This is a genomic window from Leptospira licerasiae serovar Varillal str. VAR 010 (assembly GCF_000244755.1).
In the GTDB taxonomy this organism is placed as follows: domain Bacteria; phylum Spirochaetota; class Leptospiria; order Leptospirales; family Leptospiraceae; genus Leptospira_B; species Leptospira_B licerasiae.
Genome location: NZ_AHOO02000011.1, coordinates 90,001 through 147,671 on the forward strand (window position 1 = coordinate 90,001; position 57,671 = coordinate 147,671).

Genomic DNA, 57,671 nt, shown 5'->3' on the forward strand with positions numbered 1-57,671 from the left:
TGTAGTGAGTGTTTCGAATCTTGGTCTATCAAGATGGATCACTTCGATTTTATTGACTGAAATTTTAACCGCACCTTGGTTAATTGCACTCGTGATCATTCCCCAACAATATTCTCACTTAGTTCCTTTACTTATAGTGAATACTTTGTTCGGAGCTATCATAGGCGGACTGAATAAAATACTAAGAACTCCCGAATAAAAAACCGCGGCAGGGATACGCAGGGCTTTAGTCCTGGCTAAGCCAGGATGAGCGCGAATGCGCGAACCCGTAGTAGCCCGGTCCTTGCGAAGCAAGGAGCCGCCCCAACCCTTTCAAATAGTTGCAAAAAAGTTGCGTTTTTTGGGAAAAAAGGAATTCGAATTTAGGATTTTGAATTTCAAGTTTCTTGCAAATGGAGAAGGATCAAAAATTTTATCTTTAGATGAGTTCGTATTTTTCTCCCGGAGAATCGGAACAGTCCGGAATGATGATCGGTTTGCCTAAGGCCAAAAAAGGCGCGAGGGCGTTGGTAGTTGCCGGCGGAGGAATGAAAGGCTCCTTTGCAGGGGGGGCTTTGTATGCGATCAACCAGGCTGTTCCTTCTACATACTTCGATCTAATTTTAGGAGTTTCCTCCGGCTCCTGTGCTGCGGCCTATTACACTACAGGTTATGAAACGGATCATGCTCATGGCCTAAAGATATTGGACATTTGGAGAAAAGAACTCACCGGAAGTCAATTGATCTCTTTTTTGAATCCTTTCCGCGGTAAAACTTTTCTAGATCAGGAATATCTAATAGACTATTTGTTCGGAACTAAATATAGACTTCCTTCCGAATATTTGGAGAAGAAGGAGACTTCTCCTTTTTATGTGGTCGTCACGAATCTCGCGAAAGCAAGAGCGGAATATGTAAAAGCGACCGCTTCCAATGTCCTAAATTTATTGAAGGCTGCGACTTCCTTACCGATCGCCACCAGAGGAAAATGGAAACTGGGCGGGCAATACTACGGAGATGGAGGGATCTCCGATCCGATCCCAGTGGAGTCGGTGATCCAAGCCGGTTATAAGGACATTACGATTGTCTTAAATAATCCTGAGGATGAATTTTCTGATCCGATCCCAGGTTTCCAAGGATGGCTTTCTTATCCATCGAATAAAAAACTTTCTCATATGATCACTAAGGTGCATCATACTATGTACAATCGCGCGGTCCGGATCATACATTCCCCTCCTAAAGGTGTTAAGATCAGGGTGATCTCTCCGGAAGAGTCCGAATTGAGCATGGTAACCACTAGTGCCAAACTTTTGAATCGCTCCGTTACAAAAGGAATGGAAGCAGGACAAAGATTGGTTGCAAACATGATCGCCGAAATTTCGGAACTGAAGAACAAATCCAAACTTTTAAGAAAACTTTTGCTTCCTACGATCCGACCGGAAGAAGGCAAAAGTTGATCTCTAAGCGGCGTCCGCAAATCTGATTTTTCTTAGATCTTCCTTTCTTTTTAATTCGAAAATCGCGAAGTAATAAGCTTTTCGAACGGAATGTTCGCTGAGTCCCAAATACCAGCCTATCTTTTTGAAACTTTTTCCTTCGGTTACGGACCCGGAGATTTCTAATAATTGGCTTCTGGATATTTTCCATCTTTCTAAATTTTCAAAACGATGGATCTGCATATTTTGGTAAAGTCTGGAAAGTTTTTCGCTTAGCTCTTTCTTTCTAAGCCAGGATTTTCTTTCTTCTTCTATATCTTTTGTGTAATAATCCCTGAGTTTTACTTTTTTCTTTTTGAGTTTAGAGTGGAATAACCTGGATTCCTTTAAACTCAAAGGGATCCTATGTTTTAGTTTGAGAATAAGACTGGAGATCGGATCGATTTCAGAAAGGATGTTTCGGACCAGAAGAGATGTTTCGTCGGTTTGGTTTAATATCTCTTTTGTGAATTCGGACCTTGGATCGTAAAATCTTTCGAATCCATCCGATAAAATCTCGCTCCGATTCAGCCGAATTTCTTTTCTTCTCTGGTTCCATATTAAGTTTTTTGTATATGTTGTGAAAAACGCAGGGAAATTGGAATAACCTCTCTTCTTGAATAAATGTAATACTTCTTCCGCATCCAAAACCAATTTCAGGACGATCTCCGAACAGGAATCTTCGTCCAAACGGTATTTCCCTTTGGCAAGCGACCAAACCCATGGCCAAGCTTCTTTTAAAAAATTTTCGGAGTTCCCTTCTCTATAATAAAATTCGACAGAAGAGATAAGTTTTTTGTCTTTTTCGGATAATTTTGTCATGATCGGATTTCGATCATTGTAGATCCGATCTTCTACAAATATAAAAATGGAACCGTTCGCCTTAGGTCCGGTTGTGGGAGCTAAGACGAACTTTTTGGATTTTTTTGCATCTAAATAAACCCGGTCAGAGAAGAAGGTTCCCGGGAAAAGAAGCACCTGATACGAATATACTTTTTAAAAAATCTGCAAATTAGGAGCCTTAATTAAGGAGTAACGGCGAACAATTAGTTTGACTCATCATCAAAATCAACTCATTCTGCAAATTCTATGTCAGAATTAACCCAGAAAATAAAACGAATCTCAGAAGTGATCATTTCGGAAAAGACAATAGCTTTTATTTTCGTATTTCTAACGATATATGGTTTTTCTCTTAGATTCTACGGACTAACTGATCAGAGCCTCTGGTTTGATGAATTATTTTCGACAATACATAGCAGTAACCCAAATTCCCTATCCGAACTCATAAATGATATCAAGGGCGATGTTCACCCACCTGGTTACCAGATCCTTCTATATTATTGGATCAAAATTTTCGGAGATTCTGATTATTCCGTCCGATCACTATCCGCAAGTTTTAATATTCTATCAATTTGCGCGGTCTCGGCTCTGTATTATTATAACATCAAAAAAGACAAACTGATATCTCTTTCTCTCGGTGCAAGTTTATCAGCCTGTTCCATACTTTTATGGTATAGTCAAGAAACCCGCTCCTACTGTATTTTAGCTTCTTTAGGAGCTATAGGAATTTTATTTACAGCAATTTATGAGAGAGAGGAAAAGAAAAATATAAAACCAATTGCAATTTCTTTATTCTTAGTTTTATTATTGGAGGCTTGGACACATTATCTCGGCTTAATATGGAGCGGGTCCATTATTATTACATCTTTAGGATACAATATTTTCCGAAAAGACCTTCGAAAAATTACATTTTGGTTTTTAACTGGAGTTTTCATTGTAATTTCTTACGTTCCTTGGATTTTATATAGCATTGCAGAGAGCAGTAAATTAAGACCGATGGGGCATATTCCGCCTGCCGGATTCTTTTTTCCATTTACCTCAATGTTTCCATTCTTCGGAAGAGGATTTATTATTTATTTTCCAATATTATTATTCTTAACAATAAGAGAATTCATCTATTTTAGAAAGAACTCTTCCTATTTATTTCTTTTTTCAATAATCTTTCTATATTTTGCTATCCTGTTTTCGCTGCAGATTTTCGTAAATCTCCCAATGATCAATGAAAGAAATACGATTATAGTTTCTGCAGCGTATATTATATTATTATCCTTAAGTTCAGAATTAAATGAAAAATATAGAAAGTTTTTCTATATTCTCTTAATTTGCGCCAGCGCCCTACAGCTACATGATTTCAAGAAATATACCAAAAAAAACCTTAAGAAAGAAGATTATAAAAATACATCTATCGAGGCATTAAACACAAAAAGAGATCTGGAAACTAAAAATAAATCCCAACTTTTTTTCGTGTCTATTCATCCAGATCTTCAATCTCATTACTTGCCAGGCGAAAAAATCGAGAAATGTGTGGCAAACGATGAGTTTCATAATAAAGATAAAACCCAGGGATCTTACATAATTTATCTTTGGGGCCATCTTGAAGGAAGTTTCACGAACAACCCGACCAGACATTGTATATTTACGAAGTATGAAATCGTAAAGGAAGAAGTCTTTTATCATGCAGGATTTGTCCTATTAAAGAAAAAAATCTAAAGACCATTTTTTCCAGAAACGTTCCCAGTAATGCGAGACAAACTAAAAATATTCCGATGTGTATGGAAATAGATACGTTTCGGTCCTAAAATATTTGGGAACCAATGTAGAAATTAGATAGGTCCCATTTTCAAAACAAACTCTCTCAAGAGGACAAACATTATGAAAAAACTGATATTACATTCTGCATTAGTATTCTCATTAACAGGCGCAGTTTTTGCGCAACCAAGCGGTAGACCGGGAGGACCTCCAGGAGAAGATCCCTGCAAAACGGAAAGACAAACTTATTGTAAAGATTCCAGGCCAGGCCATGAAACAGATCGTTGTCTCAGAGAATACATGTCCAAATTATCAGAGACTTGCAAAAATCATGTAAACGAAATGATGTCTCGCTTTGAAAAATTCAGGTCGGCTTGCGCTGCTGACGATGAAAAATTTTGTAAGAACGTTGAACGTGGACCTGGCCACATGAAGTGTATGAGAGAAAACGAAAGTAAGTTATCTGCTGCATGTAAAGCGGCTCTTCCGCCTCCACCGCCCAGAGGAAGGATGTAGGTCTTCAGTATCCATATAGGGATATAAGGGCAAGGAGTTACTTCGATACGGCCTGTAAATTTTTTCCATTACCTTTGTATCCCTATCCAAATAGTTTAGGACCGCTTTAAACTTTTGAAATTCCCTTTATGAAAAATGGATGACCAAATAATTCTTCCAGCGTGAATTGGACATCCTATGTCCCTCGTTTTCAGAATCATCTTGTCAGTTTTGACTGTCATTATTTTCAACCATTGCCCTGAACCGCGCACATTTGGAAATTTTATCATAGCGAACCCATTAAATAAAAAGCCTCCCAGCCAACTAGAAGATATAATAATATTCAGAGAAGCCTTACCACCAGGAATTCGGAAAGGATATAGCGGATTTTATGAAGTAGAAGACAAATATAAAAGTAAAATTGAGCTCATCGGAAAAATTGAAGTAGAGCTTATAGATGGGTTAATCATGAAACCAGGTTCTCACCCGGTCCCTTATTTTATCAAAATCGAAGAAGAAGGCGGCTTAGGTAGTTACTGTAGGTACAACCCGTTAGTATTATTACCAATCCCCGGATTTAACATCTTAAATCCGATTGCCTGGCCTTGCGCAGGAGTAACGAATTACGCGGATAATACGGAAAAATCGGTAATATACAAAGAGAAGGTAAGAGAAGAGATCATACGAAAACTCGCTTCCGAAAATGGCGCGAATATAGTTTTTATGTTTAAAGTCAAGGGAGACATGGAAGTAAATATTCTTTCTTCAGTGAATCATGACACAAAAACCTCCCAGCAAAGCACTATTGTGGGTCGAAGAACCTACTGGGAGATCCATGCTATCCATGTTTCTGACAAAAGTTACTTCAAGACTAAATAACATACTTTTTCAGCGGACTTATCCAGGGTTCCGTTAGGCCGGCAAAATCCCAGGATCGTACTCATTCGTAGGCAAAGGAGTACATCCCGGGATCTTACTCCAGTCCGGTTCGTCTCCTATATGGCGGTATTGATGGGACCAGAGAATTCTATCCTTCAAGACTAAAAACACTCCGGGCATTCTTAACAAATGCCTGCCTTGGACTCCGTAGAAATTTCCTTTTGCAAGAGCGCGGACTGCACTTACCCAAACTTCCGGGCCAGCTAATTCGATTAAGTTCCCCTCTTGTACTCGGATCTGTTCATAATAGGAAGCGCTCGGATTTGATATTGCCTTTGCCTCCGGCCAGAATCTGGAAAAAAATTCGTCCCCTTCTCTCACTGAATCAGGATATACAAATAAAATCGGTGGGAATGCGGCCATTTCGGAACTGAAAACTCTAAGGTCTTCCACAGTTTCTCTGCAAAATATACAACCAAGATGCCGTAAAAAAACGACCAGACTAGGTTTTTGAGGAAGATTGTCCCCGAAACTTGGGCCGGTTAAATTTCTTCCTTCGACCTGGGATTCCAAAATTTCTTTCGGTAGGAATTTCATCTCTCTTTCAAATCTTCTACGATACCGGAAAGGAAATCGATTGCTTTTCTAATCCTTAGACGAATTTCTTTCTACAATGGATTTGCATCTTGTAGACATTATCATCTCTCTTCTGACCCTCACAGCAATGGAAATCGTTCTCGGAATTGATAATATTGTGTTTCTTTCCATAGTAGTTGGTAAACTCCCAAAAGAACAACAAGCCAGTGGACGAACTATCGGCCTCGTTGCAGCCTTAGGTTTTAGGATCGGACTACTACTTACCGTAAGTTGGCTTGCGAGTCTCACAAACGGACTCTTCCGAGTGGGGGATTTTACGGTCACGGGAAGGGATCTTATCATGCTAGGTGGAGGACTTTTCCTGATCGCTAAAAGTACGAGTGAGATCCATCACAAAATGGAGGAAGGCGAAACTGAGTTGGACACCGGCTCCTCTCCTTCTTTTTTCAATGTAATCGTTCAGATCATCATACTGGACATTATTTTTTCGGTAGATTCGATCATTACCGCAGTCGGACTTTCGGGAAATCTGATGGTCATGGTCCTTGCAGTGGTCATTTCACTTTTGATCATGTTGATCTTCTCCGGAAAGGTAAGTGATTTTATCAATGAACATCCGACCATGAAAATTTTAGCCCTTTCGTTCCTGATCATGATAGGAGTCATGCTATTTGCCGACGGCCTACATTTCCATATTCCAAAAGGGTATATCTATTTCTCTATGGCATTTTCGCTTCTTGTCGAATTCATAAATATGCGGGTTCGTAAGGCAAATCAATCCCCTTAAGAACTTTGGAATTGATCCTTGCTTTACGATTCCAGATCGCCCAACTCAGATTATAAAGTGGAGAAGACCAAAAGTTCGGAAGAATATTCCCGTTCAGTGCAAGTTCCAAAACTTGGGTCCTCCATTTTCGATAAAGTTTATCTGCTTCTTCCGAAGCTTCTTTAGTGATCGGATCCAGGGAGAAATTCCGACTTAAACCCAGGGTATATTCTACTTTTTGAATATATTTTTCCTGCTTCTCCTTTAATTCGGCGCTAAAGATGGAAGTAGCCTTGTCGTAATTTTTTAGACAAAGCCGGTACAAAATTTCATGATTCCACCAAAGAGAAGCATCCGGATTGACTCCGGGTTGTACGATATCTCCTTCTGAAAAAGTTTTTCCGGGAATGGAGAAAGGAATAAAAACGGACAAAGAAGGAATGGAACAACCTGTCGCCCAAAATTGAGAATAGACCGGATTGATATCCAGTTCCGCAACAAAGGAAGAGGTGGTTTGGTTCGGAGATAAAGGACCTCCAGCATGAAGACATACCGAACCCATCCCGGATTGAGCGGGAGAATACCCTAAACTTTTAGAAGGAAAACCTCCTTGGCTGATAGAAAGTGGGGTACTTCCTTTTTCTTTTCCCTCTAGTCTTAGGATCTGCATCGCTTCGGCAATACCTAACTTTGAACCGAAAAATTTTCCTCCGTTAGAAACTATCTCTCTTCGGACTTTACACTTACTGAAACTAGTAAAAAGAGAATCCGAAAAAGCTTCTTTAAAGGAAAAGTTTTCTCCCTTCTTCAACCAACCTTTTGCTCTCGCAAAATCGATCGCATGAGAATGAAGACCGTCGTAATCTGATCCTAAGGTCAAACCGTTAGAGATCGCATAAAAACCCTTGATCTTCTTCCAAGCCCAATATCTGTCCGCGGTCTCCAAAACATAAGCTTCTTTAGGATCGGCGATTATAAAACTATTATGATAAAAGAAATCCCGATTCGTATAGCCGCCGCATGCATCTTGGCCGAATCTTTCCAAATATTCTATGATCAAATCTCTTGCTTCCGCAGCTGTGTCGGAACGTTCCAATCCCAAGCGTAATAGATCCATTCCGGTAAGACCGTTATTCTTCTTTTCGATCTTTAATTTGGTAAATACCGCCTCGTTACCAATCACTACTCCCTTGGAATTCGCTCCCATCTCCGCTCCCCACATATGAAGAGGACGAGAGATCAAAATCTCTCTGGACTTTTTAGAACTGGGAACATCTATAAAGGTGAGTCTTTGCTGGCTTTCCTTGGAAGTTCTTTCAGGATATCGCACCAGACATTGGGGTTCATTCGGTTCTCTATCGGAATTTTTTCCGAAGATCATTTTTCCCGAAGAAGTGGAATCCGGAGTGGCTACAAAAGTATCGCACATAGGCAGGAATCGTAACTCTTCCTACAAGAAGAGCAAGATGTTTTTTTAGTTTAAAGTACTTCCAAATACAACATGGTCATATCGTCTTTAGGCGGAGAAGAATGTAAACCCAGTACAGCTTCTCCCAAAGAATCCAAAAATACTTTGCCTGAAAGAGAAGTATAATCCCGGATCAAATCCAAAAATGCGTCATAGCCGAAAAATTCTTTTTCTTTATCGTAAAACTCGAACATCCCATCCGAGAACAATAAGACCCGATCACCCGATTCAAGTAAAACTTCGTAATCTCGATTGAACAGTTTTGGAAGTGCAAGTAGTACGGTTCCCTTTCCGGCCAATTCTCGGACGGAACCGTCTGACTTAATTAGAGCCGCAGGATGATGTCCAGCGTAAGAATAGATTAGACATTTTTTATCCCGGTCCAATCTCATATAAACTGCAGTGATAAAAAATCCGCCAATCATAGTCATCAAAGACTCATGGATCAAAGTTAAACCCCTAGAAGGACTTTCCGCAACTGGAGCTATACTTTTAAAAGCCATCACAGCCATAGCGGAAACCATTGCGGCGGAAACTCCATGTCCAGCAGCATCCGCGAAAAAAAAATCCAGCTCTCCTTTTTGACCGAGATCGGTTTTGATCAGATCCCCGCCCACACTTTCCAAAGGTTTAAAATAAGAATGGATCCTGAAATTTCCTGCTTCCGGAAATTCAAGATCTACAAGGCTTTTTTGGGTCTTCTGAGCGATCGATAGTTCTTCTTCGATATTGATCTGGAATTTTTCCATCTGTTCGTCCGCTTTCAAAAGAGTTTCGAAAGTTCTCATTCTGAATCCGATCACTAATACGGATAAAATGGAGGATGAGATAAGTCCGAAATAATACATTCCTACATCGATTTTAGGATTTTCCACATGCATTCCAACAAAGAACGCTATAGCGATGAAAATAAGAAGGACCGGGATAAGCACTCTACGATTATTAATAGAAACCCCGGTGCTGAATACGACGAGTATCAATCCGAAAAGATAGCCTAGATACAAACCATTCACATACAAGAGATAAAAAGAATGGATACTCATTACCGCAAAATGGAAGAGCAAGACCGATTCGCTGTATTTTTTAAAATTTTCTAATTTAAAACTTAAGAAGAGAGAAATACAAATTAAAGTAACATGAACTGCCCTGATCCATTTCGGATCGGAAATTCCATTTTCTGCAGGATCGCCTAACAACAAACCGAACCCTGCGAAAAAAATAAATAGGAACATCGCGAAACGAAATCGCGAAAGAGATTCCTCGGATAAAAATTCTTTTAGGCTAGTTATTACCGGCGTTTCATTTGTTTTGTTGGAAGAATTGTTCCCTATAGACATCTGGAATTGCCGCCGGTTTACCGGTAGAAAAATTAAACCATAACAGCTCCGCTTTTCCAGTCAACACGCATTCCCCTGCTTGATTCCACATGGAACAAACGATCGAAAAAGATCTATTCTTAACGGATTCCAATTTCACGGAGATATCAATCGTTTCCGGAAAACGAACCTGCTTTCTATAATCCATTTCTATATGAGTCAGGACTGGTCCGCCTTCCATAGGTTTTTGAGGAGATTCCCAAAGACCCATATCATCGAAGAATGAAGCCCTAGCAGTTTCAAAATATCTTGCATAGACCACATTATTCACATGGCCAAAAGCATCCATATCTCCCCAGGCCACTTTTTGCTGAACACTGTACGGGTATCTTTCCGGTTTAGACATAGAGCTAGAAAATTAGAAGAGGCTTATTCCGGAAAGGAAAGAATTTATATTGCTAATTGATTTATCTTTCAAATCAAAGCAGAAGGGATTTTTCTTTGGAATCCACACAATTCGGAAAGATACAAAATCTAACTCAGGAATTTTTCAAAAACTTTTCATATTTCTGCAAAGCTTCGACGCTAAGTAATAACCCCGCCTAGTGCGCAAGCAATCACTTCGGTCCGAATCTGTTCCCAAATATTTAGCCAATCCAAAGAGCCCGCCTTACACTTTGCTATTTTTTCAAAAACTGTTTATAGTTTTGTAGGGCGTCCTTATACAAATCCTGTGGGACCGACTCTTCCAAAACGGAAAGAAAAATCCCAAACTCTGATAAAAGAGGCACTACTTCTATTTCTTCTTTGCCATCCGAAATAAAAAAAGCGGACTTTTCGAATCGAACGGATTTGATATCGCGCCAAAATATCTTTTTATGTTTTCTGAAAACCCCTTGAGACAAGATGGAATCCTGCTCCAGTATGATTCTATAATTTTTACAATATAGCACAAGGAGTGTCCCGATCAAAAAAAGAATAAAAGACACGAAACATAAGATCGGCTCGGGAAAACGGAAGATCCCGTTCTTCTGAAAATTAAAATAAATGTCCCCGGAAAGAACGATTGGGACCAATAAGATCAAAAAGAAACCCGCGAATCTATAAAATACGGGAAGCCTCAAATAACGTTTCTTATTCTTTTGAAGCCGATCCGTATGTTTTATAAAATATTCGAATGTATACGTAAGAGAAAAAGCGAATGCAGACCCAAGCGCTAAAACCAGGGCAGCTTCTCTCGTAAACCATTCTATATTTATAATATTCATGATCTAATACAATTGCAGTGGAAGGTTGCCTGTAAGCCGGATTTTGTACTCTTTCGAGCGATGATCATTTATCTTGGTCTTTCAGTTACCGAAAAGACTCTTTGCTCTCTACCCGCGGCCCTGCAGAACCAACGATGGCCGCCTATTCGAGATTGCACCCGGGAGGGTTTACATTGCCCGCCTTTTCACAAAAGCGGCGGTGGGCTCTTACCCCGCCATTTCACCCTTACTAGAAAACTAGCGGTATATTTTCTGCTGCACTTTCCATATCCGGTTTCTTACGATCCCGAACTCCGGGAATTACCCGGTCCCGCGGTTCTATGGTGTCCGGACTTTCCTCACAAACTTCCCGAATGAGGGGAAATCCACTCGATCAGAAAAGAAAGCGCGACCATCCGGCAGACCTTCCAAAACGAGTTTGAAAGAATTCCATGGAAAGGCTATCTGTTTTTTAATCTCACGCAGAGACGCTAAGCCGCAGAGCAAATCAAACTCTGCGTCTCCGTGCCTCTGTGTGCCAATTTTGTAGCTAAAATGTAAAAGGCTTTCTTTCCATATTTTGCAACCTTCTACGCTAACAAACCTCATATTAAACAATGTCATCCAAGAAAAGCTCCGTGCAAAAGCCCCATCCAGGAAGTTCCGAAAAAGCCAGAAAAGCATTACGCTGGTTCGGAAGGCTCTATGGATCCTTATTTTATAAAACAGAAGTTTACGGATTAGAAAATATACCAGAAACCGGAAGTGTCCTAGTATTGGCCAAACACCAAAGAAACGACGATATTCCCTTAGGACTCGCAAAAGCATTATATCATAGAAGAATGGACATCTGGGCGATCATGAAAGACTCACTCGCCTCTCCTATCTACATGGATTATTTCCTGAAATGCGGAGGAATCCCTCTCAATAGAAAGGAACCCAGAAAAAGTAAGAACGATCTGTTATTTGCCAAAAAAGTACTGGGCGAAGGCAATATGCTCGTGATCTTCCCGGAACAAACCACCGTTCCATATAAAATGGGAAAAGGCCGCCCTGGTGGATTTAGATTCATAGTAGGAAAACCGGAAGAACCTCTGGCGGTTCTATGCCTGGGATTGGAATACAAGCCAAGAGGTTTCTTGCGTAGGACCAGCTTTACTGTCCGTGCAGGAAAACTCAGATACCTAACTGCCGATATGGATCCGGAAGATTTTCTCCACGATTGTATGCACGAGATCGCAAGCCTGACAAATCTCAAATATCCGTTCGAGCAGGCTAAAAAAGCAGCAGATCCAGAATTAGAAGAAATTATTGGCTAAAATACAAAATGCTCTGTGGCTTTGCTCCTCTGTGTGAGTAATAAACGCGACAGTGATGCGAAGGGCTTGTCCGGCTCCGCCGGATGAGCGCGAATGCGCGAACCCGTAGCAGCACGGTCCGAGCGAAAGCGAGGAGTCGCCCCCAACCCTTAATACCTTCCTAACAGGGTGGAAGGAACTCCTTACACCCCTCCCCATATACATCCAGAACCCGAAAGGCTATAGTGATGCCAGGTTTCCCGGAAATTTTCAGGTTTTAGAAATAAAAAAACAGAAAAATCCCAGGAACTTGGCACGGGGCTTGCACTATATTATACAAAGCCTCGGCTGGGAGATAAAAAGATGAACAAATTAATTAAAATTGCCCTAATTTTAAGCATCTCCACTGCAATTTATGCAGAACCTGAAACCAGTGTGATCGAAAGTTCGCTCAAGAACTATACACCGGAGTCAGATACCCAGCTGGCAAATAAGCTTACTGCCCTGGGAAGCCTAAAACAAAAAACCAGGGACTACGAAGGTGCAATCGCTTTTTATGACCAGTCCTTGGCTGTGAGATCAAAAATCGGCGATAAAGAAAGTGCCGGATACGCTCTGGTCCTTTATCTAAAATCTATCTCCGAATTCCGTCTCGGCAAATCCTGCCAAGCCTTAGAGAACATTAAAGAAGTTATCCATGTATACCAAAAGATTGGTGACCTTGATTCCGCTCTTCACGCAGAGGAAGAAGGTCTTAAAAAATACCAGGAAGCATGTAGCCTGGCTTTTGCGAAACAGCCAAGCCTGACTCTAAACAAGGACTAAGAAGCACTAGGAAATCATCCCATCTCTAGTTCTAACTTCCCTGGTCCGCCCCTTTCGGGGCGGGCGCTTTTTTTGATTTGACTCCGATTTTTTCCATCCTAATCTTACAGGAATTCCTGGGTTGGGATGACTCCCTTTCTTTCCCCGTCCCAAAATATGTTTCTTTAGTTTTTTCTGATCTGCATTCTTGCTATGATAAAACTTTGAGAAGCCAATAAATAGAATTCCGCGGAGGGCTTTACATGAAAATCGTTTTTAATTGGAAAAACTTAGATCATTCCGGAACGGCAGAAGATTATGCCGAAAAAAAATTAGAACGAGTCTCTAAATATATACAAAAATTAGTATCGATGGAAATTTCATTTGAACAGGTGCATGGACTCATCAGCGCTAATTTAAATTTAGCAGCAGACGGAACTAAATTTAACGCACAACATGAAGACAAAGATATTTATGCCTGCATTGATGGCTTGGAAGACAAGATCGTAAAACAAGTAAGTAAGCATCACGATAAAAAAGCCGCTCATTGATGGACCAAGACAGGAAGTACGAAGAAGCGATAAAACATTTATCCGAAGGAGAGTTCGAACTCTCCCGAAACTTATTCGATTCCCTATTGGAAGAAGATCCGGAAAACCCCGAGTATGCCTCGGGGTTTTATATTTCTTCCTTTTGGGACCATAGGATTGATCGGATCCATCTCACAAAAGAAGGAAGAGAAAGAACGGGACTTCTATTAGAATTCCTAAAAGATTTCGATTCTGTTTACAAAAGTAAATCATTTCTAAAGGAACTCTCTTATCACTCAGCAATGAGTTCCATTCTACAAGAAACTACAGACCAAGTGCGTATCGCTCTTAGGAAGGAAGGTATACAATCTCTTTCTCCAGGTCTGATCGCGGAGCTTGCTTATAGGCTATTACTTGCAGAAGATACAGATCTTGCTTCCGAAGTACTAAGGGACTCTTCCGGGTTGGAAAGATTTTCTCCCGAGCTATTATTTTTCAGGGCTGAATGTACATACTTAAGCGGGCAACATTCTCAGGGACTTTTGCTTTACAGGGAAGCATTCCTAAAAGAGCCGAGTGCTATCCGACTGGAATCTGTTCGTTCGGAGCCTATCTTCTCCGCTATCCAGATCCTAAGAGAAGAATTTAAAGAAGAGGGTGAGCTGAAAGAAGCATTGCCCGTTCTTCTATTAGAAAGAGGTGTTTTTAAAGAGATCCGCAAAATGAGCGACAAAGAATTGGAAGCATATCGTTCCGAATTGTTTAGGCTCAGGGATTCTTTAGGTCTACGAAAAGGCGGAACTGAATTTAAGGTAAAATGTAGAATGATCCAACTCTGCTGCGCCCTACTCGATTCTAGAACTTCGATCCTTTACGGGGAAGTAGCCCAAGAGGCAAAACGTATCCTGGATTCTTTAGATCCGAATTTGTATCATAAAAGACTTAAGGTATGAGGCGAAGTGCTTATTATCTCACGCAGAGGCACAGAGTCGCTGAGTTTTTCCGGATTCGAAGTCCCAAACCTTCTCTGCGTCTTCGCGTCTCTGCGTGAAAATTGTAGCTAACTACTTAGAAGTAGATTCCAGAACGTGGCGGATCTCTTGGGCCGTTCTATAATCACCCTTTTCGATAAAGTATTGCTCTAAAGAACCTAAGGTCTTATGAGCTTGGGGATTTTTGGAGATCTCCAAAAGATGACGTGAATTCAGATCAACATCCACTCTTGCGGAAGAAGGAAGGTCCACGAATTCGCGGTCTTCGCCTACGGTTAGGGTCCCGGATCTTTCTGCCAAACTTGTTTCATTGGAAGAAGAAAAGCGACCTACTGTAACTGCAAGAACTAGGATTGCGAGGGCTGCGCTGAGGGAGTATTGGAAGGAGCGGTTCCAGACAAAACTGCGGGAGAACTTGGACCAAGAAGTTTCTTCGTCGAAGCGGACATCTTTGAGTAGATTCTCTAATCTAAGATTGAAGTCCTTGGAGAGGTTGATATCCTTCATCTGTTCCGTTCGCAGTTCGGAAACTGCTCGAACCAGAGAGTTTTCTAATTTAACATGATCCGGATCTTCCTTCTGAAAAATTGAGGAGAATCCGAACTTCGTTCCCTGTTGTTTTGTCGTTTGTTTTTCCATACCTTACTACCTAAAAAAGCCTTCGCCCTTCCCATCCTTCATAATCAGATGTTTCAAAAATTCCTTTGCCTTAAAGAGCCGGCTTTTGACTGTTCCGATATTGGTTCCAAGGATCTCCGCTATTTGTGAATAGGACATTTCCTCGAAATACCTGAGCTCGATGACTTCTTTGTATATATCCTCGAGTTCGTTGATTTTGTTGATTAGATAGTTGCTCTCGTCGGAAAGTTCTACTTTTTTTTCGAAGCTAATACGATCGTCAGTGACCTGGAACTCGGAATCATCCATGGAATTCTCCCTGGCCCTCTTTCTTTTGGCCAGAAGGTCCTTGGATTTATTGACCACGATCCGGTACAACCAGGTATATACCCCGGATTCGGCCCTAAAATTGCGTATAGAGCGATATCCTGAGATCAATGCATCTTGGACTATATCCTCTGCATCGTCCCCGTCTTTTACCATGGAGACAGCTTTCCTATACAATCTTTCTCTATAAGGGCCGGTTAGCTCTATGTATGCCTTGTCATCCCCTTCTTTGATCCGTTTTAGAAGTTGGATTTCTTTTTCTCTTACGGTTTGTTTGCGTTGAGGATTGTCGGTTTCGATCATTAGAAGCCTTTACGACATAGGTAGGCTCTTTGCCGGCCTTTGCAATAAAAATATGACGTAAGGAATTTTACGGTCACGTATTCGATTTTTGGACTTTAACCTTCTAAGGAAAGATTGATGAGTATTAAAGACTCTGTAAGTTCCAAAGGATCTCGGAACCGAATTCCGTATAAGAACTTTTGTTTGGAGTCCACCTGCTTAGGGATTTTCCAAACTACGTCTCCTAAAAATTCCAAACGTTTGCCGGTCCTTCTTTCGATAACTGAACCTTCGATCGGAATGGAACCTGGCAGATCTTCTCCGCTCATTAATATACAAATACCGGATTCGGAGATATTGCCTAGTTTTCCTTCTAACGTGATGAGTCCGGAATCCACCTGCACGATGTACTCGTCGAAATCTCTGGGATAAAATCTGGGACTCCTAGGTTTTTGGCCGGGCTCACTCATCGATAAGGGTTCAAATTAGAAACGAATTCGGCAAGTGTCCAGCGTTTTACTTTTTTCAGAAGTCGAAGTAGATAAAAGGGATCTCTCCGTCAGGACTCAAGATCGCAAAACAAAATGCGATCAACGGATAAAGAGAAAATTCCAACCAAGCCGGGATCTTAAACTCTTTTTCTTTTTCGTAAATAAGCCAACCAAGATAATGTCCAATGATCACGCAGAGTATCGCAGGAATACCTTGCTTTAACATATAAGGTCTAAGTTCTCCGCTTTGGTAGACATACATTCCGTGGATCATTTTCAGAGCGGATTCTATATTTGCGGATCGGAAGATCACTCCAAAAGTGACCGCCACTGAACTTGCATATAAAACTCTAACAGGCGTTAATGCCTTATTCCAAGAATCCGAAATTGTCAGGTTCGGGAACCATTTCGCTTTCCATTCTTTTAATACAGATTCTATTAATAGAAATCCGCCTTGGATCGAACCCCAAATGAGGAATGTCCAATTGGCCCCATGCCAAATCCCTCCCACGAACATCGTGAACCAAACATTAAATCTATGACGGAAGAGCCCTACACGATTTCCACCCAAGGAAATATACACATAGTCTCTAAGCCAACTGGAAAGAGTGATATGCCATCTTCTCCAATGTTCCGTGACGGATTGAGAAATATAAGGCATCCTAAAGTTTTCAGGCAGCTTATAGCCTAAGAGAAGAGCGGCAGAATATGCCATATCTGTATAACCGCTAAAATCGCAGTAAACTTGCACCCAGAAAAGAAACGCACCCAACCAAAGCGCTTCCGTAGAATATGCGTCCGGATTCTTAAAGATAAGGTCCGCAATCGGAGAAATATTATCCGATAGTACGACTTTCTTAAAGTATCCCATTAAAAAATAGCGGATCGCCTTTCTAAACGGTATATCTTCTAACTTCTTCTCCGTTTGTAACTGAGGTAAAAAACTTTTGGCGGTAACGATAGGTCCCGCAACCAACTGCGGGAAGAAGGAAACGAATAATGCGAATCTTATAAAGTTCTTTTCGGATGGGATCGCTCCCCTGTATACATCGATCGTATAACTCAAACTCTGGAATGTATAAAAAGAGATCCCTACAGGTAAAACTATTTTAAGAATGGGGAATAAACTCGGAAAACCTAAAGTGTGCAAAAGTGCATTCAGATTCTCGCTTAAGAATCCGTAATATTTAAAAAATCCTAAAATGAATACGAGGTTCAGCACCAAGCTGATTACGATCATCCTTTTGCGGAAAACTTGGTCCTTTGATTCAAAGATCAGATCCGCTAAAAAGAAATCTATGACGGTGGATAATAAGATGAGACCGCCGAATTTCCAGTTCCAGCTCATATAGAAGATATAACTCACGATGAGAAGGAAGATATGGATGAGTGATTTGCGTAATTTTGGCTCCGGTATAAGTACCGGTAAAATATACCAATGGGTTACGAATACGAAGGAGAAAAAAAGAAAAAATTCTAGTGTGGGAAAGATCACGTAGGTTCCCTAAATCAATGGGCATTCGCCCTTAAGAACGGCTTTATTGTTATAATCCGTCTTTCGGTCCAGAAATATCGAGACTGGAACTAGGTCAAGGGATTCTCTTCCATTTAATAGATCAGTTTAGGCAGTGAATTTTTCAGTCAAGATTTTGTCCTACAAAACAAAGGAAGAATGTAAATCTCTTGCAAGATTTTTTCCATACTTTATTCGTAGTTTCGCATTCCATTCATATAAAGGAGTTCCGTTTTCAATGGTGAAAAACGTATTAAAAAAAATTATCCTGACCTTGGTACTGGTAGGAGCTAGCTTCGGTTCCTTGGCGAACTGTTTCGGAAAATTCGCACTTGTAAGAGTCTTTTACAATGCTAACGACGGGATCAATGTAGGCGGTGGCCTTCTTGCAAAAATCGTAAAAACGGTTCTATTCTATATTCCTTTCGGATTTTTAATGGCAATCGGTGGATTTATCGACTTTATTCTTTTCAACTTGATCGAGTTCTGGTCTGGAAGCAATCCGGTAGGACTAAACGAGTATGATAAAGAAGGAAGATACGCAAAATCTTTCGAGCAAGATGGAGAAAAACTGACTTTAGTTTACACAGAATTCGGTTCCAGATTGGATCTAACTGCTGTTTCTAAAGAAGGAAAATCCGAAACTCTGACTGCTTTCCGCTCTCAACCCGGAAAATTTTTCGTAGAGAGAGAAGGACAACTTTCCGAGATCGAAGTTACTTCTCAATCGGTAGGATCCCAAGTTATTTTAAAACTTACCGAACAAGGTAAATTAAAATCTTCTAAAGTAGTAGAAGCTCAAAGTTTGCAAGATCTTCAATTGAGAGCTGCCGAATCTCTTTAATATAAAAAGCCCGGTCTATCCTTTAGACCAGGCTCCAAAAGATCCGCTCAGGTTTTATGGGCGGGTCACTTTCCTATATATCTACTTTCTATCTTTAAAACTGAATTTTTTCCGAGTCCACGTTTCGCAAACCATCTTGGATTTGCTTCCACTGCATACATTACCTTTTGGGTAGAATGATACAGAACTTGTGTTTGGTTCGGGGCCATTTCGTATACATCAACGAGCTTCTTATCTTTTGAGAAATAACCTATGCTCAAAGGAATTAAGGTATTTTTCATCCAAAAAGATAAATGGTCCTCCGTCGGAAAGATAAAGATCATTCCCTCATTCTCTCCTAACTTTTTGCGGAACATCAATCCTCTTTGTCTGGATTCGTCTGTGTTCGCCACTTCGACAAGAAGAGCATGATCTCCGATGTAGATCGTGGTCTTTTCTAAGTATAGGGGAGAATTGTATTCTCCCCAACCTGCCATCGGAAGACAGAACAGAACGGAAAGTAGAATGAATCTGAATATTTTCATGAACCCTTAAAAATTAGGAGGACGTTTTTCTAAGAATGCTCCCATTCCTTCCTTGGATTCCTTTCCGGTGAATAGATTTGAAAATTCTTTTTTCTCCAATTCTTGTCCTTTGGATAACTGCATATCCAACCCATTTAGAATGACTGATTTTGCCGTAGAAACCGCAATAGGTCCTTTTTTTAGGATAGATTCCGCGGTCGCTTTTGCCGTGGAGATCAGATCTTCTCCGTCTTTAACAAGTTTATTTAATATACCGATGCGATAAGCTTCTTCTGCACCGATCATATCTCCGGTAAAAATAAGTTCTGCCGCTCTACCATAACCGATCAATCTTGCAAGTCTCTGGGTTCCACCGAATCCAGGGATCAGGCCTAAAGAAACTTCCGGTAGTCCTAATTTTGCTTTTTCAGAACCGATACGAATGTCGCAAGCAAGTGCAAGTTCAAGTCCCCCACCCAATGCGAAACCGTTCACTGCTGCAATAGAGACTAATCTGCTTTTTTGGATCCGATCAAATGTGCTCTGGCCCAAAGACGCAAATTTCTCCGCTCCGCCTGAATTCAATTCTTTCATCTTAGCGATGTCCGCTCCGGCAACGAATGCTTTTCCTTGTCCGGTGATAATCACTACGCGAATGTCAGGATCTTTTTCTAAATTATTGATCTCGCTAGTTAATTCGTTTAATAATTCTTCGTTCAATGCGTTTAACGCAGAAGGACGGTTGATCTCAAGGATCGCCAGCTTACCTTCTTTTTGCAAATTGACCAATGATTCGCTCATGTATTTACTCCATCTCGATGATCAGGAAAAGTGTGTCGTCCTCGAATTCAGCATCTCCGAAGAATGCCGAGAGTTCGACTTGGACGGCTTCTTTAAACTGTTTTAAATCGGTAAAAGACTTATTTCTGTTCAGGATTTCAATTAGGCCTTCACTTCCAAGCTGTTTTCCTTGCGGATTTCGATTCTCTATCAACCCGTCAGTGTATAAAAATAACCTTTCGGCAGACCGGATCGGTAAAGAAATCAGTTCCGCGATCGGCCTTTTGATCCCGAATCCTAATATACTACCAGTGGTTTCAATTTCCCTAAAGTCGTCCCCATTTTGGGAATGCATCAGATAGGGATGCCCTCCGTTTGCAAAGTGGATCTCTTTGGAAATAAAATCGAAAAATATATAAACTGCGGAAGCGTGATGGGACTTGAACTGTCTTAAAAGAGTCTCGTCCAAATATTCCAATAATCGAACCGGATGGAGTTTCAGACGATAAGGCATGGTCGCAACCATAATCTTTATAAAGGAAGCGACTAACGCGGAAGCGATCCCATGTCCTGCGATGTCCGTTAAAAAAACTCCAGTATTCCCTTCCCTTAATTGTATAAAATCGTAAAAATCGCCGCCGATCTCGTTAGGAGTGGATCTAAATACTTCGTATTTAAATCCCTTAATGCTTATATCTTCCGGAAATAATGTCTCCTGGACTTTTCTAGCGATCTGAAGTTCATGCTGTAAAAACCTATACTCGGAATCCAGCTCGGAAGAGATACGGACCAACCTTCTTACGATCACTACTATAGTAGTCCCTATCAAACTTAAGATCAGATAAACCACATCCGGCACGAATAAAACCAAAGGGAATCCTGGAAGTGGGCCGTTCTTGAGTTTAAAATAGATAAAACCTAAGTGTAATACGATGGAATAAGCCGCAGTCAAAAAGCAGCCTTTTACCTTGAGTCGGAACATTTGGAATAGGACCAAAAATCCGACGAGTAGAAAATAATTATTATAAAGTTGTAAACTATGAAGATCGTCGAAACTGTAAAAGGATTCGTTTAAGATCAACATCACTAAAAAAGTAATACTACAGTTCGTGCCGTGAATCACTGCTGGAAGGTATTTTCTTTGAAAAGAAAGGACCAGGCTAAGAAGGTTTAAGCTTAATATCAGTCCGAAATAGATAGTTCCATGAGGAGAATTCCGGATCTCGGGAATTAAGGCTAAAAAATAGACTAAGAAGTGAAGGAAAAAAGCGAGGCGAATGAATGACTGATCTATACGGACGAAGTCTTTCCAGGCGCTTACTTCCCTGTAATTAAACTCGGTTTCCAGGAAAGACCAAGGATTGAGTATTCCAGCTTTTTTATTGGATAGATTCATCTAATATAAATTCGTAAATTTCCGATCCGTTAAATCTGATCTTCATATTGAAGCCGGACTGAAGATATCGGTCTAATTTTTCCGCCAATTCCAAACCTTCTTTAGAATCCTTTATATTAGAATAATAGAAAGCGGCTGATTTTGATTTATAATTATACGGAAACCTTTCGTTAATCAGTAAAGTTACACGAAATCCGCCGGGTCTTGTCTCTAGAACGATATGACTTACATCCTTTCGATTCAAGATCCTTTCGTCAATAGGGAGCTCCCAAGGATTGGTAACATCCGAAAAGATCGAGACTCCATAAAGAAACAAAGCGACTATCCATAACAAGAAAGAAGTCCGAGGAAATCTACAAGCGTTATAAAAAAAGACGTCGGTCTTCATGAGAGACAGGCACAAATCTTACAAAGGGCGTATGAAATGCAAATCAATATCCCTATCTTTCTCTTTCCGATTTTTTGCGATGCAAAGAAAAATACTTTTCGTTCTAGCTCAAGTTTTACATACTCAAAGCCGCATGTTTTACGGAAGGAAATACTATCCAAATACTGAAATGTGTCGATTGTTTGTCGTATTCATTCTTGTTTTTGAAACCTTCTACGCCTGCAAGGAAGAGTTAGGAGATCCTAATCCTTATGCGGATGTTCTCGCTTCTACACCTTTATCAAAGATAGAGAACTATGTCGGGTTGGATTCTGAAGACTGGTCCTCTAGGATTTTTAATTTAGACAAACATGCCTTAGATTATGTGAATCGATTGAATCAAATAGACGGATTTACGGAATCTCCTTCGCCTATCAAGGATATAGAAAATTTCAAATCCACTCTGTTAGATGCTTTAAATTCCCAAACAAAACCGGTTTCCTCCCTTCTCAAAAACAAATTGTTCCGTATTTATATCTGCGAGAATTTAGGAGGATCTGCGGTTACTGGGATCGTACGTAAGGATGGAAAATCGATCGGAGGTTTCGTGATCTTAGATGCGAATACTCTGAATCGAAATGCAAACGATTGGATTAGTTATAAGGAAAATTCCGCATTCCAAAAGGGAGATGTCAAGTTAGGCATTCGAATAGAAGAAAAGAGACAAGATACGATAGCAAACGCACTTCATTATATTCTACTTCACGAATTCGGTCATATTTTATCGGAAACGGAAAAGATCGGTCCGAGTTTTTTTTCATCTAAAAGATCTTATGCAAATTTTGAATTTTATAAAAGAGTTTGGAAATCGGAGAAGTTCAGCTATTTGGACGATTCTATTTTTACAGTAAGACCTCAGATCCGTTTTTACTCCGAATCACTTTCTTTGGATGAGAACTGGGAGAAAATTTACCCAGTTCTTTTGGATACGCCTTTCCCTACTCTATACTCAGCAGCAAATGCAGACGATTTTTTTGCGGATTCTTTTGTTTCCTATGTTCACGTAGTCTTAGAAAAGAGACCTTGGAAATTAGAAGTATTAAAAAATAATAAAACGATTTTCAAAATGGAAAACGGTATAGAGAAAGATTCCTTGAGCACACAGAGGAAGATTATAGAAAAGATAATATTTCCTTAGGTGATTTAAAGAGAAACTAAGATGAGAGAGTCTCAGAGATTTTTTCGCACAGAGTCACGGAGTCACAGAGAGGAAAAATATACTTAGGCTCTAATTGCCACGTAGGAACTCCTACATATGTTTGAACCTCGTGTTGGAATTCCTACAAACTCAAAAACTCTGCGTCTTTGTGCCTTTGTGTGAAAAAAACTTCGCGTCTCTTTAAATCTCAGTGCGAACCTTTACAGTTTAAATTTATCCACTGACTTAAGAAGACCTTCGGATTGTTGGTGCATTTCGCCAGAATAAGAAGTGAGATCGTCAGCCCCGGAAGCAACTTCCTGGGTTCCTTCTGAAATACTCACTATCGTCTTAGTGATCTCGTCGGTTGCTCTCTTCTGTTCCTGAACTGCTTCTTCTATTTGCAAACTGAAACTCATCAAAAAGTTCGCCGATTGATGGATGTCTTGTGTGTTCTTTTCTTGGGTACGAACTGATTCCAATACCTTCTTCGCTGATAATCCGAAGGAATCCACAGAGGTCCTAAGCTTACGAAGTATATCACTTGCTTCTTTTACCTTTGTGTTACCGTTATGGACCGCATTGTTCGTGGAATCCACAAGCTCTCCTATCTCTTGCACAGAAGAAGATGTCTGGGAGGCAAGTTTACCTATCTCTTCCGCAACTACTGCAAAACCCTTACCTGCTTCTCCGGCACGCGCCGCTTCAATAGCTGCATTCAATGCAAGTAAGTTTGTCTTTTCAGAGATCTCTGTGATGATAGATAAGATCTCATTAATACGGCTAGCACTTTCCCCAATCTCATCCATTGCCTGGTTCGTTGCACCCATCGCATTCTCACCTGTCACTGCTCTCTCTTGGGATTCTGATGCTACCTGAGACAATGTCTGCATTTCATTATTAATAGTCCCGATCTGTTCACGAAGAAGAACTACGTTCGTATCTATCTCCTTCATGTTCTCTATCGCTTTCTCCATAGATCTACGGACATTCTCCGCCGATGCTGCAAGCTCTTCAACCGCTGCGGAAGATTCCTCCGCGGCAGAAGCTTGCGCCTGCGCTACATCGGAAAAATTGCGACTGGACTCCGCCATTTGATCCGAAGTGCTATTCAACTTTGTAGAAGATGTCTTAATATCCAAGATGATACGTGCAAGATTCACCTTCATCATATCCATGGATTTCAGTAGTTTCCCTATCTCATCTTCTCTTGCAATTTCTATATGAGAGGTCAGATCCCCATCTGCAATCTTCTCGGAAAAACCGATCGCCTCCAATAACCCGGTAGTAATCAGTCGGTTGAAGATCAAATTTAGAATGATCAAAATCACTACCATGATCACTAACGAGGACAAAATTGTCTGCAGGATCACTCCCCTCATATCTGACCAAAAAATAGAATCAGGGATCGATACTTCTACTGCCCAGGGTTTATCATAATTTCCTAATAAAAACGGGAAAAAATATCTAGTATGGCCAGAACCCTTGATCTGAAAATCCTCTCCTTTCAGACTTAGTTCTTTTACCTGGGTCCGAATATTTTCTTCCGGAATTGCCTTCCCCACTAAAGAAGGATCTCCTCCGTTCGCGGCATACAGTCCGTCAGGCGAAACCAAGGCGAGATAACCTTCTCCCCTAAACGGTCTGATCGGCCCCAGAAGTTCCTGGAGATTTTCCATAGCGATGTCGGTTCCGACAGTTCCTACAAATTTTCCGTTTCTTAGGATCGGCTTTACCATGGAGACCATCAGCACATCTTTTCCGCTTACTGAATACACATAAGGATCCGAGATAAAATCTTTCTGGGTCTTTTTTGGAATTCGATAATAAAAACTGATCGTATCGTCCACATCGTAAGATTCGGCAAATGTGATCTTCAGTTCGCCTGTCGCCCTATTCCAATAAGGGATAAACCTGCCTGTGGAATCATGGTAGGGAGTATTTTTATATCTCGCATCCTGTCCGTCAAAAGCGTTGGGCTCATACAATACCCAGGTCCCAAAAAAATGAGCGTCTGTTTCGGCTAACTTTTTGAGTGAAAATATCACTTCCTCTCTATTTGGATGGGAAGTTTCCAACATGAATTGAAATCCCCTTAAAGACCCCAAAACTGAATTCAGAAAATTTGAAATTTCATATTCGTAACGTTTACCGGCCATGGTAGATCCCGAATCTACCTGGGACTTCAAACTGAAATAAGAGGAAAACGAATTGATACCTGCCAGAACAAAAGATCCTGTCAAAAGTACGATCGCCAAATAAAGCGAAATCCTATATCTGATACTCATAATAAACGCCTGGGACTATATTCTATTCTGTTTTGGGAAAGGAAAAGCGAAAGATGGTGCAGCCTGGTTCACTTTCCCAATTCCAACTGCCTCCGTATTTTTTAGAAATGGAAGCGGCAACCGCAAGCCCGATGCCTGCGCCTTCTCCTTCCGATTTTCCGGAAGATAAAACTTCTCCCACTTGTTCTCTGATATTTTTGGGAATACCGGAACCGCTGTCTTCCACTTCGCAGATAATTTTGGATTCCGCATCATAGATACTTACTTTAAGTTTCCCTTCTCCTGACATCGCTTGGTACGCGTTATCCACAATCTGCGTCCAAAGTCGTACCAAATCCTCCGGAATACATCTCATAGTCGCTTCAGAGATATAATTCCTTTCGACCGTAACTCTATTCCCACCGGCGCCTTCATAAACCCCTAACACAACTTCCATTGTGTCCGAGACCTTAACCCATCTTTCTTTGTCTTCTTTAGCTATCCCGGAATAGGTTTCCAATGCGGATACGATCTTGTACATCCTATCAGTAGATCTATGAATGACTTCTTCCGAAATTTCCAGTCCTCGGACAGCCATCAAAAACTCGGAGATACGATCCCATTCAGAACACCTACATAATTGAAGAATGAACTCCGGACAATCAGCGAATCCTAACTCGGCCACGACAGCAGCCTTATCGCTCGCATTATCGATCTCTTCTTGTTTCAAAAAAGCCTCAATGGAATGCCTGGTTTCTCTGAATTTTTTGCCGATCTGTTCTTTATGATTCTCTAATGTTCTTTTTAATGTGATATTGAAAAATTCCCTTTCAGGCTCGGTAGCTTGGCTCAAATATTCGAAAAGAAAAGGAAGAAGCGCCGTAATCCTCTTTACATAAAAGGAAATATTCTCCCTGGAAGCGCCGATTGCTCCCAGTGGATTATTTATCTGATGACTGACAGCTCCCGAAATCCTACCTATCGCGGCTAATCTTTCGTTCCTTAGTAATGTTTCCTGAGCCGTTTTTAATTCGCCTAAAGCTTCCTCCAATTCTTCTTTTTGTAGGCGAATGATCTCGTTACGAGAATAGATCTCCGCAGATTCCCTTAGGATCTTTTCGGACCGGATCTGTTGATCTATCGCGGCCAGCAACTTCTCCTTCATATTTTCTAACGTAGTAAATAGATGATAGATCTCGTCTTGGAAGTTTCTAGTCGGTATCTGAACGGAATAATTCCCTGCACCTAATGAATCTGCAAAAGTAGTGGCTTCCGATAATCCTTCCGATACGTATTTGCAAAAGAACCTATCTAAAAAATACAAACATATAGGCAGAAGTGCGAATGTAATGAGTAAACATCTTAGAATGACAGGCCCAAGATCGTTCCACAAAACGGAATCCGGCACATATACTTCTATGGCCCAGTTCTTCCCGTATGTTCCCATGCTGAACGGGAATATGTAGGAATTCCCACCTTCTACTGTATATGCGAAAGGTTGTCCCGACGATAATGATTTTTGGATGGAATCTCTTACTTCATGAGTTCCTGCATTCTTACCCTGCAAAATTCCTTTGGCCCCATGAACTGCGTATTTTCCACCGGGAGAGATCAAAGCCAGATGTCCGTCACCGAACGGCCTCTTGGAAAATAGTTCTTCTTCCAGATCCGAAAGTTTGAGATCTAATCCTACGATTCCTATAAATCTGCCTTGTCGACTGATTGGTCGGATCAAGGAAATCATAAAAACGTTCACTCCTTCTAACGGATAAAAATAAGGTTCTCCGACAAAGTCGCTTAACGTAGCTTTAGGGATCTGGTAATAATTCCCACTTTCGTCGGTATTATCATAGTATACACTTTCTTCTAAGCTGATCTCATCGGGATTTTTAATACTTCTGTGAAAATACGGAACGAATCTCCCTTTGGAGTTGGAACCCTTGCGACCGATAAAATAAGCATCCTTTCCATCGAAAAGATTCGGTTCAAAAACCGCACCTGCTCCTAAAAATCTTTTATCATTTTGAAAAAGATCCACTAGATCCTTTTCAACGGATGCTCGGGAAGGGCGAGTAAGTTCCCAACGAGTTTTAACTTCTCCCACTTTGGAAATCGCTTCCGAAAAAATTTTACGAACTTCGAAGGATGCGCCTGCTGCCTTAGCAAATGCAGCTTCTTGGGAAGATACTTTGGAATCATAGAACGCAGCTACAGCTACCAACAGAGTTAGCAGGACAGAGAATGCAAATAAAACAATAGCGCAATAAAGAGAAAAGCGCGTTCGAAGGCTCATTATGCCCCCCTATTTATTTAAGGGCTGAGGTGATGGTGGTTACTAATTCTTTTTCGTCCCAAGGCTTTTTCAAGTAGCTGTATAAATTGATCTCTTTCTTTAAAGCTTCGACGGAAGCGATGTCAGCATGACCAGTGATGATGATCTTTTGGATCTCCGGATATCTTTGGTGAACGATTCTCAAAAATTCGTCTCCCTTGATATTAGGCATCAGCCAGTCGGAAATTACGATCAGGATCTTGACTCCTTCCGTTACTAATTCTTCAATGATCTGCATCGCTTCGGACGCATCTAGAGCAGTCTCATAACGATAAGTATCACCCAGATGTCTTTTGACTTGGGATTTCATACTCATCAAAATGAGCGCTTCATCATCAACAAAAAGAATCGCTTTCTCCACCGCTCCCCCGGTACCAACGTATAAATTAGACGAACAAAAACGAAAAAACCCCGGCTCAAAATCCGGAGCAAAACAAGGATACTTACTCTATAAATTATGTTTGCAACTCATTTTCGAGTTTATTCCAGGAAAGAATGAGTTGCAAGCCCAGTCGGAAAAAATAGACCGAAGTACCTACTCAATAATTTTTATCGAGACCGGGGTTATGTCGGGCGAAGGCTGCATAATCAGGTATCCTTGCGAATATTCTATGCCTAGAGAACGTACAACCTTCAGTTCCTCCGGAGTTGAAACGAATTCAGCGATTACTTTCGCTCCGATCCTATGAGCAAGTTCTGTGATTGCGGAAGTTAAGATGAATGCGGTCCGATTTCTTTCCAATGACTGGATAAATTTTCCGTCTATCTTGATGAAGTCAGGTTGGATCTCCAACAATCTGGAAAAATTCGAATGCTCCACTCCGAAATCGTCGATAGCAATTTTCGCTCCCAACTCTTTTAGTCCTGCGATCACTTTCAATCTTTCCGGATTTCCGTGAAAACTTGCGGTTTCTAAAATTTCAAAAGTCACTCTGGATGGATTGATCCCGTAATGTTCCATTCGAGAAGCTGCCCATTTCGGAAAACTCGGACTTTCTAACTCTGTCTCGGAAAGATTGATCGAGAATGAATAAGGAGAATCCGAAAATTTTCGAAGCGCTTTCTCGAAAAGAATGGGACTGATCCTTCTCAAAAGCCCTGTGGATTTTGCCAGATACAAAAAGCTCGCAGGAGCGTAAACTTTACCGTCTTCTACAATCCGAGCAAGGCATTCGAATTTTTCTACCTTACCTGTGTGATTGTCCATGATCCCTTGAAAATAAGGCACTACATTGCCGGAATGGATCGCCTGGTTCAGTCTTTTTCCCAGATCCATATTGATCTTATATAGATCTTGGTCATCCATCTTCTCAGAGTAGGAATAGATCCCCGACTCGGAATCGAATTCAGGCTCTTGGCTTGCTTTAACAAGTGCGAGTCTTGCTTTATAATACAGATCTTTTTTTCCGTTAGCTGTAGCGATGGTTGCATTGATCCGGAAAGAAATTCCGGAAGCCGTAAAATAATCGGAGCGGAGAAGTATCCTAAAGGCTATCAGATGAGGTAAGAACTCCTCTTCCGACACCTTAGAGAGGATTGCCACCTCGTCCTCATATACATGAAAAATTTCTCCGTAACTTCCCAGAATGGATTTCATCGAATCCAGGAACTTCTTCATTAAATCCTTATATAAGGAAACTCCAAAGTCCCTTGTGGTCAAGGAAGTGGATTCGATCCTTATCAATGCAAGAAGAGAATCTTCCGTATCTTCGGCTGCGATATCCAATCTTCTTCTTAAGGATTCTAGATTGGGAAGTCCAGAATCCCGATTATAAAGTAGTGCTTCTTCTAATTTTTTATTCAGTTCAAAAAGGGAAATATCAGATTCATAAGAACGGACCGCTTCTTTTACGGTCATGAGTAGATCGTTTGAGTCCCAAGGTTTAGAAAGATACCTGTATAAGTTTGCTTTGTTAAGCGCATTTCCCACCGATTCAGCACTCGCCTGTCCTGTGAGCATGATCTTTCTGGTATTAGGATTCGTTTCCTGGATGCGAATTAAGAACTCATCTCCTCTGATCCCCGGCATGACCTGATCACTTAATATCACAGGTATATGGATCCCTAACTGATTACATTCTTCTACGATCTGGAGGGCAAGCTCGGCGCTATCTGCTGCCTCAATTTGGTAACTTTTTCCGAAAGCGGATCTAAGCTGTTCTTTAAGTCCTCTCAGTATGATCAGCTCGTCGTCGACGCATAAAATTACCGATCTTTTAGGCGATTCGTCTGATGATCCATTTTCTTGGGTTTTCACGATCGGATACTCGGAGAACTTGAAATTAGACGCGGAAAAAAAGAATTTCCGGCCCGGGCCAAAGAATATTTTTTATTCTTAACGAGCATCATGATAAAGATTATTTTCGAAAACGATAAGGAAGTATTCCTCGAACCTTCCGAATTAAACAAGTCATTATTACAAATTTCCTTAGACGCAGGGATCCCTCATATACACGCATGTGGAGGTAACGCGCGTTGCTCTACTTGCAGGGTATTGATCCAAGATGGGGACGAACATCTTCTTCCCCGCAACGAAAAAGAAACGACGTTAGCTCAAAAGAAAGGTTTTCCGGATAACGTAAGACTCGCATGCCAAACTAAAACAGAGGGTGACGTAGTACTCCGAAGGTTGGTCATAGACGAAGCGGACAAGGCGCTTGCTTCTACCTTTTCGGATCTTATCTCAGGAATCGAAAAACCAGTTGCGATCTTATTCAGCGATATTAGAGGTTTCACCGGTTTTTCGGAAAGTCATTTGCCTTATGATGTAGTTCATATTCTAAACCGTTACTTTTATAGAATGGGAGATAAGGTCCTAAAATACGGAGGGATCATCGATAAATATATAGGAGACGGACTCATGGCTATCTTCGGTTTAGAAGATCCGGATCCGGTCCGAGTAAATCTAAATGCGATCCGTTCCGCGCTGGAGATGAGATCCGAATTAGAAAATCTGAATATTTATCTCCAAAATCATTTGGGTTCCGAATTCGAGATCGGGATCGGGATCAATTACGGAACTGCAATCTTAGGAAAATTAGGTCATCCTTTAAGCATGTCATTCACTGCGATAGGCGACACAGTCAACTCCGCAAGTAGGATCGAAACTACCACAAAAAAGGCAGGAGCAAAGATCTTAATTTCCGAAAAGGTTTATGAATCCGTAAAGGATAGGATCCGAAAAGGAAGAAGTTTCGAAACAAAACTGAAAGGTAAAACCGGAAATTATAGGGTCCACGAAGTATTAGGGACCAAAAACAATTGTGAAGGAAGTGTTTGGCAGGAAACGGGATATCGATTATGGGACATCATCGATCCTACGGAAGCGGGGGCTTGGCTTCGTATGGTATTTCATGCTTCCTCTATCTTTTCTGCAGATGGAGAATGGTTGGGCCTTGAAGGTTCTATCCGCTTCCCGACCATCCTAAATGACGAGAACAATCGTGGAGTCACCAAACAAATAGAATCGATTATACATTTGAAAGAAGAATTGGAAAAAGAAGGAAGAGTCGGAATTCCTTCTCTCGCAGATATGATCGCCCTTTCAGGAGCCATCGCTCTCCAAAAAGCGGGAGGACCTCAGGTCCATATTCTGCCCGGAAGAAAGGATTCCAATTATCCAAGCGGAAGAATGTTAATGCCTGTGGATAGTCCGGATGTAAAAGATTCTCTGGATTATTTTTCTATGATGGGATTTTCCGCAAGAGATACGGTTTTGCTATTGGGAGTTCACACATTGGGTTGGCATTCCAAGGGTTCTTTTACCGAGACTCCAAATATATTCAATAATCATTATTTTAGGGACCTACTCTTGGATGGCGGCGTTAGAATGCTCGCTACCGACAGGGCGCTATTAGGCTCCGAAGAGACTAAAAGAATGGTGATGGAATACGCACTTAACGAGTCCTTATTTTTCAAAGACTTCCAGAGTCTTTACCAAAGATTAGTAGAACAAAAACGATTGGAAGAATCCTGACTCCGTTTTTTTCTGGAATTAGATGAGATTCCAACCCGCTTTAGACAAAATCCCGGCTTATGAGGCCGGCAAACCGATAGAATTAGTCGTACGTGAATACGGAATTTCTCCCGAAAAAGTCCTCAAGCTTGCCTCTAATGAGAATCCTTACGGAGTATCTCCCAAGGTTTCCGAAGTCATCAAAGAAGCGGTATATAAGATGCCTTTGTATCCGGACGATTCCTATAAGGCTTTAAAGGATGCACTTGCAAAAGCTCACGGGGTAGATGAGAAAAACGTAATACAAGGGAATGGAAGCGACCAGATATTCGATTTTGCGACCAGATCGGTTTTAAGTCCCGGAGATAAGGTCCTACAAAACGGAAAAACATTCTCAATGTATTCTATTTATGCGGGGCAATGCGGTGCGGAGACGATTCAAACCGACTCGGAACTTCATGATCTAGACCAGTTTTTGGACCTATATAAAAAACATTCTCCGAAGATCATATTCATCTGTACTCCTTGTAATCCGATCGGAGATGCCTTGGATCAGTCTGATCTATACACTTTTCTCCAAAAAATCTCCTCCGATACGATGGTCGTATTGGACGCGGCTTATATGGAATTCGGAAAAACCAGAGATCCTAAAAAGGAAGTCCAAGCGGCAGATGTAATTTCAAAATTTCCTAATGTTTTGTATACTAATACGTTCTCTAAAATTTACGGATTAGGCGGAATGAGGATCGGATACGGTATCGCTTCGGAGGAAATGATCCGTGCATTCTATAAGTTGAGACCTCCGTTCAATGTTTCGCAACTTTCTCAGTTGGCGGCGACAGCGGCATTGAGCGATAGAGAGTTTGTGGAAAATTATCTGAGATCAAACTTAAAAGAAATGATCCGATACGAAGAGTTCGCAAAGAAGAAGGAACTCTTTTACTTCGAATCCTATGCTAACTTTATCACGATCAAATTAGACAAAGCGAAATTGGATTCCTCCCAAACCTTCGAAACATTGCTGAAGGAAGGGATCATTTTAAGAAATCTGAAAAGTTACGGATTGAATGCCTTGAGAATAACGGTAGGAAGGCCGGAACAGAACGACAGAGTATTAGAAAGGCTTTCGGAACTTCTATAGTCGCTTTGCTCGTGAAGCCCTCGGATTGGTTTTAATTGATAGACTATGTTTTCGTGCGGATTATAAGAAGCTCCGATACTATTTTTCGTACAGGTCTGGCCTAAGTCGGACCACTTTTTCGTTTCTGCTTTCTGCCTTTTGAGAAGAGAAATTCACAGCTTCCGAACGCGCTAGTTCCTTTCTAACTTGGATCGGTCCTGCGGATTGATACTGGCTTTTTTCGTTTTTCTCTCTTTCGGATTGAAACATTCAAAACCTCCTTTTTAGTCTTGGAAGGGTAAGACCCGCTGTTTCCATATTTAGTTTCGTCTCGAAACTGCGAATTCCTTACCGTATTATGTCAAAATTTTATAGTTCTTAATCAGCTTACTCCTTATCTACAACAACCGGATGTCTAGAATATTACAGAAAGATATTTCTTTTAAAGCGGAGGTAGGAACTCCTTTTCGAAAATCCATATCCAAACTTTCGAAAAGGAAGTTAGATCAGATTAAGCTGCAACAGAAGATCCAGATTTTTCGGATAATACTCCTACTCCGGATAAAGTATCCTTCACAGGGCAGATCCTTTCTATATGAGCAAGTAGTGAATCCACATTTTCTTTAGGAGAATCCGTTTGGATATCCACCCTATAACGGATCTGAGAAAATCCAGGGCGCACGGGGGCCAACTCTTGGAATCCGTCCAGATCCAGGTCTCCTTCCACGAATACGTGGAAATCCTTCAATTCTACCTTATGAGCCGGAGCATAAAGAGAAACCAAGACTCCGACACAACTTGCAAGTCCACCTAACACGAGTTCAACTGGATTCGGTCCTTGGTCCGTCCCGCCTAAAATTTCAGGTTCGTCCACCACCCATTTATGATTCCTGGATTGTAGGTTTAATTTTAAACCTCCCGCCCAAGAAGCCTTACTTTCAAATACAGTATTCGCCATTTCTTCCTCCCGAAGTTGGAATCATTCGGGACTTTAGAATATAGACGGAAAGAATTTAATATGCTATTACAGAAATTTAAGACGCTTTATTGAACAAAAGAATAGACTCTTGCCCAATCACTTAGTCTTACATTTTTTCGCCGGGTAATTTAATAGCCTGTTTGATCCAAGAAGAAAGTTGGGTCTCGTCAATTTGGTCCTTCTCTTTGATGTCCAGATAACGAACTTCCTTTTGTTTGGATTCACCGGGTGGAAGCGGTTGCAGATAACTTCCTTTAAAGAATGCAACCTTAACATATTTATTAAATACATGAATTCCTAAAAACCAGCCATCTCCTTTGATTCCATATAAAGGAGAGTTCCATTTTACTGCCTTATATACGTAAGGAACCGTGCGAGTTATAATTTCGTCCAGTTTACGGCCAATATCCTTTTTCCAACCCGGCAAGGCGGAGATATATTCCTGGACAGGGCCGTCTCCATCACCTTTTGCGATTTGGGGATTTCCACCGGAAAGTAAGACAGGTTGCTTCTTCTTAATTACAGTCTTCTTTGCAGTTGCCTTGTTTGGTTTAGCTGATTTTTTAGCAGAAGGTTTTGTGGATTTTTTCTTTGCTGCAGTCTTTTTCTTAATCATCTAATCCCTTGCCTTTCAGAATATGAGGGATGTATTTTTGTATCCTCGCCTCTCTGGTCTTAGATTGTTTTGCGGAAGAAAAATGAAGAAGGTAACCTCTTTGCCTACCCGGAGTCAAAGAATCAAAAGCCGATTTTAAGTCCGGAGATTCCTCTAGTTTGTTTAGGAATTCTTCCGGCATATCAAATTCTTTGGTCTTTTTGAAATTTACTTTCTGACCCGACTTTTCCACATCGATCGCATTTTTGATATAAGCTTTTAAAGAAGTTTTGAGTTTATCTATTTCCTTTAGATTTGTAAATCGTATCTGGCGAGCGGACTGGACATTCTTAGTCTGTTGGATAAGTATTCCTTTAGGATCTTTTAACAAAGCACCCTTAAAAAACAAGAACGCACAATATTCCTTAAATCCATGTATCAAAACTATATTATTGTTTTGGGATGTATAACAAGGTTGACCCCATTTTAATTCTTCGGTAAGCCCGGAAGCTAAGGCAATTTTACGTAATGCCTCATATTCTTCCTTCCATTGTTTTGCCTTATTAAAAAAGAAATCAACCTTAGGATTCATTTTGATTACCCTTGTAATTTTCTGTCAGCCGGTCGGAAATGCCAGGAGACTACCGTAAGTACGAGCAATAATACCGGGCCAAAATATTCTTTTGCTCCATCTCCTGCCGCAAAATGAGAGAACACTGCTCCAGACATTGTAAAGAAAAATCCGGCATAAGCCCATTCCTTTACTAAAGGATATTTGGGAACAAGCACCGCAATCACACCTAACAATTTCCAGACGCCTAATATGATGAGCAAATAGGCAGGATAGCCAAGATGTGCAAACATATCAACTTCTTCTTTCATTTGGATCACCTGTACGATCCCAGTCGATACCATTCCTAGGGAAAGCCAAGCGGTAGCGATCCAATATATTACTTTGTTTCTCATGTCCAATATCCTATTTTAATTTATTTGCAACTTCTTGTAATCTGTTATGAGCCATATTGATACCTTGTGCAAAAGGCAGTTTTAATAATTGGTCTCTGAATGAAACGGACTTAAATATTATTTGCATAGTAAGTTTACTTTTCTCTTCTCCCAACGACTCGAATTCCAAAAATTCAAGCTGAGGCGGGAACGGAGAATTTTCCATTTCAAAAGTGCGGACGATCTTTTGTTCCGCAATGATTTCATGGATAACTCCGTTGAATCCATGCTTGTTACCATGAGGATCAGTGGTCTCAAATTGCCAACTCCCGTGCTTTTTTCCTTCTAATTTAAGGACTTTTGTCCCCATCCATTCTTCTACTATCTCAGGTTCTATATGCGCCTTAAAAAGTAGATCGACCGGAAGATCGAATTCCCTTGTGATCAGCAATTCTTGCCTTCCATCTTCTGCATCAATTTTGGTTTTTCTTTCCATATTCTATTTTCTTGATTTATATTTTTTCATTACAGATTCGAGTTTATTAAATCGATCGTCCCACATATTACGGAACGGTTCTATAAAGTCGGCAATTTCCTTCATTTTATTCGCATCCAATCGGTAATAAATTTCCCTACCGTTTTGCTCCTGTTTTAGCAATTCGCACTCGGTGAGTATTTGTAGATGTCTGGATACGGTTGGTCTGGCCGTGTCAAAATTTGAAGCAATTGCCCCCGCGGTCATCGCCTGAGAAGCCACTAACAGGAGTATTGCCCTTCTTGTAGGGTCTGCTATGGCTTGGAAAACATCTCTTCTTAAATTCATTATGTAGCCACTTAACTACAAAATTAAATGTAGCCATTCGACTACGCAACAAATTTTTGGATTTTCTACAAAGGAATAAAAGGGATTGCGATGTTGGAACTCCTACACGGATTTTAAGAAGCGATTTGGTTGACGAAGGTAGGATTTTGTGATACGTAAAACGCTCGCTCCCACGGGCCACTCCCCCCAATCCCAATGCAGGGTGGGGGCGCTCTTCACTTTATGTTGGAATTCCTACAGTCGATATCTTCTCTGCTTTGGCGCTTGGTCTTGGAAAAAGACGAGTTGTTTATTCGTAATTTTTGCCGGAAATTTTTTTCCAAATAGAGGCAAGATGTTCTTTGATCTTTCCTTCCATTCCATTTTTGGTAGGTTTATAAAATTGAGGAGGATTGTCCGAAAGATCATCCGGAAAATACGAGAAAGGCACAAATCCACCAAAGTCATGGGGATACTTGTAACCCTGAGCCGCTCCTTCTTTTTTATGGGTGGCAGTGGGAGCATTTCGGAGCCGATTGGGGATCTTCAAACTTGGCCCTCTTTCTTTTACGAAAGATAATGCAGAACCTATTCCTAAGTAAGACGCGTTCGATTTTGGACAGGAAGCCAAGAACGTTGTGACCTGTCCTAAAATGATCCTTCCTTCCGGCATTCCAATCGTTTCCAGAGCATGAAGTCCCGCTACAGCCAAAGGTAAACCATGCACGGAAGCATTTCCGATATCTTCCGAAGCCAGGATAATAAGTCTTCTTGCGATAAAAAGCGGATCTTCCCCACCTTCTAACATCATTGCGAGATAGAATAAAGCGGCGTCGGGATCACTTCCTCTAACAGACTTGATGAATGCGGAGATCACGTCGTAATGACTTTCTCCGCTTTGGTCGTATTCGATGACTCTACTTTCTAAAAACGTTTCTATATCGGAAGCTTCTATCAGAGCTCCGGGATCCCTGGAAAGAACAAGGCCTTCTAAATTAGAGAGAAGTTTTCTGGCATCCCCTCCTGAATAACGGACCAAAAGAGAACTTGCTTCTTTTGTAATATTCGGTTTTGGATCTAAGGATTCAATTCCTCTGGAAAGAATTTCTAAAAGATCATTCTCTCCAAGCGGCTCTAGTTTGAGCACTTGGCATCTGGACAATAAGGGTCTCGTGATCCTGAAAGATGGATTTTCAGTAGTGGCGCCGATAAGAACTATACCTCCGGTCTCCACTCCCTTTAATAAACTGTCTTGCTGAGAAGAACTGAATCTATGAATCTCATCCAGAAAGAGAAGGATACTTCCTTCCTTCTCTGATCTCTCTAATAATTTTTTAATATCTGCGACGCCAGTGGTGACTGCGTTATATTCTACGAAAGGAAGTTTCCAGGTATTACCTAAGATCCTAGCAATCGTAGATTTTCCTGTTCCAGGAGGTCCATATAAAAGAATACTTACAGGCTCTTTATATTTTTGTAATTGAAGCTTTGCCTTTTCCTGTCCTATGACCTGAGCAAACGAGTTAGGTCTGATCTTATGGGGAAGAGGTGCTCTTTCAAATAGACTGCCCAATTTCTTCTTCCAATTCTCTTTGGACCTTACGTATGCAGGAACGGATTGTAGAATTGCATACGTCGCAGGCGCTATGACAGCATACTAAGGATTGTTCTCTGATCTTTCCATCCAATACGTTCTCCACCAATTCGGAAATACGGACCGGCAAACCGAACCAATCCAAATTTTCTAAGATCAGTTCTTTTCTGGTTTTAGGAATGAGTCTGGGAGAATCGTCCTTCATCTAAACTTTTGTACCTTTGGTTCTACTTAGCGTCAATCCGAATGTTTAGATCCCGATCCATCCGCCTTTTATTAGATAGTAATATAGAATAAAGCGAGGGATCCTAAATAGCGCCGCCGCAAAAAAATGATCCAGTCTCATCTTCATCACCCCTGCTGCGACAGAGGTCCAGGAATAAGGCAAAGGAGTAAGCGCTGCAAGAACCACCGCCCAGAATCCGAATCTTTTTACGTAAACTTCCAACTTCTCTTCGTGATTTCGAATAAACTTAGAGAATACGGTTAACTTAGGAAGCAAGAATCTTCCCTGGGAATAAGAACATCCTCCTGCAAGTAAAGACCCGAAAGAAGCGAAGAAGATTACCCAAAAATCAGGCATCTTTGCAGCTACAGCCAAGATCAAAAACGTATCCGGAGGAAAGAATACATGCACCGAATCCGCAACGAATATAGAAAGCCCTACTCCCCATACTCCAGTGTAATCCAAAAAGAGACCCGCGACCTGAGTAACTCTTTCATTAAAAAATCTTGCGAGAACCAAAACGATCAATAACAAGATCACGCTCGCTATCAATGTTTGTCGGACCAAGGAGGAGATTACATTCTCCGTGGAGTTTTTAAGTTCTTGGGATTCGGTTTTCAAATTTTACCTGCGATGAAACATTCTTTCCAGATCTTCTCTGGTTAATTTGACCAAGGTTGGTCTTCCATGAGGACAACGCGAAGGATTCTCACAATAACTCAAACGGTTGAGCATCTCAGCTATCAAATGATCCGAAAGTTGATCTCCCTTTTTAACCGCGGATCTACAAGCCACACATTTTGCCATAAGATCGTATAACTCAGGCTCCGGAACTTCTTTGCCTCCGGTCCGATTTAAAAAATCCAACACGATCTCTTTTTCATGTCCGGGCAAAAAGTATCCCGGAACTTCTCGAAGTACCATTGTGTCATCTCCGAGCGAGTCTAATTTCAAACCGACTTCTTGGTATTCTACCAATCTTTCCTTGATATCTTCCGCTTCTTGTTTTGAAACGGGGATACGGATAGGTGTAAGAAGCGGTTGGATTCCGTAATTTTTCTTTTTCAGTTTTCGTAATACTTCTTCGTAACGTATCCTTTCGTGAGCGGTATGTTGGTCTATAATATAAAAACCGTCTTCTCCTTCCGCCAAGATAAACGTTTCAAATAGAAGTCCGAAATGTTTTTTAGGAATAAACTCGGAATGTTTGATCGGAATATCAGTCAGGTCATCCAATCTGGATCCGGGGCCAACTGCTTCTACAGGAAAAGAAGGAGAGTATTTTACTTCTTCGTATAAGGACGAACCCAAAAGTTGCTGCTCTGTCCCTGCCGGAGAAGGACCTGAGAAAGAATATAATGTGGATTCCATCTTTTTAGGCTCCGGTCTTAAAAGCCTGTTTTTCAATTCTAAAAAGCTGACAGGTGTGCTGGATCTAAGTTCTCTTTGGATCAACTGCAAGAAGAATGTATTAAATCCTTCTTCGTCCAGGAAACGGATCTCTTTTTTAGCGGGATGGACATTTACATCTATAGATTCAGGATCTACTTCGAAGAATAAAAAACAATACGGATGCGCGTTCGGAGGAATCAGTTCATCATAACATTTTTTTAATAGATGAGACGAATACTTGATCTCCACAGGTCTTCCGTTCACAAAAATGAATTGGCCAGTGCGGTTGGATTTATAAAAATCAGGATCGCTGATATAACCTCTAGCCTTCCAACCCTTTTTCTCCAGTTGGACTTCCAACAAGTGGTCCCTGAAATTTTCTCCAAACAGGTCGATGATCCTTTCTTTTTTATTCTTAGGAGGAAGTCTATAGATCTCCTTATGATCCTGCACGAACCTAAATCGAATATCTTCTCTTGCAAGCGCCTGGACTGTTACTTTGTCACGGATCTTTTTGTCTTCGGAGCGAACCGATTTTAAAAATTTTCTTCGAACAGGAGTATTATAGAATAGATCCTCGACCAGTATCTTAGTTCCTTGGAAACCCGGAATTGCTTCTTTGGAAAGTATCTGTCCTTTTTCCGCCCTCACCTTCCAAGCGGTAGGAAGTCCGGTTCCGGTCTCTATAGTGAGTTTAGAAACGGAAGCAATGGATGCCAACGCTTCTCCTCTAAATCCGTAAGAAGAAACTAATTCAAGATCTTTTAATGTACGGATCTTACTTGTAGCATGTCTTTGGATTGCAAGCGGGATATCCTCTTCTTCTATCCCGGATCCATTATCAGAAAGAAGGAGCGAGGTCAGGCCTCCGTCCCTGGATTCCACTTCGATCGTGTCCGCACCTGCGTCCACTGAGTTCTCCATCATTTCTTTCAAAACGGAGTGAGCGGATTCTATCACTTCGCCGGCGGCGATTTGGTTGATTAGTTCCGGACTGAGTTCTTGGATCCTTCCCATATAGTTTGGACCCAGCTTGGAAGGGGGAAATCTTATGTCAAGATTGGATTTCCGGTTTAGAAAGGGCGATTTCCAATATGAATTCTGAACCTTTGCCCGGCACACTTTGGACGGAAATATCTCCGTCCATTTTCTGAGCGAGAGCCTTACAAAGCGCCAGCCCAAGCCCTGCTCCTTGGAAAGGTTTAGTCACTCCTGAATCCACCTGTTGGAAAGGATTAAATATAGAACTGAGTTTATCTTCCGGAATTCCGATGCCTGAATCTTGGACCGTAAATCTAAGTCGATAGTCCAAATTGGTGTCTTGGAGTTTTTCTCCCGTAAGTTTGATAAATCCTTTTACGGTAAACTTCTCCGCATTCTCCAAAAGGACCAAAAGCATCGTCTTAAATCTTTCCTCGTCTCCTTCTACCGTTTCCGGAAGGTTTTCAGAAAGAGTTACGCTGAAATCCAAGTTCTTCTTGCGGATCTTATCTTCCACCCTCATTGCGGCTTCGTAAATGGAAGCCTTTAGACTAAAACGTTTATTCAAAAGATATAATGTGCCTTTTTCCAAACTGGAAGCATCCAACATAGAACCTAGGATCACCATCATAGCATCCCCACTTCTTTTGAGTAGCTCCAACATTTCCTTATGCTCCGGTTTAAGATCGGAATCCAATAACATCTGAGTGATCCCGACGATACCATTCATAGGAGTTCGGACCTCATGGTCTACGTTGATCAAAAATTCGCTCTTTGCCTTATTTGCAGCTTCCGCTTCGTCTCTTGCAAATTCCAATTCTCTGGTCCTTTTTCGGACCAATTCTTCCAAGTTTGTATTTAGGATCTCCTGGACTTTTTCCCTTTCTCTGAACCCACTCAACATCTTGCTAGATAAAGAGAGTGAATTTCCGAGCACAAATAATCCCACCCCGATCCCGCTCAACTCCCAAGAATCCAAAAGTTCCGCATGGAATAATATCTCGCTTATCATAAAGAATAGTAGGAAGATAAAACCTGTTAAATAAATATATGCTCCCACCATTTTCTGAGAGACTGCTTTTGCCAATACAACCAAAGAACAGGCGCCGTTAAATACGAAGAGTAAATAGGAAGGATTGATCAGATACGAATAGATTGCTGGGCCGGTAAACAAAGTAATAAGAGTAAATATCCCAGCGAAGATATATCCTAACTTCAGGAATTTTTTTCCGAAATCCACAGGGAATACTTCTAATAAGAAATGTTGAGCCAAAGGCATTCCCATAAACCAAGTGATAAATTCGGTCCTAAGATAGATCTCAGGTCCCACTAAAAAATGTTCCGGAAATAATCTCACTCCTGTGGAATACAATCTAAGTCCGACTGTAATAGAAAAAATCCCTAGAATCAAAGCCGAAGAATCTTTTTTATAAAAAACTGATACAAAAATATGGAATAGACCTAAGAAGAAAAGACCGCCACATAGGATCCCTTCCAAGTCTCTTCGATCCAAATAATAACGGCCGACACACTCCGGAGTACCTAATATAGGAGGTTTCCAAAGACCTCCTTTTCTATATTGATAATTTGAAATTTCAAAATCTAGATGAGCCGTTCCTTGCCAAGGGGGAAGAATAGAATAACTAGTCCGTAGCTCCAATCCTTTTTCGGTTGGATCTCCCACCTTCCCCACTTCATTGATTATTTTTCCATTAAATATGATCCTATAATTCGTACCTTGATCGTAAGAAACCAAATGAAGACTTTCGACAGGCATGGAAGAAAGCAAGTCGACTCTATACAATGCTTTTCCGTATTTAGGAAATTCTCCCTCGTCGCTACCCGGCCAATCATGTTTGGTCCAACTACCTGGAATTACACTCGTAGAAAATTTTTCAGGCTCTTTGGGAAGACTTGTATCAGGTGAAGTACCTAACCAGGCAAACTTCCATTCCCCTGTCATTCGAAAACATTTCCCTTGGGTCTGGGATTTTTCCCAATCTATAACACCATTCTCTAATAAAGCCTTTTTAGGAGAAGGTGTACAATATGCGAAAAATAAGAATACCGCCAAAAAAAAGAGCGGATCCTTTTTAGAAAAAATTCCCATAGAGTTGGCTATCTTTTATCGATTCGTGGGAAATCGTCGAGGACAAAATACGGAGCAAACAGGTAGCATTTGCTTTGTAGGAGTTCCTACAACCGAATTTTGTGGTTCTTGCGACTTAAACCGAGTCAGCCTGAGAACTGATAAACGGAGCCTTGGGAGATAGGAAATATCCGCTCAAAGAGGCGAATAATACAGGAGTAAAATTAGAAACTCCGGTCAACCCGGTGAGTAGTATCGTAGTACTGATAGGCGTCTTGGTCACGGAAGCGTTCACAGATGCCATTAAACAGATCAGCAAAAAAGATTCGTTCTCGGAAGGAAAGAAGTCCATAAAAAATCTTCCGGCAACTGCTCCAACAAAGAATAACGGTATGATAATCCCACCTCTCCAACCGCTGGAAACAGTGATATTGATCGCCAATATCTTTAATAAAGCGAGGGTCCCGAAAAAGATCCAATTTCCTTTAGTTACTACGATCTCGTTCAATTGATCGTGACCGAAATAACGTGTCAACGGTTCATAATAGGCAATACATCCAAGTAACAATCCGCCGACAGTGGTCTTCACGAAAACAGGTAGAGTTATTTTAGAGAAAGAAAATTTAGTAATTCTGAATATTCCGTAAAAGATCCATCCTACGATCGCTCCTGCCATTCCAAATCCGATCGCATATTGAAAATCCTCTATTCCACCCGGAACATATTGTGGAAATTCCCAAGTAGGTCCGATCCCCATATCCGTCATGAATAAGAATACGAAATACGCGCTACAACTGGAAAGAAACGCAGGCAATAATGCTTCGTAATACTCTACAACATGTCTATGCTGTAGGATTTCCAATGCGAATAGGGCTCCACCTAAAGGAGAACCGAACAAGGAAGTAAATCCTGCTGCCATTCCGGCAATGGTCATGGACCTAAGTTCTTCTCCTTCCAATCCTAACTTCTCAGCAAACCAGCTTCCAAAAGATCCAGTGATCTGAACAAGAGGAGCTTCCGGGCCAGCGCTTCCTCCGGAGGAAATACTGAGTAAAGAAGACAAACTCATAGAAGGATTATTCTTAGGATCGAGTTTCCCGCCCCTAAAACGAATATTATCGATTACTAATGAAATTTCTCCAGGCTCACCCAGGAAATAGATGAGTAAGCCTATCCCAAGACCGGACAAAGTCATGACTAAAATTACGGAATGTCCCTGGAAGCCGGCTAAAAGTTTGGTTAGATATTCCAAAACTTTCCAAAACACTGCGGAGAATACTCCCGCAAATAACCCGAGGAGCACATATAAAATACTCCATCTGGAAAGCATAAACGGGTTCTTTTTGGATAAGATGAAAACTGGATTTTTTAATAGAGTTTGGATCCGATCCATATATCTGCCGGTTTGAAAAGTTCAGACAAAAAGAACAGACTCTTTATTTTTCGAAGTGATTACTCCGATTTTATGGACCAGTTCTCCTTTTTCTTCCAAAGCAGAGATCGCATCCGATACGGACTCTGGAGAAACGATGACTATGTATCCGATTCCCATATTAAAAGTGGAATACAATTCCTTTTCGGACAAAGAAGGAAAATCTTTTTGGACTCGGGCAAAGAAAGGATTCTCGGGAAGTTTTTCTCTATGGATCTCCACAGCTAAGGAATCTGGCAGAACCCTAGGAATGTTTTCATAAAAACCTCCGCCGGTAATATGCACCATTCCTTTTACTTCTGCTCTCTTAGTCAGGTTCAGTATACTCTGGACATAGATCCTTGTTGGACGAAGTGCGAATTCTTTTAAGAAGCCGACTAACTCCGGATCTGCGGGAAGTTTTCTTCCCCCCTCTAAATACAATTTACGAATGAGAGAAAATCCGTTGCTATGAGGACCGGAAGATTCCAAACCTAAAACGATATCCCCCGGTTTGATCTTGGAACCGTCTATTAAGTCTTCCTTCTCCACTGCACCTACCACGAATCCGCCTAAATCGTATTCGTCGGGGTCCATGGTACCTGGATGTTCCGCGGTTTCTCCGCCTAACAATGCCGATCCGGAAAGTTTACATCCTTTCACGATACCTGCAACGATCCTTTCCATTCTTTCCGGGATCAATTTTCCGCAGGCAATATAATCCAAGAAGAATAAAGGCTCTCCACCTGAGACAAGAATATCATTCACACACATTGCGACCAGGTCTATGCCGATCGTATCATGTATATTGAATAAACGAGCAAGTTCAACCTTAGTTCCAACACCGTCAGTGCCGCTTAGCAATATTGGGTTTTTATAATTTTTGAGGAAGGAAACGTCGAATGCGCCTGAAAATCCACCGAGCCCACCTAAAACTCTAGGTCCATGGGTGGATTCTACGTTTTGTTTGATCTTTTTGACGAATTCTTGGCCGGCTTCGGTATCGACTCCGGCTGATTTATAACTGATATCTTCTTGCATGGACCCGCTCCAGAACAGAATTCCCGGATCGGGTCTAATGCCCAGAAAAAAAGCTATTTCATTTGGTCGATTTGTTCCATTGCGGAGAGCTCGCCTGCAGCAGCCGGACGAACTTTTAGGGCCTTGATTCCGGGTCCTAAGTCCACAGCTTCTCCAGCTTTTACCAAAACTCGGGCCTCGTCGTCCTTTCTTGTGATCTGGACGCTACCTTCCCGAACCGCGAATGTTCCTGTTTCATTAGCAGGATTCACTTGGCCCCAGAATTGGGTCCCTCTAACGGCAGCCACTACGGTAGGAGTGTCGATGGAAATGGATTCGTTCTTTTTCAGTTTGGCGACTTTGACCAAAATATTGCCGGAGTTGATCTTAATATAATTTTGATCCGCTCTTAATGCAGCAATAGAAGCTTCCGAACCACCTAAGAGTCGAACTGTCCCTAAAGTAGTGGTTAGATCTAAGGTTGCATCCTTATCTGTCTTTACGATTTCAGATTCCACAACACGATCGCTTGCCTTCAGGACCGAACCCGCTTTTTCTGCAGTCGCCTTTCCTACGATAAAGGAGACGATTGCATCCGTAGTTTCTTCTTCTTTAGGTTTACAGAAGAAGAATAGGCTTGGAATGAGCAGGACCGTAACTAGCTTTGATATGGATATAGGGTTCATACGGATTCATAAAGCTAATACAAAGCCTCTAGACCGGGAACCAAAAAAATACTCTTTAGGAAAAAAATTTCTACCCGTTATGGGGATATCTTTTGCAATAATCGGGAGGCGAACCGTTCCGTTTCTTCGAGGTTATCGAGGGAAGAAAAGAACAGATTATAGTTAGGGTGCCCTAACTTTTGATCTAAATGAAGGGATCTGACTAAATGGCGGACGGTCCCTCGATTCCCATCATGAAGAATTGCCTCTGAATAGAGTTCGTTGATTTCGTTTTTCAAGAATACGTAATGAGTGCACCCTAATACAAGAGCACGAATTCCTTGTTCTTGCGGTATTTTTAATATGTTTTTAAGAAGAAGTTTAGCTTCTTCCCACTTTCCTTGGTCCACTAGCGTTGCAAGACCGTCACAATTCAGGTGAACTACTCTTTCGGAGGCTCCTAATTCATATTTCAAGTCCTGCAATTTTTCTTCTCTATGAGTGACTGAAGTGGCGAGTAACGCGATTTTTTCTCCCGGGTGGGCAAGAAGCGCAGGCTTGATCGCAGGTTCCATACCGAATACGGGTACGGATAATTCTTCTCTTAATTTAGAGGCCGAAGCGGAAGTTGCAGTATTACAAGCAAGAAGGATCGCATCCACTTTTTCTTTTAAGAAGAAGTCACATACGTTACGAGTAAGTTCCAAAACTTCCGAAGTCTGCTTCTCTCCGTAAGGAGCGTGTGCAAGATCGCCGTAATACAGAAAATTTACGGAATAAGGAAGATCTAAGAGTTCCTTAAGAACGGAAAGTCCTCCCATTCCGGAATCCATTACTCCGATCTTAGGAACTCTTTCTTTATCGTTTTTCATATCCTAAGCGGAAGTAGTATAATCCTCTATACTCTTTCTCAAAGTATTATAGATCCAACGGAATTTTTCTTCGTTCTCTTCCAAAAGAGTGACCCTAAAACCGTCTCGATCCGTACAGAAAGAAGAAAGAGGAACCACACATATCCCGGTGGAAGCCAAAAGATAATACACAAATCGGCGATCCGGAGCACAATTCCCGAGAAGTGGTCGGATAAATTCCTCGGCCTTTGTATTAGAAATAGGAAGAGTCATCTTATCTCCCAGGACTCCCTTATCGAATGCAACGGTAAGATAAAATGCACCTTTAGGCTCCACTACAGTAACACCCTTAAGTCCTTTAAAGGACTCGGTTGCAAGTTTCGCTCTCTTCTTGAACTTCTCATTTCTTTCTTTTAAATGAGGAAGGAACTGAGGATGGGAATATACTTCCGGAATTGCCATCTGAGGAAGAGTGGTGGAACACACTTCCAGCATCTTAGCGTCTAATAGAGATTTTGCATAACGCGCAAAAACCGGATCTTTGTCCTTGTTGAAGATCTCCAACCAGCCGCATCTTCCTCCAGGCCAAGGAAATTCCTTGGAGACGGAACGGAGAGCCATTCCAGGCACCTTATTTCCGATCACTTCCGAGAGATGGATTGTTCCTGTTTCGGAATAATTTACATGAGCGTACGTTTCATCGCATATAAGCATTACATCATATTTTTCCGCGATCTTAACGATCTCACGCATTACATTTTTATCATATACTGCGCCGGTTGGATTATCAGGATTAATGAGAAGAATACCTGCAATAGAGTCGTTGTATTTGACCTTATTTTCTATATCCTCCAGATCGGGCATCCAACCCTGCTCCGGATTAAGATTATAGGTCATATGCTCGTAACCTGAATGAGCAGCTTCCGCAGAAGAAAGAGTAGAATACGCAGGACTTGGTCCGATTACCCGAGCCTCTCTTCGTAAAAAACCGAAAATTTTAGCGACCGCGTCTCCGAGTCCGTTAAAAAATAGAATATCGTCGGCGGTGATCTGCGCTCCGCCCCTTTCATTCACTTTGTCCGCTAAAAAATTTCTGGTCTTCTCAAATCCTTGGGTAGCCGTATAGGCCCAGGACTTATCTTCTAAGATCAGATCCGAAACGATTTTTTTCATCCAAGGAGCGACCTTCTCTCCTTTTTGGATGGGGTCCCCGATATTCTCGTACGTAATCGGAACTCCTAGAGCTTCTAACTTTTTAGCGACTCCTACGATCTGACGGATCTCGTAAATGAGAGCATCAGCACCGCTATGAACGATATTTCTTCTCATGTCTAACCTTATGATTTTAGAAAAATTATTTCTGTATCAATCGAACGGTCAGTTCTTCCAGGGATTTATTCCTGTAGATCCTAAGTTTTAACCTGCCGCCTAATCCTACTATTCCGACCTGTTCCCTCAGATCATTAATATTTTTAACTTGGACTCCGTTTGCTTCCATAATGAAGTCGTATCGTTTCAAACCGGAACTTTCCGCAGAAGAACCGGGATCCATATCGTAAACCAGAACTCCCTTCCAATCCGAAGGGATTCCAAGAGTTTTTTTATGGTCAGGAAGTGGAACAGTCGCCATCACACCCAGAGTGGCAGGACGGATAATTCTGCCTTTGTTTTCCTCGATCAATTGAATGATCTTTTTGGCGTAATTCATCGGGATGGCAAAACCTATACCGGTGTTCCTACCTGAGTCGCTTCGGATCAAACGATTGATCCCGATTACTTCTCCATATATATTCAGAAGTGGTCCACCGCTGGAACCAGGGTTGATCATGCTATCAGTTTGGATATGGGTTTGGCCAGTCTCATCCAGATCTTCTCTATATTTTGCTGAGACAACACCCACGGAAAAAGATCTTTCCAAACCGAAAGGAGAACCGATCGCGATCGCCCAATCCCCTACTTCTATCTTATCCGAATCGCCGAAAGTAACCGGCTTGAGTCCGCTTCCTTCTTTGATTTTTAGAAGAGCGATATCCGCTCTTTCATGGCTTCCCACAAATTTAGCGGGGAAAACACTACCGTCGGAAGCGATTACTTCTATACTTTCCGCGTCTGAGATAACGTGAAAATTTGTGACAACATATCCTTTTTCGTGGATTAGAAACCCGCTCCCGAAAGAGGAAAGTTTTTCGGTGCGGTAATCGAAATATTGGTACGGACTTGTGATCGCTTCCGTCTTTTTGGTTCGGATGGAAACTACTGAATCCTTTGAAAAATTGTAAACGTTCCGAAAAGCTTCCTGTAATTGGATCCCGGCTTTTTGGTCGGAATAACCTAAAGGTTTGCCGCCTCGGAAAAAGGAGGACAAACCTCCTTCTCCCGGAAGAATGAGGACGAATAGGAATAAAACCAAAAGTCCGCTATTGATCCAAACGATTTTAGGAAGACGAACATTCATGCAATCAGACTCAACCCACCTTCTACCTAACGGAAAGAATCGTCGACTCGGATTCTTTTCCGGGATACCTGTTTTGTTTCTTCTGTTCTTTTCCGGCCAAGGATGTATCCCTTATCTATATCATCTCGGAAAAGAACAGGCAAAGATCCTTCTACAAAGAAAAGCTATCCCGGAAGTTTTAGCCGATCCAGAAATACCCGAAACCACCAAAACAAAATTAAAAGAAGTGGAGAAGATCAGAGATTTCGGCGTCGGAAAATTGGCTCTCTCGCCGGAAGGTGGATTTAAAAGTTTTGTACAACTCGACCGACCGGCTATCGGCTGGCATGTAAGCGCTTGCCATCCATTAAAATTCGAGTCCTATACTTGGTGGTTCCCGATTGCCGGCACAGTGCCTTACAAAGGATATTTCCTATTAGAAAAAGCGAAAGAAGAAGAACAATACTTAAAAGAACAAGGCTTCGATACAAGAATACGTATCACAGCAGGATATTCCACTTTGGGATGGTTTGAGGATCCATTGTTCTCTTCTCAACTGTATGAAGATCCTGGAGATCTAGCCTCGATCGTGATCCACGAAATGGCCCACGCTACCGTGTATTTTCCCGGAGACTCCTTATTTAACGAAAGTTATGCGAGTTTTGTGGAAGAAGAAGGCTCGGACGAATACGTCCTCAAGATCGGAGGTCCAAAACTTTTAGAGGAAAGAAAAAGATCTGAAGAAGAAACCAAACTTTATAAAAATTTAATTTTAGAGACTGCAAATCTTCTTAAGAATGCATATTCGGAAGGAGGCGCAGAAAACATCCTAAAGGCTAAAAAATCGGAGATCATTTCCGATTTTCGAAAAAGACTTATCCAAACAAAATGGACCAAGATCAATTCCAAAAAACTCGCTGAAAAAGATTGGAATAACGAAGACTTTATCGGAATTCTTCGTTACAATTCCGGAACTCAATATTTTAAGAAAAGATTCCAGGAAGTCGGAAGGGATTTTTTTAAATTCCATGAGGAAATGAGGAAGTTAAAAGAGAAAACGGTGGAGGAAAGAAAGGCACTATTAGAGGAAAAGTAAATATTGGGAAATGATATGTAGGAGCTCCTACAAAAGTGAGAGGTAAAATCTAATTGTAAAGATTTGGATTTTATGATAAGCAAGTAAGCGCTCTCCCACGGGCCACTCCCCCCTCCCAAACCAGGGTGGGGGCGATCTCAATACCCATGTTGGAACTCCAACAGATCATTATTCCTTCGAAATAAAGGAAGTCGTAAACAATCTATAACCGTTCCAATACTTGTCCACAGGATATATCTCTCTCATTGTATCCATGGTTTTCAAAAAACGATTCCGAAGAGAAGTTTTAGAGTCCTCTTTTCTGGAGGAGATCTCTTTCAAAAATCTTGAATTGTGAGTATCGGTTTGGAATCCCAGGTTTATGACCCCGGGTCCCTTCCAGAATTTTCCCAAATAATATAATGAATCTCTTAAGTTCAAAGAAGCATTTCCGAAACCTTCTAAGAAAGAAGAGGCGAGCATCCAAACTCCTTGCAAAGATCCAGATTCCACTTCCGAGACGGACTTATTCCCGAATAAAATTCCCTTCTCTCTATCTTCGATCAAAGGAATCCGGACTACATGAAAAGGTGTGATTGTTTGATTTCCCCTTGGAGAAAGTTCCAAGTTCTCCAATTGAAGCAATTGAGAATACCAGTCCGGTGAATTTACATCGTCTTTAGTTACGATCCCGAATCCATCCCAAAATTCTTCTTTCTCTTTATGCACCGGATTTTTAAGCAATGTCTCCGGATCTGCAACATAATAGATCTCTTCTTCCGCCTTAGGCAAAATAGGAGCCAAAAAATGATAAGAAGAAAGATACAGATAGGTGGTCTTGTTTTTAGAAGGACGAATATTCTGACGTATCTCGGTCTCCAATGCCTCTCTCAATAAAACTTCCGCTCCACCTTTGTCCGCTTCTTCATTGTATTTATAAATAGAAGCTTTTACTTTTCGATTATCCTTGAAAGCAAGATCACCCTTGGATTTACCCTTAGTAAATTTGATATAAAAGGTTTTTAAACCTAGATCCATCAAAGCTAAAAACTCTTGGTTTTCGGGGATCTTCTCCTCTAAAAGAAAGGAAACTTTACTAAAATTGGGAAGGTCCGAATAAAAGACGGAACGCCCAAACAAAGCGGAACGAACGGCCGAAATTTTATCCTTTATCAATCCTAGATCGAAGAATGTCTCCGAATCATTTTGCTGAAAAGAAAGAGTCTGCAGATATGTTATAAAATCATTAAGTTCTCTCCTGTCGGCAGGACTAAACTTTTTCTTCTTCCTATTTTTAACAAAACGATTCGTCAACTCCACAAATTCGGAAGACTTTTTGGAAGAAGCGTTTTCATATTCGGAAAGATATTCCGAAAAATCTGATTCGGATATTTTGTTTGTTTTTTTTCCTTCCAAATAGGAAATTTTAGAATTAATAAACTCTATTTCAGATGAATAGAACTCATCCAAAATACCCTTTGATCTAGAAATCCAATATTTTGCCTTATCAAGATCTCCCCTGGAAAGATATGCCTTTCCGAATTCCAACATGATCTTGGTTTGTCTTGGAAAATTTTTCTTAAAACCTTCCTGTTCTACGAAGGAATTTAAAAATTCCTCCATTTCTTTTCCGGTTTCCTCCGGAAGAGAATAACGTAGCAAATCCAGCACGGAAGATCTGGATTCAGAATCTAATGTTTGGAACAGTGCTTTGGAAGAACTATGGATCTCGGAATACAAGGACAGAGGAGAGATCCTATGTCCCAGCTTTTTACGATTTTCTAAAAAAGCCAGATGCCTTGGATAATTCCTCTCTTGCGGATCCAATTCAATTTGATTGGAACTTTCAGGCCAATCCTCCTCTTCTTCCAAAAGAGATTTTTCTTTTCGTATACGAGCCTCCATCTTCTTCCAAATTTCCAGATCCGATCCGGAAGAGATGAATTGTTTTGCAAACCCTAGCTGAGAAGTAGCAAGATCCGGGTAATAAGCCTCCAAGGCTAAATTAGAAAGTCTTAATCTATATAAGAATGGGTCGTATCTATCCGTTGAAATATTCGAATTTAAGGAATTGCCTGGAAATTTTCCCTCTTTTAACGCGAATATCCCGTTTAAAATTTCATTCTTACCTTCCGGTAGCGGAATGTCCCCGCAATCCTTGTATTCCGTTTCCAGCAATCTGGAAAGACATAGATTCAATCCCAATTCTTTTTGAGAATTCACATCTCGATTTTCATAACGTAAGGAGAAAATTTTACTCAAAGAAAAATCAGGTTTTATTCTTTGATAAGCTCGGATCAGATCCGATTCAATTTTAAGGGCCAAATTGGAATTCGGCTCCGCGTAGGAACGAGCCTTATGCAGATCGGAAAACACTTCCGAAGAGTCCGAAATTCTTTCGCCCCTTCTAGACTTGGCAAAAAGTTTTTCCGCTTCCTGGTTCCTATGTCCCGATCTCTCCAGAGCTCTACCGAAACGAATTGCGGAGTTTGACACTCTTCCTGAAAAAATTTCTTCCAGAGATTCTTTTACACAAGTTTCTCCAGGACAAAGATACATCAAACTAACGCCGGAACCGGAAAGTCCTGTATATGCCTTTAAGATCTGGTGCCAGTTCGGTTTTTCGGAATATGTAAATATTACTGCCGCTAATCTATGCTCTCTTGAAAAAATTTCCCTGAGTTCTATAACGTTCTTCTTTCTTTCTCCGAAAGTAGAATCTCCTTTTACATCCGGGAAAGAGCTAACTAGAATATCAGTGTCTTCTAATATATCTGTCCAGGACTCGGAGTCTACCTTTCTGTATTTCCATCCGTCAATCGGTAAAAAAGAAGAGATCACTTTCGGAGTCCGCTCTTCCCTGCTTAGAACGGAAGAAGAAAGTTTAAAACCTATTCCGGGAATTAAAGAACCTAATTTTTCACCTATGGAAGTATTTCCTGGATCTAAGATAAGATTACGACCGGAACTCTCAAAGTTGGAGGTAATCCAGCTTGTCGCCTTAGATTCATTTTCAAAATTTATGAACTTTAAAGCAGAATAATTCCTGATCCGAGCAAATACGGAACCTCTAGATTCTAATAAGCGAATTTCAGTCTCGTTTTGTTTTAGAACTTCCTCCTGAACTACGCCGAAAGGATCTAAGAACGCGGCATTTTTAGAAAGTTTGGATCTTAAAATTTCCAGCGATTTAGTGACCTGAGTCGCCGCTTGTGTGAGCGCAAGTTCTTCCTTTCTAACATCTCCTCTGATTTCCAGAGAGTTTTGGTATTTAGAATAAGTGTTTCGGTAGTTTTTCCAATCGGATTCAAATTTTACGTATTCAGACCTGGCTTCCTTAAATTCCCAACTCCCCTTTTGAAAATTACGGAAGTTTAATAATCTCTGGAGTCTTGTCCAGTCGTTAAATGCGGTATTTGTATTTCCCGAATCCAGCTCCGCTCTGATCTTCGTTTCGTACAAGTCTCTTAGCAGGAAACTTTTGTTGTCCGAGATCAAATGGAATTGTTTTCTCAGAAGGTCTTCCGCCTTGGATAACTTTGCCTTTGCGTTATCTGATCTTTTGGAGATTAGATCCAATCTTGCTTGGAGCACCCAAGTTTGGATAAGTTCCGCCCCGAAGTAGAATGTGTTGGCCATCTCTTCTGCAGCCTTTAAACATTCTTCTGCTCTTTCTAGATCCCCTAATCTGTAAAATACACTGGCTCTACTTAAAAAATGAAGTACCCTTTCTTTTCTTGAGAACGGATCCTTGGAGAGTCCGACAATCTCCTTTGGCAATCCGGATGGAGTTTCAAGCAAGGCGGAAGAGACTCCCAATTTTTCGAATCCTTCCAACCATTCTCCTTTTTTAAAATTCTCCTCTCCGGAATAATAGAGAACCGTCGCCTTCAGTATGTCAAAATCATAATATTGTTTATAAAATTCCTCCGAACATACTGAATTTCCCTCCAACTGATCTTCCGACCAGGAAGAAAGACAGACCTGCATTGATTCTCGTTTGAACCTGTTTAATTCTTCCAAGGCCTTGTTTAATTCTTCCGAATGATTATTTTTCTCTTTTTTGTCGGATGCTTCTATAGAAGCGAATAATGAATATAAATATCTTTTAAAGCTGCTCGAAGACCTTCCTGAAAGATTTGCGGAATCTTTAAGAAATTCATTCTCTTCTAAAAATGCTGATTTAGCGTTTTCGAATTCGTTCCTTTTATACTGAAAAAATCCAAGGTCAGCATAAGATTGGGACTGCACTAATTGTCCCGCCAGGGTCTTCTTAAGACCTTTTTTGTTAACGTATTCCAAACGTTTGTCCGTTTCTTCCGCGGCTAGACGATAGTTTTGTTCCAATACCAGGTTATTCACTCTTATCCCGGAAGATAATAGCGGCTGGAATACGGGAGGAATCGCCTCCGGAAATCTACCCGATCCTGAAATACGAACGGAATCTGGAAGAACTGCCTCGAAAACGAAATCCCAAATAGAGTCCCAAACAGATTCCCAAAATTTAGGACTCACCTTTTTCGGCAGCCATAGAGTTTTGCGAGAATAAGCTTCCCTCTCCGCTTCTTTCAGATTTTCTTCCGACTTAGAGATATAACCTAATTTTTGATAAGAAATTGCTAATGCATTTCTAATATTGATCGGGTCCACCAACCTGGACGGTTCGTTGAGTTCCAACGCCTCGGTTAGATAAGGAAGAGCTTGTGCATATTCTCCCAATTCCATATGGGACAGACCTGTCAAAGTCCTAAGTAATGTTAATTTTTCTCGATAACTTTGCAGGTTTTTGGCGTAGTCCGTTCCGGAATATAATTGTAGAAATTCGTTTTTTGAATAGATGTCCGACGCATTTTTTAACTTTCGGACTGCGTCTCCATACTTAGACATATACATGGAAGCCCGTGCGGAATTGAATAGGAACACCGCTTTCTGTCTATAATCCTCGAATTGTGCCTTGGATATTATATAATTTGAATACGATTCTACTAAGGAATATTGTTCATCCGCTTTAGGGTAATTTTTCAGCAAGAAATAATTATTACCCAAATTCAATCTCAGATCGGAGAGGGCTTTTTTGTTTTGGAAATTTTCGCCAAGCAATTCTAAGATCTGGCTATATAACTCAATATTCTCTTCAAAGTTTTTCTCGGGAAAATATTTAGAATATTCATCCTTGTATTTGTCTTCATCGAGCGGCTCTTTATCGCTCGGTTTTCTGGACTTCATGATGTCCACATATTGGTATAACCAACCTAAAAGTTGGTAAGCGTCATGATAAGTAGGCTCAGCAAATATGATCCATCTGAGCTCATACTCCGCTTGCTTATAATCACGAAGAGCGGCCTCTTTTTTGATCCGATCCATTGTCCCGGAATTATAATAATAAGTCTCCCGGATCACGGACCGATTGATCAGATAGTATGCATATCCATACAATGTGGCAAGATCCAAGAAGGCCCGAGCCCGAGGTAGGATCTTTTCCTTCTCGAAATATTGGTCTATATATACGAGACCTTCCTTTTTATCCAATGGATCAAACTCAAGAGGATTCAAATTTCCTAAAATACCAGAAGCGTTCTTTTCACTCACAGATCTGGCTAATTTGAAGGAAGTATCCACCATTAGTTTTTGGTAATAGATGGCATAATCCTTGTAAACGGTGTCCTGAAAGAGGCTTTTACTCTTTGCCAGGAACATATTCTCGGTATTATAAAAATAGTGAAGAGAAGCTTGGAAGAAGTCGGACCTGTTCTCATAGTTCCGAGCAAGATTCTCGAAATAGATAAAGAACCTTTCCATCTCCTTATCAGAGATCTCAACTCCGGAGTCATGATCATAATTTTCAAGAAATGTTCGAAGTGATTCCAAAGAATAACGAACACTTCCAAGTCCTTTAAAATTAGAAGATCTTAATAGATGGATTTTAAGGAACAGAGGATCTTTCGGATTAATCTCCTTCAGCAAAGACTCCAAAAGAGAATTACTTTCCGCGAATGCACCCTGCCCGGAAAGTCCCGCAGCCTTTGTATACATTAAAAATCTATACAATACCGGAGAACGTTCTTTGATCCTATTCGAAGATTCTATTTTTTCAGATAGAGAAATTTTTTCCGAGTCGGACTTTCCTGCCAAGATCTGCTCTTCAAAAAGTCCGTATAAATTCCTAAGTTCTATCGTTTTAGAATCCGACTCATTCGCTGCCTGCAGAAGTGTGGAAGGGATGGTCCAGTCCTTCTTCTTTGCTTCCTTAAGTTGAAGAGAACCTATATTTCTTAAAATTTCATGGATATTATAATATCCCGGAAATCGAGTCGCTAACTCCTGCTTTGAATTAAGGGCAGCCTCTAATTTGCCGGACCTTTCTTCCAGATTTCCGATCTCTTCCAAGATAGCGGCGGCCACCTGCGCATCCGCATGATTTCGAATATTAGAAAAATATTCTTTAATCTCGGATACCCCTTTGTTTTCGGATTCTAGATAGAATACATAAGCAAATCCCCATTTAGGATCCAAACGAGAGGAGCTCATTTCCTTTTTGATCTCGGATGTTTTTCCTGACTTTTTATAAAGCGAATATTTTTCATTCAGGACTTTCGCGCGAAAAATAGGATAAAGAGGATCTTCCTTGTAATACAATTCCAGGGAATCCAAGGCTAATATATAATCATCTAAGGATTGTTTTTTGCCGTATTCCTTGGCCAACTCGAATTGTGCGGATATATTGGACGCTTTAGGGATAGATCCGCTCAAAGGAAGAAAATAAATATTTAAAGTTCCGTAATATGATGCGGTAAATAGAATACTTCCTCCGTTAAAGGAAGAATACTTCGTATCGAATAAAGAAAAATTTCCGGAAGTTAGCCTTCTTTCTTTCATGTCGGAAAGATCCAACCGAATTATCAGACTATTATCTCTCTCATCCAATTTTCGGTTCCCATCCGAATCGGAACGAATGGATGTATAGAATAAATATCTTCCGTCGGGAGATATACTAGGAGAAAAATCCAAGTAAGGATCGTTAGTCAGTCTTTTTGTTTTTCTCGTTGCCAAATCCAAAGAGTATATCTCCCCTTCTTTGGAATCCGCATACGAAAGATATACGATAGTATTCCCATCCCCGGACCAGTATGGATTCACGGCTCCGGATTGTGTGAGTAAGACTGGCTTTTCTTTTCCTTCCGTATCCCATAATATTAGATTCGGAGTTCCCGGTGTCAGCCTATCCGAGGAAAATAACAATACTCTACTGTCTTTTCCCCAAACAGGATCCGAATCCGAAAATTTATCCGACTTACGGAGATCATAATATTCTCGATTTGTAATGAACTCGAAATCGTCGTTTAGGAATCTTTTTCCTTCTAAGATTTTTTTAGCCCAGACCTCAGGCTCAATTTCCAATAGGACTATATCTCCCGCCGTATCGTATTGCTCGGAGACGAATGCCAATTTTTTACCGTCAGGACTGATCGCAGGTTTATATTCGGAAGAAGGGTGTTCCGTTATGGGAACTACAATGGAACTTTTAAGATCCCTGAACCATATATCATAATTTCCTTTTTGCCCTGTCGTATAAAAAAGATATCTTCCATCCTTTGTGGTGGAATTATAGAGGTTATTCCCTCTTTGTACAGTCAACGGAAACGGTTTATCGTTCTCCGGATTAAAATAATTTTTAGAAATTGGACCGTAATCGAACTCGATCGGTCTAACCCGCTGCGCCGGAATAAAAACCAGACAATTACAAAATAAAAATAAGAAAAAGAATAGGGCACCGCGCTTCATCTAGGCTATTCCTTCTTTTTCCAATTCCCGGCGGAGGCCTCGTAATATTCTCCTATATCCACGGAACGAAGCCAGGTGGTTTGGATACTTTCCTTAATGGAGGCTTTTTCTTTTTCAGTAAAAGTGCGATTCGGATCAGAGAACGATTTTTTTAATTTTTCCTTCATTACGATCTCTCTATTTTCGTTCGTAAGTTTTACAAGATCTTCTATTCTGGATTTTCGTCTAGGATCTTGAGAGATCTTCTCCGCTCCCGCCTCTCTGATCTTAGGATTCCATCTGACTTTTCCGTCGAGTCCCTCTGCCAAAATCCCGAGACTCCTATATTCTCTGAGTTCTCTTGCGAGATAGGCTAAGATACGAAGCGCCATATAGAACTGATTATCGGAAATATTCCCGAATTCC

General features: G+C 41.0%; 53 protein-coding genes and 1 other RNA gene (2 of these 54 only partly in view). 15 read left to right on the plus strand and 39 right to left on the minus strand.

Going from position 1 to position 57,671, the window contains the following annotated elements; genetic code table 11:
* Both LEP1GSC185_RS12950 and LEP1GSC185_RS12955 read left to right on the plus strand, forming a co-directional pair.
* Positions 1 to 199, plus strand: the 3' portion of a protein-coding gene (locus LEP1GSC185_RS12950) for a hypothetical protein (RefSeq protein ID WP_010514385.1). The gene continues 149 nt to the left of window position 1, outside the view; 199 of the gene's 348 nt are visible here — the last part of the coding sequence; the start codon falls outside the window, past its left edge; its stop codon occupies positions 197 to 199.
* A 223-nt stretch (positions 200 to 422) separates the two neighbouring features.
* Positions 423 to 1,433, plus strand: a complete 1,011-nt coding sequence (locus LEP1GSC185_RS12955) for a patatin-like phospholipase family protein (RefSeq protein ID WP_008596951.1) — start codon at positions 423 to 425, stop codon at positions 1,431 to 1,433.
* A 3-nt stretch (positions 1,434 to 1,436) separates the two neighbouring features.
* Here LEP1GSC185_RS12955 and LEP1GSC185_RS12960 read toward each other — a convergent pair whose 3' ends face one another.
* A complete protein-coding gene (locus LEP1GSC185_RS12960; RefSeq protein WP_008593563.1) occupies positions 1,437 to 2,429 on the minus strand; it encodes a hypothetical protein in 993 nt (330 codons plus the stop codon).
* 111 nt (positions 2,430 to 2,540) lie between these two features.
* On the opposite strand from LEP1GSC185_RS12960, the gene LEP1GSC185_RS12965 reads away from it, so the two are divergent.
* The 3 genes from LEP1GSC185_RS12965 (at position 2,541) to LEP1GSC185_RS12975 (ending at position 5,414) form a co-directional block, all read left to right on the plus strand.
* Positions 2,541 to 4,001: a glycosyltransferase family 39 protein gene (locus tag LEP1GSC185_RS12965; protein ID WP_008593654.1), complete on the plus strand. Its 1,461-nt coding sequence runs from the start codon at positions 2,541 to 2,543 to the stop codon at positions 3,999 to 4,001.
* 162 nt (positions 4,002 to 4,163) lie between these two features.
* On the plus strand, positions 4,164 to 4,556 hold the full coding sequence (locus LEP1GSC185_RS12970) for a hypothetical protein (RefSeq protein WP_008595177.1): 393 nt from the start codon (positions 4,164 to 4,166) through the stop codon (positions 4,554 to 4,556).
* Positions 4,557 to 4,733: 177 nt separating this feature from the next.
* Positions 4,734 to 5,414 (plus strand): hypothetical protein, encoded by a 681-nt coding sequence (locus LEP1GSC185_RS12975; protein ID WP_008594031.1) that lies wholly within the window; start codon positions 4,734 to 4,736, stop codon positions 5,412 to 5,414.
* A gap of 33 nt (positions 5,415 to 5,447) precedes the next feature.
* On the opposite strand, the gene LEP1GSC185_RS12980 is transcribed toward LEP1GSC185_RS12975, so the two are convergent.
* A complete protein-coding gene (locus LEP1GSC185_RS12980; RefSeq protein ID WP_008595488.1) occupies positions 5,448 to 6,011 on the minus strand; it encodes a SelL-related redox protein in 564 nt (187 codons plus the stop codon).
* 76 nt (positions 6,012 to 6,087) lie between these two features.
* On the opposite strand from LEP1GSC185_RS12980, the gene LEP1GSC185_RS12985 reads away from it, so the two are divergent.
* A complete protein-coding gene (locus LEP1GSC185_RS12985; RefSeq protein ID WP_008595739.1) occupies positions 6,088 to 6,798 on the plus strand; it encodes a TerC family protein in 711 nt (236 codons plus the stop codon).
* Here LEP1GSC185_RS12985 and LEP1GSC185_RS12990 read toward each other — a convergent pair.
* The 5 genes from LEP1GSC185_RS12990 to rnpB form a co-directional block, all read right to left on the minus strand.
* Complete coding sequence (locus LEP1GSC185_RS12990; protein ID WP_008594337.1) at positions 6,758 to 8,206, minus strand: acyl-CoA--6-aminopenicillanic acid acyltransferase; 1,449 nt, start codon at positions 8,204 to 8,206, stop codon at positions 6,758 to 6,760. The genes LEP1GSC185_RS12985 and LEP1GSC185_RS12990 overlap by 41 nt on opposite strands.
* Positions 8,207 to 8,256: 50 nt before the next feature.
* The gene (locus tag LEP1GSC185_RS12995) at positions 8,257 to 9,477 is read right to left on the minus strand and encodes a PP2C family protein-serine/threonine phosphatase (RefSeq protein WP_232298513.1); all 1,221 of its coding nucleotides are present in this window, start codon (positions 9,475 to 9,477) and stop codon (positions 8,257 to 8,259) included.
* Positions 9,478 to 9,544: 67 nt separating this feature from the next.
* Positions 9,545 to 9,967 (minus strand): acyl-CoA thioesterase, encoded by a 423-nt coding sequence (locus tag LEP1GSC185_RS13000; protein ID WP_008594846.1) that lies wholly within the window; start codon positions 9,965 to 9,967, stop codon positions 9,545 to 9,547.
* Between the two features lie 274 nt (positions 9,968 to 10,241).
* Positions 10,242 to 10,829 carry a hypothetical protein gene (locus tag LEP1GSC185_RS13005; protein WP_008595126.1) on the minus strand — a complete coding sequence of 196 codons (588 nt, stop codon included), beginning with the start codon at positions 10,827 to 10,829 and terminating at the stop codon, positions 10,242 to 10,244.
* Between the two features lie 16 nt (positions 10,830 to 10,845).
* Positions 10,846 to 11,237, minus strand: an RNA gene (rnpB, locus tag LEP1GSC185_RS19595) — RNase P RNA component class A.
* Positions 11,238 to 11,425: 188 nt separating this feature from the next.
* On the opposite strand from rnpB, the gene LEP1GSC185_RS13015 reads away from it, so the two are divergent.
* The 4 genes from LEP1GSC185_RS13015 to LEP1GSC185_RS13030 all read left to right on the plus strand — a co-directional run bounded on the left by LEP1GSC185_RS13015 (position 11,426) and on the right by LEP1GSC185_RS13030 (position 14,393).
* Positions 11,426 to 12,127 carry a lysophospholipid acyltransferase family protein gene (locus tag LEP1GSC185_RS13015; RefSeq protein ID WP_010514379.1) on the plus strand — a complete coding sequence of 234 codons (702 nt, stop codon included), beginning with the start codon at positions 11,426 to 11,428 and terminating at the stop codon, positions 12,125 to 12,127.
* 342 nt (positions 12,128 to 12,469) lie between these two features.
* On the plus strand, positions 12,470 to 12,931 hold the full coding sequence (locus LEP1GSC185_RS13020) for a tetratricopeptide repeat protein (protein WP_008593666.1): 462 nt from the start codon (positions 12,470 to 12,472) through the stop codon (positions 12,929 to 12,931).
* Between the two features lie 242 nt (positions 12,932 to 13,173).
* On the plus strand, positions 13,174 to 13,461 hold the full coding sequence (gene hpf, locus LEP1GSC185_RS13025) for a ribosome hibernation-promoting factor, HPF/YfiA family (RefSeq protein ID WP_008593876.1): 288 nt from the start codon (positions 13,174 to 13,176) through the stop codon (positions 13,459 to 13,461).
* Positions 13,461 to 14,393: a hypothetical protein gene (locus LEP1GSC185_RS13030; RefSeq protein WP_008594869.1), complete on the plus strand. Its 933-nt coding sequence runs from the start codon at positions 13,461 to 13,463 to the stop codon at positions 14,391 to 14,393. The genes hpf and LEP1GSC185_RS13030 overlap by 1 nt, the downstream gene beginning before the upstream one ends.
* 111 nt (positions 14,394 to 14,504) lie before the next feature.
* On the opposite strand, the gene LEP1GSC185_RS13035 is transcribed toward LEP1GSC185_RS13030, so the two are convergent.
* From LEP1GSC185_RS13035 to LEP1GSC185_RS13050, 4 genes are all read right to left on the minus strand, one after another.
* The gene (locus tag LEP1GSC185_RS13035; RefSeq protein ID WP_008593645.1) at positions 14,505 to 15,071 is read right to left on the minus strand and encodes an LIMLP_12425 family protein; all 567 of its coding nucleotides are present in this window, start codon (positions 15,069 to 15,071) and stop codon (positions 14,505 to 14,507) included.
* 6 nt (positions 15,072 to 15,077) lie between these two features.
* Complete coding sequence (locus tag LEP1GSC185_RS13040) at positions 15,078 to 15,680, minus strand: RNA polymerase sigma factor (protein ID WP_008595323.1); 603 nt, start codon at positions 15,678 to 15,680, stop codon at positions 15,078 to 15,080.
* Between the two features lie 95 nt (positions 15,681 to 15,775).
* Positions 15,776 to 16,129, minus strand: coding sequence for a PilZ domain-containing protein (locus tag LEP1GSC185_RS13045; protein WP_008594167.1), 354 nt, complete (start codon positions 16,127 to 16,129; stop codon positions 15,776 to 15,778).
* 55 nt (positions 16,130 to 16,184) lie between these two features.
* Entirely contained in the window at positions 16,185 to 17,645 is a 1,461-nt protein-coding gene (locus tag LEP1GSC185_RS13050; protein WP_008596902.1) for an MBOAT family O-acyltransferase, read from the minus strand.
* A 256-nt stretch (positions 17,646 to 17,901) separates the two neighbouring features.
* On the opposite strand from LEP1GSC185_RS13050, the gene LEP1GSC185_RS13055 reads away from it, so the two are divergent.
* The gene (locus tag LEP1GSC185_RS13055; protein WP_008593496.1) at positions 17,902 to 18,507 is read left to right on the plus strand and encodes a DUF3332 family protein; all 606 of its coding nucleotides are present in this window, start codon (positions 17,902 to 17,904) and stop codon (positions 18,505 to 18,507) included.
* A 65-nt stretch (positions 18,508 to 18,572) separates the two neighbouring features.
* On the opposite strand, the gene LEP1GSC185_RS13060 is transcribed toward LEP1GSC185_RS13055, so the two are convergent.
* From LEP1GSC185_RS13060 to LEP1GSC185_RS13075, 4 genes are read right to left on the minus strand one after another with little or no spacing between them, the layout of a single operon-like run.
* On the minus strand, positions 18,573 to 19,031 hold the full coding sequence (locus tag LEP1GSC185_RS13060) for a DUF192 domain-containing protein (protein ID WP_008594938.1): 459 nt from the start codon (positions 19,029 to 19,031) through the stop codon (positions 18,573 to 18,575).
* Positions 19,032 to 19,037: 6 nt separating this feature from the next.
* Positions 19,038 to 19,811: an enoyl-CoA hydratase/isomerase family protein gene (locus tag LEP1GSC185_RS13065; RefSeq protein ID WP_008593810.1), complete on the minus strand. Its 774-nt coding sequence runs from the start codon at positions 19,809 to 19,811 to the stop codon at positions 19,038 to 19,040.
* 4 nt (positions 19,812 to 19,815) lie between these two features.
* Positions 19,816 to 21,186 (minus strand): PP2C family protein-serine/threonine phosphatase, encoded by a 1,371-nt coding sequence (locus LEP1GSC185_RS13070; protein WP_008595226.1) that lies wholly within the window; start codon positions 21,184 to 21,186, stop codon positions 19,816 to 19,818.
* Entirely contained in the window at positions 21,170 to 21,574 is a 405-nt protein-coding gene (locus tag LEP1GSC185_RS13075) for a hypothetical protein (protein WP_010514365.1), read from the minus strand. Before LEP1GSC185_RS13075 ends, LEP1GSC185_RS13070 begins: the two co-directional genes overlap by 17 nt.
* Before the next feature lie 79 nt (positions 21,575 to 21,653).
* On the opposite strand from LEP1GSC185_RS13075, the gene LEP1GSC185_RS13080 reads away from it, so the two are divergent.
* Entirely contained in the window at positions 21,654 to 22,751 is a 1,098-nt protein-coding gene (locus tag LEP1GSC185_RS13080; RefSeq protein ID WP_008597039.1) for a hypothetical protein, read from the plus strand.
* Positions 22,752 to 22,972: 221 nt separating this feature from the next.
* On the opposite strand, the gene LEP1GSC185_RS13085 is transcribed toward LEP1GSC185_RS13080, so the two are convergent.
* From LEP1GSC185_RS13085 to LEP1GSC185_RS13100, 4 genes are all read right to left on the minus strand, one after another.
* Positions 22,973 to 25,039, minus strand: a complete 2,067-nt coding sequence (locus LEP1GSC185_RS13085) for a methyl-accepting chemotaxis protein (protein ID WP_008596939.1) — start codon at positions 25,037 to 25,039, stop codon at positions 22,973 to 22,975.
* Positions 25,040 to 25,061: 22 nt separating this feature from the next.
* Positions 25,062 to 27,311, minus strand: coding sequence for an ATP-binding protein (locus LEP1GSC185_RS13090; RefSeq protein ID WP_008596956.1), 2,250 nt, complete (start codon positions 27,309 to 27,311; stop codon positions 25,062 to 25,064).
* Positions 27,312 to 27,324: 13 nt separating this feature from the next.
* Positions 27,325 to 27,711 carry a response regulator gene (locus LEP1GSC185_RS13095; protein ID WP_008597002.1) on the minus strand — a complete coding sequence of 129 codons (387 nt, stop codon included), beginning with the start codon at positions 27,709 to 27,711 and terminating at the stop codon, positions 27,325 to 27,327.
* Between the two features lie 174 nt (positions 27,712 to 27,885).
* Entirely contained in the window at positions 27,886 to 29,607 is a 1,722-nt protein-coding gene (locus LEP1GSC185_RS13100; protein WP_008594453.1) for an EAL domain-containing protein, read from the minus strand.
* A 90-nt stretch (positions 29,608 to 29,697) separates the two neighbouring features.
* On the opposite strand from LEP1GSC185_RS13100, the gene LEP1GSC185_RS13105 reads away from it, so the two are divergent.
* Both LEP1GSC185_RS13105 and hisC read left to right on the plus strand, forming a co-directional pair.
* Positions 29,698 to 31,326 (plus strand): peroxidase family protein, encoded by a 1,629-nt coding sequence (locus tag LEP1GSC185_RS13105; protein WP_024864033.1) that lies wholly within the window; start codon positions 29,698 to 29,700, stop codon positions 31,324 to 31,326.
* 22 nt (positions 31,327 to 31,348) lie between these two features.
* Positions 31,349 to 32,446 (plus strand): histidinol-phosphate transaminase, encoded by a 1,098-nt coding sequence (gene hisC / locus LEP1GSC185_RS13110; protein ID WP_008594751.1) that lies wholly within the window; start codon positions 31,349 to 31,351, stop codon positions 32,444 to 32,446.
* A gap of 78 nt (positions 32,447 to 32,524) precedes the next feature.
* Here hisC and LEP1GSC185_RS20045 read toward each other — a convergent pair whose 3' ends face one another.
* The 18 genes from LEP1GSC185_RS20045 to LEP1GSC185_RS13195 all read right to left on the minus strand — a co-directional run bounded on the left by LEP1GSC185_RS20045 (position 32,525) and on the right by LEP1GSC185_RS13195 (position 48,430).
* On the minus strand, positions 32,525 to 32,695 hold the full coding sequence (locus LEP1GSC185_RS20045) for a hypothetical protein (protein WP_008594014.1): 171 nt from the start codon (positions 32,693 to 32,695) through the stop codon (positions 32,525 to 32,527).
* Positions 32,696 to 32,936: 241 nt separating this feature from the next.
* On the minus strand, positions 32,937 to 33,383 hold the full coding sequence (locus tag LEP1GSC185_RS13115; protein WP_008595170.1) for an OsmC family protein: 447 nt from the start codon (positions 33,381 to 33,383) through the stop codon (positions 32,937 to 32,939).
* A 127-nt stretch (positions 33,384 to 33,510) separates the two neighbouring features.
* On the minus strand, positions 33,511 to 34,020 hold the full coding sequence (locus LEP1GSC185_RS13120) for a DUF1801 domain-containing protein (RefSeq protein WP_008593532.1): 510 nt from the start codon (positions 34,018 to 34,020) through the stop codon (positions 33,511 to 33,513).
* Positions 34,013 to 34,591 carry a YdeI/OmpD-associated family protein gene (locus tag LEP1GSC185_RS13125; RefSeq protein WP_008594980.1) on the minus strand — a complete coding sequence of 193 codons (579 nt, stop codon included), beginning with the start codon at positions 34,589 to 34,591 and terminating at the stop codon, positions 34,013 to 34,015. The genes LEP1GSC185_RS13120 and LEP1GSC185_RS13125 overlap by 8 nt, the downstream gene beginning before the upstream one ends.
* A gap of 5 nt (positions 34,592 to 34,596) precedes the next feature.
* Positions 34,597 to 34,965, minus strand: a complete 369-nt coding sequence (locus tag LEP1GSC185_RS13130; RefSeq protein ID WP_008594312.1) for a DoxX family protein — start codon at positions 34,963 to 34,965, stop codon at positions 34,597 to 34,599.
* Positions 34,966 to 34,975: 10 nt separating this feature from the next.
* Positions 34,976 to 35,440 carry an SRPBCC domain-containing protein gene (locus LEP1GSC185_RS13135; RefSeq protein ID WP_008595288.1) on the minus strand — a complete coding sequence of 155 codons (465 nt, stop codon included), beginning with the start codon at positions 35,438 to 35,440 and terminating at the stop codon, positions 34,976 to 34,978.
* Between the two features lie 3 nt (positions 35,441 to 35,443).
* Complete coding sequence (locus tag LEP1GSC185_RS13140) at positions 35,444 to 35,767, minus strand: ArsR/SmtB family transcription factor (RefSeq protein ID WP_010514354.1); 324 nt, start codon at positions 35,765 to 35,767, stop codon at positions 35,444 to 35,446.
* 289 nt (positions 35,768 to 36,056) lie between these two features.
* Positions 36,057 to 37,319, minus strand: coding sequence for a replication-associated recombination protein A (locus LEP1GSC185_RS13145; protein WP_008594657.1), 1,263 nt, complete (start codon positions 37,317 to 37,319; stop codon positions 36,057 to 36,059).
* On the minus strand, positions 37,303 to 37,545 hold the full coding sequence (locus tag LEP1GSC185_RS13150; protein ID WP_008594763.1) for a hypothetical protein: 243 nt from the start codon (positions 37,543 to 37,545) through the stop codon (positions 37,303 to 37,305). Before LEP1GSC185_RS13150 ends, LEP1GSC185_RS13145 begins: the two co-directional genes overlap by 17 nt.
* Before the next feature lie 45 nt (positions 37,546 to 37,590).
* On the minus strand, positions 37,591 to 38,187 hold the full coding sequence (locus tag LEP1GSC185_RS13155) for a YqaA family protein (RefSeq protein ID WP_008593985.1): 597 nt from the start codon (positions 38,185 to 38,187) through the stop codon (positions 37,591 to 37,593).
* A 3-nt stretch (positions 38,188 to 38,190) separates the two neighbouring features.
* A complete protein-coding gene (gene mutL, locus LEP1GSC185_RS13160) occupies positions 38,191 to 39,975 on the minus strand; it encodes a DNA mismatch repair endonuclease MutL (protein WP_008595017.1) in 1,785 nt (594 codons plus the stop codon).
* 37 nt (positions 39,976 to 40,012) lie between these two features.
* Positions 40,013 to 42,049 carry a sensor histidine kinase gene (locus LEP1GSC185_RS13165; protein WP_008595540.1) on the minus strand — a complete coding sequence of 679 codons (2,037 nt, stop codon included), beginning with the start codon at positions 42,047 to 42,049 and terminating at the stop codon, positions 40,013 to 40,015.
* Between the two features lie 115 nt (positions 42,050 to 42,164).
* On the minus strand, positions 42,165 to 43,421 hold the full coding sequence (locus tag LEP1GSC185_RS13170; RefSeq protein ID WP_008595337.1) for a chloride channel protein: 1,257 nt from the start codon (positions 43,419 to 43,421) through the stop codon (positions 42,165 to 42,167).
* Positions 43,422 to 43,442: 21 nt separating this feature from the next.
* Entirely contained in the window at positions 43,443 to 44,480 is a 1,038-nt protein-coding gene (gene purM / locus LEP1GSC185_RS13175) for a phosphoribosylformylglycinamidine cyclo-ligase (protein ID WP_008595838.1), read from the minus strand.
* Between the two features lie 53 nt (positions 44,481 to 44,533).
* The gene (lsa19, locus tag LEP1GSC185_RS13180; protein ID WP_008594435.1) at positions 44,534 to 45,145 is read right to left on the minus strand and encodes an adhesin Lsa19; all 612 of its coding nucleotides are present in this window, start codon (positions 45,143 to 45,145) and stop codon (positions 44,534 to 44,536) included.
* Positions 45,146 to 45,222: 77 nt separating this feature from the next.
* Complete coding sequence (gene murI / locus LEP1GSC185_RS13185; RefSeq protein ID WP_008594990.1) at positions 45,223 to 45,996, minus strand: glutamate racemase; 774 nt, start codon at positions 45,994 to 45,996, stop codon at positions 45,223 to 45,225.
* 3 nt (positions 45,997 to 45,999) lie between these two features.
* A complete protein-coding gene (locus LEP1GSC185_RS13190; RefSeq protein WP_008593641.1) occupies positions 46,000 to 47,304 on the minus strand; it encodes a pyridoxal phosphate-dependent aminotransferase in 1,305 nt (434 codons plus the stop codon).
* Positions 47,305 to 47,329: 25 nt separating this feature from the next.
* The gene (locus LEP1GSC185_RS13195; RefSeq protein WP_008595422.1) at positions 47,330 to 48,430 is read right to left on the minus strand and encodes a S1C family serine protease; all 1,101 of its coding nucleotides are present in this window, start codon (positions 48,428 to 48,430) and stop codon (positions 47,330 to 47,332) included.
* On the opposite strand from LEP1GSC185_RS13195, the gene LEP1GSC185_RS13200 reads away from it, so the two are divergent.
* A complete protein-coding gene (locus LEP1GSC185_RS13200; RefSeq protein WP_008594281.1) occupies positions 48,429 to 49,505 on the plus strand; it encodes an aminopeptidase in 1,077 nt (358 codons plus the stop codon). The genes LEP1GSC185_RS13195 and LEP1GSC185_RS13200 overlap by 2 nt on opposite strands.
* A gap of 168 nt (positions 49,506 to 49,673) precedes the next feature.
* Here LEP1GSC185_RS13200 and LEP1GSC185_RS13205 read toward each other — a convergent pair whose 3' ends face one another.
* Both LEP1GSC185_RS13205 and LEP1GSC185_RS13210 read right to left on the minus strand, forming a co-directional pair.
* Positions 49,674 to 57,266 (minus strand): PD40 domain-containing protein, encoded by a 7,593-nt coding sequence (locus tag LEP1GSC185_RS13205; RefSeq protein WP_008593795.1) that lies wholly within the window; start codon positions 57,264 to 57,266, stop codon positions 49,674 to 49,676.
* Between the two features lie 5 nt (positions 57,267 to 57,271).
* Positions 57,272 to 57,671, minus strand: the 3' portion of a protein-coding gene (locus tag LEP1GSC185_RS13210) for a hypothetical protein (protein WP_008595191.1). 224 nt of this gene lie beyond the right edge of the window; 400 of the gene's 624 nt are visible here — the last part of the coding sequence; the start codon falls outside the window, past its right edge — the gene reads right to left on this strand; its stop codon occupies positions 57,272 to 57,274.

Bases quoted from the DNA above. Each gene is read 5' to 3' on its own strand.
- LEP1GSC185_RS12955 (WP_008596951.1), top strand. From the start codon at position 423: ATGAGTTCGTATTTTTCTCCCGGAGAATCGGAACAGTCCGGAATGATG.
- LEP1GSC185_RS12965 (WP_008593654.1), top strand. From the start codon at position 2,541: ATGTCAGAATTAACCCAGAAAATAAAACGAATCTCAGAAGTGATCATT.
- LEP1GSC185_RS12970 (WP_008595177.1), top strand. From the start codon at position 4,164: ATGAAAAAACTGATATTACATTCTGCATTAGTATTCTCATTAACAGGC.
- LEP1GSC185_RS12975 (WP_008594031.1), top strand. From the start codon at position 4,734: ATGTCCCTCGTTTTCAGAATCATCTTGTCAGTTTTGACTGTCATTATT.
- LEP1GSC185_RS12980 (WP_008595488.1), bottom strand. From the start codon at position 6,011: ATGAAATTCCTACCGAAAGAAATTTTGGAATCCCAGGTCGAAGGAAGA.
- LEP1GSC185_RS12985 (WP_008595739.1), top strand. From the start codon at position 6,088: ATGGATTTGCATCTTGTAGACATTATCATCTCTCTTCTGACCCTCACA.
- LEP1GSC185_RS12990 (WP_008594337.1), bottom strand. From the start codon at position 8,206: ATGTGCGATACTTTTGTAGCCACTCCGGATTCCACTTCTTCGGGAAAA.
- LEP1GSC185_RS12995 (WP_232298513.1), bottom strand. From the start codon at position 9,477: ATGTTCCTATTTATTTTTTTCGCAGGGTTCGGTTTGTTGTTAGGCGAT.
- LEP1GSC185_RS13000 (WP_008594846.1), bottom strand. From the start codon at position 9,967: ATGTCTAAACCGGAAAGATACCCGTACAGTGTTCAGCAAAAAGTGGCC.
- LEP1GSC185_RS13005 (WP_008595126.1), bottom strand. From the start codon at position 10,829: ATGAATATTATAAATATAGAATGGTTTACGAGAGAAGCTGCCCTGGTT.
- LEP1GSC185_RS13015 (WP_010514379.1), top strand. From the start codon at position 11,426: ATGTCATCCAAGAAAAGCTCCGTGCAAAAGCCCCATCCAGGAAGTTCC.
- LEP1GSC185_RS13020 (WP_008593666.1), top strand. From the start codon at position 12,470: ATGAACAAATTAATTAAAATTGCCCTAATTTTAAGCATCTCCACTGCA.
- hpf (WP_008593876.1), top strand. From the start codon at position 13,174: ATGAAAATCGTTTTTAATTGGAAAAACTTAGATCATTCCGGAACGGCA.
- LEP1GSC185_RS13030 (WP_008594869.1), top strand. From the start codon at position 13,461: ATGGACCAAGACAGGAAGTACGAAGAAGCGATAAAACATTTATCCGAA.
- LEP1GSC185_RS13035 (WP_008593645.1), bottom strand. From the start codon at position 15,071: ATGGAAAAACAAACGACAAAACAACAGGGAACGAAGTTCGGATTCTCC.
- LEP1GSC185_RS13040 (WP_008595323.1), bottom strand. From the start codon at position 15,680: ATGATCGAAACCGACAATCCTCAACGCAAACAAACCGTAAGAGAAAAA.
- LEP1GSC185_RS13045 (WP_008594167.1), bottom strand. From the start codon at position 16,129: ATGAGTGAGCCCGGCCAAAAACCTAGGAGTCCCAGATTTTATCCCAGA.
- LEP1GSC185_RS13055 (WP_008593496.1), top strand. From the start codon at position 17,902: ATGGTGAAAAACGTATTAAAAAAAATTATCCTGACCTTGGTACTGGTA.
- LEP1GSC185_RS13060 (WP_008594938.1), bottom strand. From the start codon at position 19,031: ATGAAAATATTCAGATTCATTCTACTTTCCGTTCTGTTCTGTCTTCCG.
- LEP1GSC185_RS13065 (WP_008593810.1), bottom strand. From the start codon at position 19,811: ATGAGCGAATCATTGGTCAATTTGCAAAAAGAAGGTAAGCTGGCGATC.
- LEP1GSC185_RS13070 (WP_008595226.1), bottom strand. From the start codon at position 21,186: ATGAATCTATCCAATAAAAAAGCTGGAATACTCAATCCTTGGTCTTTC.
- LEP1GSC185_RS13075 (WP_010514365.1), bottom strand. From the start codon at position 21,574: ATGAAGACCGACGTCTTTTTTTATAACGCTTGTAGATTTCCTCGGACT.
- LEP1GSC185_RS13080 (WP_008597039.1), top strand. From the start codon at position 21,654: ATGCAAAGAAAAATACTTTTCGTTCTAGCTCAAGTTTTACATACTCAA.
- LEP1GSC185_RS13085 (WP_008596939.1), bottom strand. From the start codon at position 25,039: ATGAGTATCAGATATAGGATTTCGCTTTATTTGGCGATCGTACTTTTG.
- LEP1GSC185_RS13090 (WP_008596956.1), bottom strand. From the start codon at position 27,311: ATGAGCCTTCGAACGCGCTTTTCTCTTTATTGCGCTATTGTTTTATTT.
- LEP1GSC185_RS13105 (WP_024864033.1), top strand. From the start codon at position 29,698: ATGATAAAGATTATTTTCGAAAACGATAAGGAAGTATTCCTCGAACCT.
- hisC (WP_008594751.1), top strand. From the start codon at position 31,349: ATGAGATTCCAACCCGCTTTAGACAAAATCCCGGCTTATGAGGCCGGC.
- LEP1GSC185_RS20045 (WP_008594014.1), bottom strand. From the start codon at position 32,695: ATGTTTCAATCCGAAAGAGAGAAAAACGAAAAAAGCCAGTATCAATCC.
- LEP1GSC185_RS13115 (WP_008595170.1), bottom strand. From the start codon at position 33,383: ATGGCGAATACTGTATTTGAAAGTAAGGCTTCTTGGGCGGGAGGTTTA.
- LEP1GSC185_RS13120 (WP_008593532.1), bottom strand. From the start codon at position 34,020: ATGATTAAGAAAAAGACTGCAGCAAAGAAAAAATCCACAAAACCTTCT.
- LEP1GSC185_RS13125 (WP_008594980.1), bottom strand. From the start codon at position 34,591: ATGAATCCTAAGGTTGATTTCTTTTTTAATAAGGCAAAACAATGGAAG.
- LEP1GSC185_RS13130 (WP_008594312.1), bottom strand. From the start codon at position 34,965: ATGAGAAACAAAGTAATATATTGGATCGCTACCGCTTGGCTTTCCCTA.
- LEP1GSC185_RS13135 (WP_008595288.1), bottom strand. From the start codon at position 35,440: ATGGAAAGAAAAACCAAAATTGATGCAGAAGATGGAAGGCAAGAATTG.
- LEP1GSC185_RS13140 (WP_010514354.1), bottom strand. From the start codon at position 35,767: ATGAATTTAAGAAGAGATGTTTTCCAAGCCATAGCAGACCCTACAAGA.
- LEP1GSC185_RS13150 (WP_008594763.1), bottom strand. From the start codon at position 37,545: ATGAAGGACGATTCTCCCAGACTCATTCCTAAAACCAGAAAAGAACTG.
- mutL (WP_008595017.1), bottom strand. From the start codon at position 39,975: ATGGGAAGGATCCAAGAACTCAGTCCGGAACTAATCAACCAAATCGCC.
- LEP1GSC185_RS13165 (WP_008595540.1), bottom strand. From the start codon at position 42,049: ATGGGAATTTTTTCTAAAAAGGATCCGCTCTTTTTTTTGGCGGTATTC.
- LEP1GSC185_RS13170 (WP_008595337.1), bottom strand. From the start codon at position 43,421: ATGGATCGGATCCAAACTCTATTAAAAAATCCAGTTTTCATCTTATCC.
- purM (WP_008595838.1), bottom strand. From the start codon at position 44,480: ATGCAAGAAGATATCAGTTATAAATCAGCCGGAGTCGATACCGAAGCC.
- lsa19 (WP_008594435.1), bottom strand. From the start codon at position 45,145: ATGAACCCTATATCCATATCAAAGCTAGTTACGGTCCTGCTCATTCCA.
- murI (WP_008594990.1), bottom strand. From the start codon at position 45,996: ATGAAAAACGATAAAGAAAGAGTTCCTAAGATCGGAGTAATGGATTCC.
- LEP1GSC185_RS13190 (WP_008593641.1), bottom strand. From the start codon at position 47,304: ATGAGAAGAAATATCGTTCATAGCGGTGCTGATGCTCTCATTTACGAG.
- LEP1GSC185_RS13200 (WP_008594281.1), top strand. From the start codon at position 48,429: ATGCAATCAGACTCAACCCACCTTCTACCTAACGGAAAGAATCGTCGA.
- LEP1GSC185_RS13195 (WP_008595422.1), bottom strand. From the start codon at position 48,430: ATGAATGTTCGTCTTCCTAAAATCGTTTGGATCAATAGCGGACTTTTG.
- LEP1GSC185_RS13205 (WP_008593795.1), bottom strand. From the start codon at position 57,266: ATGAAGCGCGGTGCCCTATTCTTTTTCTTATTTTTATTTTGTAATTGT.